Source organism: Limosilactobacillus viscerum, assembly GCF_947387525.1.
Taxonomy (GTDB): Bacteria; Bacillota; Bacilli; order Lactobacillales; family Lactobacillaceae; genus Limosilactobacillus; species Limosilactobacillus viscerum.
In genome coordinates this window covers 1-57,671 of the sequence record NZ_CANDNW010000003.1, presented here as the reverse complement: position 1 = coordinate 57,671, position 57,671 = coordinate 1, and the positions used below count along the sequence as shown (strand labels likewise).

The 57,671-nt window shown below is 43.1% G+C and carries 59 protein-coding genes and 3 pseudogenes (1 of these 62 running past the window's edge); 13 read left to right on the top strand and 49 right to left on the bottom strand.

Going from position 1 to position 57,671, the window contains the following annotated elements; genetic code table 11:
• From QOS07_RS01785 to QOS07_RS01655, 27 genes and pseudogenes are all read right to left on the bottom strand, one after another.
• Positions 1–87, bottom strand: partial view of an L-ribulose-5-phosphate 4-epimerase gene (locus tag QOS07_RS01785; protein ID WP_283587291.1) — the 5' end (the start) only. Its footprint begins 645 nt before the window's first position; the window shows 87 of its 732 coding nt (coding positions 1–87); its start codon is at positions 85–87; the stop codon falls past the left edge of the window.
• A gap of 12 nt (positions 88–99) precedes the next feature.
• A complete protein-coding gene (locus QOS07_RS01780) occupies positions 100–1,704 on the bottom strand; it encodes a xylulokinase (RefSeq protein WP_283587290.1) in 1,605 nt (534 codons plus the stop codon).
• An 80-nt stretch (positions 1,705–1,784) separates the two neighbouring features.
• Positions 1,785–2,396 (bottom strand): annotated as a pseudogene (locus QOS07_RS01775) (transcriptional regulator); the annotation flags it as partial.
• Positions 2,397–2,465: 69 nt separating this feature from the next.
• Positions 2,466–3,305 carry a helix-turn-helix domain-containing protein gene (locus QOS07_RS01770; protein WP_283587289.1) on the bottom strand — a complete coding sequence of 280 codons (840 nt, stop codon included), beginning with the start codon at positions 3,303–3,305 and terminating at the stop codon, positions 2,466–2,468.
• A 228-nt stretch (positions 3,306–3,533) separates the two neighbouring features.
• A complete protein-coding gene (locus QOS07_RS01765) occupies positions 3,534–4,664 on the bottom strand; it encodes a D-alanine--D-alanine ligase family protein (RefSeq protein ID WP_283587288.1) in 1,131 nt (376 codons plus the stop codon).
• Between the two features lie 152 nt (positions 4,665–4,816).
• Positions 4,817–5,116, bottom strand: a complete 300-nt coding sequence (locus QOS07_RS01760; RefSeq protein ID WP_283587287.1) for a glycine cleavage system protein H — start codon at positions 5,114–5,116, stop codon at positions 4,817–4,819.
• 15 nt (positions 5,117–5,131) lie between these two features.
• On the bottom strand, positions 5,132–6,325 hold the full coding sequence (locus QOS07_RS01755) for an FtsW/RodA/SpoVE family cell cycle protein (protein ID WP_283587286.1): 1,194 nt from the start codon (positions 6,323–6,325) through the stop codon (positions 5,132–5,134).
• Between the two features lie 51 nt (positions 6,326–6,376).
• Positions 6,377–6,601 carry a DUF2969 domain-containing protein gene (locus QOS07_RS01750; RefSeq protein WP_283587285.1) on the bottom strand — a complete coding sequence of 75 codons (225 nt, stop codon included), beginning with the start codon at positions 6,599–6,601 and terminating at the stop codon, positions 6,377–6,379.
• A 13-nt stretch (positions 6,602–6,614) separates the two neighbouring features.
• The gene (gene yidD / locus QOS07_RS01745) at positions 6,615–6,854 is read right to left on the bottom strand and encodes a membrane protein insertion efficiency factor YidD (protein ID WP_283587284.1); all 240 of its coding nucleotides are present in this window, start codon (positions 6,852–6,854) and stop codon (positions 6,615–6,617) included.
• A 6-nt stretch (positions 6,855–6,860) separates the two neighbouring features.
• The gene (gene mreB, locus QOS07_RS01740) at positions 6,861–7,856 is read right to left on the bottom strand and encodes a rod shape-determining protein (RefSeq protein WP_283587283.1); all 996 of its coding nucleotides are present in this window, start codon (positions 7,854–7,856) and stop codon (positions 6,861–6,863) included.
• A 101-nt stretch (positions 7,857–7,957) separates the two neighbouring features.
• The gene (gene murA / locus QOS07_RS01735; RefSeq protein WP_283587282.1) at positions 7,958–9,283 is read right to left on the bottom strand and encodes a UDP-N-acetylglucosamine 1-carboxyvinyltransferase; all 1,326 of its coding nucleotides are present in this window, start codon (positions 9,281–9,283) and stop codon (positions 7,958–7,960) included.
• Positions 9,284–9,300: 17 nt separating this feature from the next.
• Complete coding sequence (locus tag QOS07_RS01730; RefSeq protein WP_283587335.1) at positions 9,301–9,525, bottom strand: DUF1146 family protein; 225 nt, start codon at positions 9,523–9,525, stop codon at positions 9,301–9,303.
• Positions 9,526–9,893: 368 nt separating this feature from the next.
• Positions 9,894–10,322 (bottom strand): F0F1 ATP synthase subunit epsilon, encoded by a 429-nt coding sequence (locus QOS07_RS01725; protein ID WP_283587281.1) that lies wholly within the window; start codon positions 10,320–10,322, stop codon positions 9,894–9,896.
• Positions 10,323–10,334: 12 nt separating this feature from the next.
• Positions 10,335–11,762 (bottom strand): F0F1 ATP synthase subunit beta, encoded by a 1,428-nt coding sequence (gene atpD, locus QOS07_RS01720; protein ID WP_283587280.1) that lies wholly within the window; start codon positions 11,760–11,762, stop codon positions 10,335–10,337.
• Positions 11,763–11,785: 23 nt separating this feature from the next.
• Complete coding sequence (locus tag QOS07_RS01715; protein WP_283587279.1) at positions 11,786–12,739, bottom strand: F0F1 ATP synthase subunit gamma; 954 nt, start codon at positions 12,737–12,739, stop codon at positions 11,786–11,788.
• A 37-nt stretch (positions 12,740–12,776) separates the two neighbouring features.
• A complete protein-coding gene (atpA, locus tag QOS07_RS01710) occupies positions 12,777–14,309 on the bottom strand; it encodes a F0F1 ATP synthase subunit alpha (RefSeq protein ID WP_283587278.1) in 1,533 nt (510 codons plus the stop codon).
• A gap of 32 nt (positions 14,310–14,341) precedes the next feature.
• On the bottom strand, positions 14,342–14,884 hold the full coding sequence (gene atpH / locus QOS07_RS01705; protein ID WP_283587277.1) for an ATP synthase F1 subunit delta: 543 nt from the start codon (positions 14,882–14,884) through the stop codon (positions 14,342–14,344).
• Positions 14,874–15,392, bottom strand: coding sequence for a F0F1 ATP synthase subunit B (atpF, locus tag QOS07_RS01700; protein ID WP_283587276.1), 519 nt, complete (start codon positions 15,390–15,392; stop codon positions 14,874–14,876). The genes atpH and atpF overlap by 11 nt, the downstream gene beginning before the upstream one ends.
• Positions 15,393–15,436: 44 nt before the next feature.
• Entirely contained in the window at positions 15,437–15,643 is a 207-nt protein-coding gene (gene atpE, locus QOS07_RS01695) for a F0F1 ATP synthase subunit C (protein WP_283587275.1), read from the bottom strand.
• Between the two features lie 24 nt (positions 15,644–15,667).
• Positions 15,668–16,375 carry a F0F1 ATP synthase subunit A gene (gene atpB / locus QOS07_RS01690; protein ID WP_283587274.1) on the bottom strand — a complete coding sequence of 236 codons (708 nt, stop codon included), beginning with the start codon at positions 16,373–16,375 and terminating at the stop codon, positions 15,668–15,670.
• A 318-nt stretch (positions 16,376–16,693) separates the two neighbouring features.
• Entirely contained in the window at positions 16,694–17,452 is a 759-nt protein-coding gene (locus tag QOS07_RS01685) for a YibE/F family protein (protein ID WP_283587273.1), read from the bottom strand.
• Complete coding sequence (locus tag QOS07_RS01680; protein WP_283587272.1) at positions 17,449–18,561, bottom strand: YibE/F family protein; 1,113 nt, start codon at positions 18,559–18,561, stop codon at positions 17,449–17,451. The genes QOS07_RS01685 and QOS07_RS01680 overlap by 4 nt, the downstream gene beginning before the upstream one ends.
• A gap of 113 nt (positions 18,562–18,674) precedes the next feature.
• Positions 18,675–19,310: a uracil phosphoribosyltransferase gene (gene upp, locus QOS07_RS01675; RefSeq protein ID WP_283587271.1), complete on the bottom strand. Its 636-nt coding sequence runs from the start codon at positions 19,308–19,310 to the stop codon at positions 18,675–18,677.
• A gap of 91 nt (positions 19,311–19,401) precedes the next feature.
• Complete coding sequence (locus QOS07_RS01670) at positions 19,402–20,430, bottom strand: L-threonylcarbamoyladenylate synthase (RefSeq protein ID WP_283587270.1); 1,029 nt, start codon at positions 20,428–20,430, stop codon at positions 19,402–19,404.
• Between the two features lie 5 nt (positions 20,431–20,435).
• Positions 20,436–21,299 (bottom strand): peptide chain release factor N(5)-glutamine methyltransferase, encoded by an 864-nt coding sequence (gene prmC / locus QOS07_RS01665; RefSeq protein WP_283587269.1) that lies wholly within the window; start codon positions 21,297–21,299, stop codon positions 20,436–20,438.
• Positions 21,292–22,380: a peptide chain release factor 1 gene (gene prfA, locus QOS07_RS01660; RefSeq protein WP_283587268.1), complete on the bottom strand. Its 1,089-nt coding sequence runs from the start codon at positions 22,378–22,380 to the stop codon at positions 21,292–21,294. The genes prmC and prfA overlap by 8 nt, the downstream gene beginning before the upstream one ends.
• Positions 22,381–22,382: 2 nt before the next feature.
• Complete coding sequence (locus QOS07_RS01655) at positions 22,383–22,970, bottom strand: thymidine kinase (RefSeq protein ID WP_283587267.1); 588 nt, start codon at positions 22,968–22,970, stop codon at positions 22,383–22,385.
• Between the two features lie 170 nt (positions 22,971–23,140).
• Here QOS07_RS01655 and QOS07_RS01650 point away from each other — a divergent pair, with 170 nt between their 5' ends.
• From QOS07_RS01650 to QOS07_RS01640, 3 genes are all read left to right on the top strand, one after another.
• Positions 23,141–24,478 (top strand): Mur ligase family protein, encoded by a 1,338-nt coding sequence (locus QOS07_RS01650; protein WP_283587266.1) that lies wholly within the window; start codon positions 23,141–23,143, stop codon positions 24,476–24,478.
• A complete protein-coding gene (locus tag QOS07_RS01645) occupies positions 24,478–25,185 on the top strand; it encodes a type 1 glutamine amidotransferase (protein ID WP_283587265.1) in 708 nt (235 codons plus the stop codon). The genes QOS07_RS01650 and QOS07_RS01645 overlap by 1 nt, the downstream gene beginning before the upstream one ends.
• Positions 25,186–25,404: 219 nt before the next feature.
• Entirely contained in the window at positions 25,405–26,175 is a 771-nt protein-coding gene (locus tag QOS07_RS01640; RefSeq protein ID WP_283587264.1) for an SDR family NAD(P)-dependent oxidoreductase, read from the top strand.
• A 92-nt stretch (positions 26,176–26,267) separates the two neighbouring features.
• Here the strand turns inward: QOS07_RS01640 and QOS07_RS01635 are convergent, their stop codons facing one another.
• The 5 genes from QOS07_RS01635 to QOS07_RS01615 all read right to left on the bottom strand — a co-directional run bounded on the left by QOS07_RS01635 (position 26,268) and on the right by QOS07_RS01615 (position 32,008).
• A complete protein-coding gene (locus QOS07_RS01635) occupies positions 26,268–26,726 on the bottom strand; it encodes an arginine repressor (RefSeq protein ID WP_283587263.1) in 459 nt (152 codons plus the stop codon).
• Between the two features lie 161 nt (positions 26,727–26,887).
• The gene (locus QOS07_RS01630; RefSeq protein ID WP_283587334.1) at positions 26,888–27,910 is read right to left on the bottom strand and encodes a serine hydrolase domain-containing protein; all 1,023 of its coding nucleotides are present in this window, start codon (positions 27,908–27,910) and stop codon (positions 26,888–26,890) included.
• A gap of 65 nt (positions 27,911–27,975) precedes the next feature.
• Positions 27,976–29,811, bottom strand: a complete 1,836-nt coding sequence (locus QOS07_RS01625; RefSeq protein WP_283587262.1) for an ABC transporter ATP-binding protein — start codon at positions 29,809–29,811, stop codon at positions 27,976–27,978.
• Positions 29,777–31,537 carry an ABC transporter ATP-binding protein gene (locus tag QOS07_RS01620; protein WP_283587261.1) on the bottom strand — a complete coding sequence of 587 codons (1,761 nt, stop codon included), beginning with the start codon at positions 31,535–31,537 and terminating at the stop codon, positions 29,777–29,779. The genes QOS07_RS01625 and QOS07_RS01620 overlap by 35 nt, the downstream gene beginning before the upstream one ends.
• Before the next feature lie 6 nt (positions 31,538–31,543).
• Positions 31,544–32,008, bottom strand: a complete 465-nt coding sequence (locus QOS07_RS01615) for a MarR family winged helix-turn-helix transcriptional regulator (protein ID WP_283587260.1) — start codon at positions 32,006–32,008, stop codon at positions 31,544–31,546.
• A gap of 227 nt (positions 32,009–32,235) precedes the next feature.
• Between QOS07_RS01615 and QOS07_RS01610 the strand changes: the two genes are divergently transcribed.
• Positions 32,236–32,727 carry a hypothetical protein gene (locus QOS07_RS01610; RefSeq protein ID WP_283587259.1) on the top strand — a complete coding sequence of 164 codons (492 nt, stop codon included), beginning with the start codon at positions 32,236–32,238 and terminating at the stop codon, positions 32,725–32,727.
• Positions 32,728–32,812: 85 nt separating this feature from the next.
• Here QOS07_RS01610 and QOS07_RS01605 read toward each other — a convergent pair whose 3' ends face one another.
• The 3 genes from QOS07_RS01605 to QOS07_RS01595 all read right to left on the bottom strand — a co-directional run bounded on the left by QOS07_RS01605 (position 32,813) and on the right by QOS07_RS01595 (position 36,534).
• Positions 32,813–34,171: an APC family permease gene (locus QOS07_RS01605; protein ID WP_283587333.1), complete on the bottom strand. Its 1,359-nt coding sequence runs from the start codon at positions 34,169–34,171 to the stop codon at positions 32,813–32,815.
• Between the two features lie 181 nt (positions 34,172–34,352).
• On the bottom strand, positions 34,353–35,384 hold the full coding sequence (tdcB, locus tag QOS07_RS01600; RefSeq protein ID WP_283587258.1) for a bifunctional threonine ammonia-lyase/L-serine ammonia-lyase TdcB: 1,032 nt from the start codon (positions 35,382–35,384) through the stop codon (positions 34,353–34,355).
• 46 nt (positions 35,385–35,430) lie between these two features.
• On the bottom strand, positions 35,431–36,534 hold the full coding sequence (locus QOS07_RS01595) for an alanine dehydrogenase (RefSeq protein ID WP_283587332.1): 1,104 nt from the start codon (positions 36,532–36,534) through the stop codon (positions 35,431–35,433).
• 778 nt (positions 36,535–37,312) lie between these two features.
• Between QOS07_RS01595 and QOS07_RS01590 the strand changes: the two genes are divergently transcribed.
• Together QOS07_RS01590 and QOS07_RS01585 are read left to right on the top strand one after the other, a co-directional pair.
• Positions 37,313–37,609 carry a transposase gene (locus QOS07_RS01590; protein ID WP_326521320.1) on the top strand — a complete coding sequence of 99 codons (297 nt, stop codon included), beginning with the start codon at positions 37,313–37,315 and terminating at the stop codon, positions 37,607–37,609.
• Between the two features lie 27 nt (positions 37,610–37,636).
• Entirely contained in the window at positions 37,637–37,804 is a 168-nt protein-coding gene (locus QOS07_RS01585; RefSeq protein WP_283587256.1) for a hypothetical protein, read from the top strand.
• Between the two features lie 769 nt (positions 37,805–38,573).
• On the opposite strand, the gene QOS07_RS01580 is transcribed toward QOS07_RS01585, so the two are convergent.
• Positions 38,574–39,677 carry a site-specific integrase gene (locus tag QOS07_RS01580; protein ID WP_278844234.1) on the bottom strand — a complete coding sequence of 368 codons (1,104 nt, stop codon included), beginning with the start codon at positions 39,675–39,677 and terminating at the stop codon, positions 38,574–38,576.
• A gap of 297 nt (positions 39,678–39,974) precedes the next feature.
• Positions 39,975–40,565, bottom strand: coding sequence for a helix-turn-helix domain-containing protein (locus QOS07_RS01575; protein ID WP_283587255.1), 591 nt, complete (start codon positions 40,563–40,565; stop codon positions 39,975–39,977).
• A gap of 225 nt (positions 40,566–40,790) precedes the next feature.
• Here QOS07_RS01575 and QOS07_RS01570 point away from each other — a divergent pair, with 225 nt between their 5' ends.
• From QOS07_RS01570 to QOS07_RS01545, 6 genes are all read left to right on the top strand, one after another.
• A complete protein-coding gene (locus QOS07_RS01570) occupies positions 40,791–41,078 on the top strand; it encodes a helix-turn-helix domain-containing protein (protein ID WP_283587254.1) in 288 nt (95 codons plus the stop codon).
• The gene (locus QOS07_RS01565) at positions 41,079–41,267 is read left to right on the top strand and encodes a hypothetical protein (RefSeq protein ID WP_283587253.1); all 189 of its coding nucleotides are present in this window, start codon (positions 41,079–41,081) and stop codon (positions 41,265–41,267) included.
• Positions 41,267–42,187 carry a hypothetical protein gene (locus QOS07_RS01560; RefSeq protein ID WP_283587252.1) on the top strand — a complete coding sequence of 307 codons (921 nt, stop codon included), beginning with the start codon at positions 41,267–41,269 and terminating at the stop codon, positions 42,185–42,187. Before QOS07_RS01565 ends, QOS07_RS01560 begins: the two co-directional genes overlap by 1 nt.
• A 346-nt stretch (positions 42,188–42,533) precedes the next feature.
• Entirely contained in the window at positions 42,534–46,022 is a 3,489-nt protein-coding gene (locus tag QOS07_RS01555) for a hypothetical protein (RefSeq protein WP_283587251.1), read from the top strand.
• Positions 46,023–46,075: 53 nt separating this feature from the next.
• Positions 46,076–46,351, top strand: coding sequence for a hypothetical protein (locus QOS07_RS01550; protein ID WP_283587250.1), 276 nt, complete (start codon positions 46,076–46,078; stop codon positions 46,349–46,351).
• A gap of 837 nt (positions 46,352–47,188) precedes the next feature.
• On the top strand, positions 47,189–48,115 hold the full coding sequence (locus tag QOS07_RS01545; RefSeq protein ID WP_283587249.1) for an IS30 family transposase: 927 nt from the start codon (positions 47,189–47,191) through the stop codon (positions 48,113–48,115).
• A 97-nt stretch (positions 48,116–48,212) separates the two neighbouring features.
• Here the strand turns inward: QOS07_RS01545 and wecB are convergent, their stop codons facing one another.
• From wecB to QOS07_RS01515, 6 genes and pseudogenes are all read right to left on the bottom strand, one after another.
• Positions 48,213–49,331, bottom strand: coding sequence for a non-hydrolyzing UDP-N-acetylglucosamine 2-epimerase (gene wecB, locus QOS07_RS01540; RefSeq protein ID WP_283587248.1), 1,119 nt, complete (start codon positions 49,329–49,331; stop codon positions 48,213–48,215).
• 2 nt (positions 49,332–49,333) lie between these two features.
• Positions 49,334–50,470: a glycosyl hydrolase family 8 gene (locus QOS07_RS01535; protein WP_283587247.1), complete on the bottom strand. Its 1,137-nt coding sequence runs from the start codon at positions 50,468–50,470 to the stop codon at positions 49,334–49,336.
• Between the two features lie 15 nt (positions 50,471–50,485).
• Positions 50,486–51,778, bottom strand: coding sequence for a glycosyltransferase family 2 protein (locus tag QOS07_RS01530; protein ID WP_283587331.1), 1,293 nt, complete (start codon positions 51,776–51,778; stop codon positions 50,486–50,488).
• Between the two features lie 17 nt (positions 51,779–51,795).
• Positions 51,796–51,954, bottom strand: a complete 159-nt coding sequence (locus tag QOS07_RS01525) for a hypothetical protein (RefSeq protein ID WP_283587246.1) — start codon at positions 51,952–51,954, stop codon at positions 51,796–51,798.
• The gene (locus QOS07_RS01520) at positions 51,947–52,816 is read right to left on the bottom strand and encodes an MFS transporter (protein ID WP_283587245.1); all 870 of its coding nucleotides are present in this window, start codon (positions 52,814–52,816) and stop codon (positions 51,947–51,949) included. The genes QOS07_RS01525 and QOS07_RS01520 overlap by 8 nt, the downstream gene beginning before the upstream one ends.
• Positions 52,817–52,922: 106 nt before the next feature.
• A pseudogene (locus QOS07_RS01515) lies at positions 52,923–53,099 on the bottom strand (IS30 family transposase); the annotation flags it as partial.
• On the opposite strand from QOS07_RS01515, the gene QOS07_RS01510 reads away from it, so the two are divergent.
• Positions 53,052–53,351 carry a helix-turn-helix domain-containing protein gene (locus QOS07_RS01510; RefSeq protein WP_326521319.1) on the top strand — a complete coding sequence of 100 codons (300 nt, stop codon included), beginning with the start codon at positions 53,052–53,054 and terminating at the stop codon, positions 53,349–53,351. The pseudogene QOS07_RS01515 and the gene QOS07_RS01510 overlap by 48 nt on opposite strands.
• A gap of 45 nt (positions 53,352–53,396) precedes the next feature.
• On the opposite strand, the gene QOS07_RS01505 is transcribed toward QOS07_RS01510, so the two are convergent.
• The 6 genes and pseudogenes from QOS07_RS01505 to QOS07_RS01480 all read right to left on the bottom strand — a co-directional run.
• Positions 53,397–54,665, bottom strand: a complete 1,269-nt coding sequence (locus QOS07_RS01505; protein WP_283587243.1) for a hypothetical protein — start codon at positions 54,663–54,665, stop codon at positions 53,397–53,399.
• The gene (locus QOS07_RS01500) at positions 54,647–55,000 is read right to left on the bottom strand and encodes a hypothetical protein (protein ID WP_283587242.1); all 354 of its coding nucleotides are present in this window, start codon (positions 54,998–55,000) and stop codon (positions 54,647–54,649) included. Before QOS07_RS01500 ends, QOS07_RS01505 begins: the two co-directional genes overlap by 19 nt.
• 103 nt (positions 55,001–55,103) lie before the next feature.
• Positions 55,104–55,751, bottom strand: a complete 648-nt coding sequence (locus tag QOS07_RS01495; RefSeq protein ID WP_326521318.1) for a helix-turn-helix domain-containing protein — start codon at positions 55,749–55,751, stop codon at positions 55,104–55,106.
• 175 nt (positions 55,752–55,926) lie between these two features.
• Positions 55,927–56,457, bottom strand: a complete 531-nt coding sequence (locus tag QOS07_RS01490) for a hypothetical protein (protein ID WP_278844664.1) — start codon at positions 56,455–56,457, stop codon at positions 55,927–55,929.
• Between the two features lie 312 nt (positions 56,458–56,769).
• On the bottom strand, positions 56,770–57,282 hold the full coding sequence (locus QOS07_RS01485; RefSeq protein WP_278844665.1) for a hypothetical protein: 513 nt from the start codon (positions 57,280–57,282) through the stop codon (positions 56,770–56,772).
• Between the two features lie 113 nt (positions 57,283–57,395).
• A pseudogene (locus QOS07_RS01480) lies at positions 57,396–57,671 on the bottom strand (IS30 family transposase); the annotation flags it as partial.

Here is a 57,671-nt window from a genome sequence, read left to right as displayed (position 1 = left end):
AACGTTCCCCCAAGTAAAGGTAACCAAACCTAACTTAGGCAGCTTCATGTTGGCTTCATAAACTTCTTGTTTTAATTCTTCTAGCATTATTGTTCTCCTTTAGTTTAATTTCATGTCCTTACCGGCTTCGATTTCGGCTGGCAAAGCTTCCTTATAGTTATCAATGAACTTTTCGTAGCCCTGAACACTTTCTGGTTCTGGGTAGAGGGTAGCACTTTCGGCACCAACAAAGACTTCATCGTCCAAGTAGTCCGCCAGGTTCTTGCCCTTATTGTCACTGGCATAAAGGGCGAGGACAGCCATCCCCCATGGTCCACCTTCACCGGCGTTGCTCATCAGGGTAATTGGCGTATTCAAAGCGTCAGCAAGGGCCTGTTGTGCAACCACGGGCGTCTTGAAGAGTCCACCTTGGGCAATCAAAACATCAGTCCGGATGTGTTCTTCCCGAAGTAAGATATCCATCCCAATCTTCAGTGGGGCAAAGGCAGAGTAAAGCTGAACCTTGAAGATGTTGGCAAGGGTAAAGTGACTGTCTGGCTTCCGAACCATCATTGGCCGGCCATCCTGAACCTTGGTGATGTTTTCACCAGAAAGGTAGGAGAAGTTGACCAACCCACCAGCATCTTGGTCCCCCGTCAGTGAGGCATCGAATAGCTTCTCGTATAATTCATTTGGTGACAGGTTAACCCCGAGCACCTTTGCAAATTGGTTGAAGACGCTTGCCCAAGCATTGATATCGGATGAGCAGTTATTGGTGTGAACCATCGCAACTGGTGCGCCATCTGGTGTCGTAACCATATCGATGTCACGGTGAACCTTATTTAATTTCTGGTCCAGAACCACCATTGAGAAGGCAGAAGTCCCAGCAGAAATATTACCAGTCCGCTTCCGAACAGCGTTTGTGGCAACCATCCCGGTCCCGGCGTCACCTTCAGAAGGCGCAATCAAGGATCCAGCTTCAAGTTGACCACTTGGGTCCAACAACTTAGCCCCTTCAGCGGTTAACTTACCAGCTGGTTGGCCGGCAAGCAGGACTTCTGGCAGGAGGTCCTTAATGTTCCAGTCAAATTGTGCCACTTCAGGCAGACTAGCAAACTGGCCCAGCATCTTTTCGTCATATGTCTTCGTATTTTCATCGATTGGGAACATCCCGGAGGCATCACCAATTCCAGTATTCTTGTTGCCTGACAGCTTCCAAGTTACATAGCCATCCAGGGTGGTAAAGAAGTCGATGTCCTTTACGTGATCTTCCTTATTAAGGATGGCTTGGTAAAGGTGGGCAATACTCCACCGTTCAGGAATATTAAAATCAAACAACTTCGTCAGCTTATCTGCTGCTTCACCGGTAATGTTGTTCCGCCAAGTCCGGAATGGAACCAGTAAGTTACCGTCCTTATCAAACGGCATGTATCCGTGCATCATCGCACTGATACCGATTGAACCAATCTTGGTCAACTTGAGCCCATATTGTTCATTTACACTAGCAGCTAAGTTAGCATAACTTGTCTGGATCCCTTTCCATACTTTTTCAATTGGGTATGTCCAAATGTTGTCCCGGAGTTCGTTTTCCCAAACGAAGTCACCAGAGGCAACCACTTTGTAGTCATCAGTAACCAGCACGGCCTTGATCCGGGTTGAACCTAATTCAATCCCTAAAGCAGTGTTGGCGCTTTCAATTTTGTCCTTAATAGCACTTTTATCCACAGGAATAGCCTCCCTTAAAAACTTAACTTAACATCCATATTGTAAAATATTTGTCCGTACAAATCAAATAAATTTATTAGTTAACTGTAAAATAACTTCATCTGGATGCTTTCACGGAAGTTGCCAAAGCCCTGGCCATAGATGGTACAGCCGCCCTTATGCGTCGCCGTTTTCTTTACTTCAAAACGGAGAACAAACCGGTCTGGATCATAGGATAAATCATCTAATGATACTGGTGACCATGGCTGGCCATCAAGGTAGGTACCGTGGTCTGTGATCCGAAAGGTCTTTTGCAAGCCATACTGGTTTACATTATTCGGTACCCAGACTGGCGTGTATTTCCCTCGCACGTCGGAAAAGTCACCCGGGCTTGTCCAAAAGCCAAGCTCGGTTCCGTTAACTGACACCGTAATGTCTGATGGCCAGTTATTATTTGAAAATGGAAATTCGCTCCCTAGTTCAGCCACAATATCAATCATCTGAAGGTGCTCATCCTTTTTCAGGTGGTTTGGCAGCTGGTATTCCAGGTAGCCATCATTAAACCAAACCATCCCCGCCTCCATCCGGTGTGGGTCCATGAAGTAGGACGGGTTATCAACCTTCCCAATATAATCAGTCTTACCAGCCATCCCACATGATGGTTTGACCGAAAAATTAGTAAACTGCCCCACCGGCACTTCAGTTTTATATACTATTATTTAAGCATTTAGGAACTAAAAAAGCCAGTGGTGAAAGTTAATCCACCACTGGCAAAGCAAGAATTACAGCCGTTCTAATTCTTGTTCAATACTTTGTTCGTTTAACTTACCGTGACGGGCGATTGAGAGGCTCTTAGCAATCTCCAGGTTTTCCTTAGCCTTTTCCTTATCGCCAAGCTCGATATAGGCCCGGCCAACGTACATGTAGAGCTGGTCAAGGATAAACAGTGAGTCACGTTCACGACACAGTTGAATCCCCCGCTGGGCACTTTCAATTGCCTTTTCCGGTTCACCAAGCCGCCAGTACAATTTAGCAATCTGGCAATTAATTGAAGCCCACTGGTGTAGGCTCCCGATCAGTTTCTTATTATCAATTAGCTTAACCGCCCGGTTAGTAAGCCGGATTGCCCGTTCCTTGTCATCCCGTTTCAGGTAGGCAAGTGCCATCCCCGCTGTCGTCATTGCAAGGTAAATATTGGCACTTGTAGTAGCAAACTGGGTCAGGACCAGCTCAAAGTTAAAGATTGCGTCATCAACCTTATCTTCACTAATCTGAACCATCCCGAGTAAGAAGTAGTAACGTTGCTTATCAAAGTCACTGTTGAGATTCTTAACACTAACCTTTGAGATAAGTTTCCTTGCAGTATCATACTCTTGGTCGGTTAATGCATCAATGATCTTGTTGAAAGTATCATTAATTCCGCTAACCTCAATTTCAACAATCCGGTCAGTCTGAATGTTAAGGCGCTCGCAAATCGCTGTTAAAATATCCATCTTCGGTAAACGATTTTGCTTTTCCATCAAACTAATCGTCGCTTGGGTACAAATTCCTTCAGCCAATGCTGTTTGTGACAAACCCCTCTTGCGGCGAATTTGTTTTAAAACATCTCCACGGAGTTTCATTGGTTATCATCCTCATTTAATAATATCAATTGTTTTTAATATTAGCTTTTCTAATATCACATTATAGCACTTTTTATACTATTTTCACTTAAAAGCTTTTGCAAAAAATCAAACTTCACTTTTCAGATATAAATTAGTTGCTAACAAAAAGCGGAATAGCCGTCAACTGGCTATTCCGCTTAAACTTAATTGACTAATTTACTGGCAGTATAAGAAAGTGACCACAAGTTAATTGTACTTTTTCTGGCCTACCCGTTCTTTACCGAGTTCACGGAAGTCATACTTGATCTGACTATTACGCTTGAACTCTTCCAGGCCAAGTTCAATCAGGCGATCAATCAAATCTGAATAAGAAATTCCTGATACTTCCCACATCTGCGGGTAAAGGCTAATGTTCGTGAAACCAGGTAACGTGTTTGGTTCACTAAGGTATGGAATATTATTTGAGTCAACCAGGAAATCAATCCGTGCCAGGCCCTTCATATCAAGTGCCTTGTATGCCTTTAACGCCATATCAGTGATTTCATCAGTCAGGTACTGTGGCAGCTTAACCGGTAGCTCAAAAACAACCCCACTAGCATCAACAAACTTATTTTCGTAGTCGTAGAACGGGTCATCCTTTGGTACCCGTACCGCACCAAGCTTAGATGCTACCGGGTGTTCATTACCAAGAATTGAAATTTCAACCTCTTGTGGGTGGTCAACCCCCTTTTCTGCCAATACCTTAAAGTCATATTTAAATGCATCCTTTAAGGCAGCGGCATACTCTTCCGCGTTCGTTACCCGGTGAATACCAACAGAAGATCCCTGCTTAGCTGGCTTAATGAAGATTAGGTTACCCAATTCTTCTTCCAACCGTCCCCATGAATATTCAGACTGGTTTTCAGGAGTAATCAAAACGTACGGTGTATTCCGAATACCGGCCTCGTTTAGTACCTTCTTAGTCAGGTCCTTATCAAATGACATGGCACTAGCGGCAATGTTGGAGCCAACATAAGGCTTCTTTAATAGCTTAAAGAGCCCTTGCACGGTACCATCTTCCCCCAGGTTCCCGTGGATTACTGGGTAGAAGAAGTCCACCCCTTCCAGCTCGTTTAATGCCATAATTGGTGCCAACGGACGGTCAAGATCCATGTGTTGGTAAGCATCCTTAACTACTTCATCTTCTGGCTCACCATCAAAGATTCGTTGTGAATAAGCATTATTCAACAAGATCCCGTCCTTGGTGAACATGAACAAGCTGACATCGTACTTGTCCTTATCCATGGCATCGTAGATATTATGTGCTGACCGCTTTGAAACATCATGTTCTGATGAGTTGCCACCAAACAACAGTGCAACACGCAATTTCTTTGTCATTTAAAATACCACCTTATAATAATTTTTTATAATTTCAAACCGTATATCTTGAACCTATAGTATATCATGAAACAATAAACGGACCAAGATTGAATTAAAAAGGAGCGAGAAAAAATACCCGCTCTAAGTTGGGACTTTTCTCGCTCCACTTCCTACTTTAATGCAACAACCCAATTTTTACGTGGGTCATCGCTAGAAAGATCATCAGGCTGGTCACGTAGCTGTTCATTAATTGCAACAATTGTCCCTGCTTGCGGACTCTCAAGGTTGGTAACCATGTTAGCCGCTTCGACCGAAACAAACTTCCCGTTTTGCTCGAGCACCGTTCCTACTGCCGGAAGATCAATAAAATATACGGTGCCAAGTTGCCGGCGACCTTCTTCATTCAAGCCAACCAGCCATGAACCATCAGCTTGCTGGTTAGTCCAAAAATAGTTGCTTTTTGTTGCCATTATTGAATTGCCTCATTACCTGAATTCCTTATTACTGCTAAACATGTACGAATGGTGGTGGTACCGCATCGACATCACCATTCCAATCCCAATTAGGTTCCCAATCAACGAGGAACCACCGGAACTGATAAATGGTAGTGGAATACCGGTTAACGGCAGCAACCCAATATTCATTCCGATGTTTTCAAACACGTGGAACAGAATCATCATGATAACCCCGGTTGAGATATAAGCGTAAAACTCATTCTTGGTATCAAAGGTTACCCGAATCATCAGGTAAATCAGTAGGAGGTAGATTAAAATCAAGAGGACCCCACCGATAAAGCCGAAGTTTTCCCCGATAACAGAGAAAATCATATCAGATTCACGAACCGGAACATAAACCTTTGAGTTATTAAAACCAGTCCCGGTAATCCCACCAGAACCAACAGCCTTAATACTCTGCCATAACTGGTACCCCTGGTTAGTCGTATCCTGTTCAGGATGCAGCCAGGTATCAACCCGGTCAAACTGGTAAGCCTGAAAGCCAATGTGCTCCAGGATGGTCCGACCAATCGTACTAGTAACCATTGCAAGGATCGATCCACCAATAACAGTAACCCCGATTACCGCCGGTGCTAAAATCCGCCAGGTTACCCCAGATACCAATACCATCCCCGCAAAGATTGCACAGAAAACCAGCGCAGTCCCAAAGTCATTTTGAAAGTGCAGGGAGATTAAGATTGGTAACAGCCATAAGAACATTGTCCCAATTAACCGCCAGTCAGACTGAACCGTATGAACCGGGTACCGGTTATTGTGGGTAGTAATTACCCGCCCCATCATTAAGATATACGCCGGCTTCATAATTTCCGACGGCTGGAAGGTAAAGGGACCAATAGCAAACCAACTCTTCGCCCCGGTATTAACATAGTACGATCGACTATAAAATACCAAGATGGCAAACATCAAGAAGATACCAATCCAGTATACGATTGGCGCCAATTTCCATAGTTGTTCCGAGTCAAATTGCATGATAACAACAACCAGGATCGTCCCGATTGCGTACCAGACTAACTGGGTAATTACCGACCGTGCCACACTAACCGGTTGTTGGTCATGAACAGCGGCAACGTAGATCGATGCCAGACCGATTAAAGCCAGCATCAATACACAGAAAATAATTCCCCAGTCAATTCGACTTTCTTCATCATTTTGCGAACGTTGCATTACCTAACTCCTTTATGCCAGATTTTTCTACAAGAAACCTTGTAACCAATCCTACCGCTGGTGGAGGTGGTACTGCTGAAGGACCATTTCCAGCCCTTCTTCTTGCGAACGAACATTGAACTCACTCTGGTCAGCAACCAGCATTGCCTTAAACCGTTCCTTGTCGGCAACCACCTCACCAATCAGGCGTTGACCGATAAAGATTTGTTGAACCGGCTGGTGTTGACGTTCAATGTCCTTAACAGTTACTTCAATTTTCTTATCTTTCTTTGACACTTTTTCACCCTTATTATTTATGCTGACGTTGGAAAGTAAAGTGGTCCGGCACCGGATCATAACCGCCCTTAACCAATGGCTGGCAGCGTAAAATCCGGGCAATTCCAAGAAGAATCCCCTTCATACCAAAGCGCTGCAAAGCCTCAATCATGTACTGCGAACAAGTCGGGTGGTAGCGGCAAACACGGTACGGTCGCCGTGCCGAAATTCCCTGTTGGTACCAACGCACTAAGTTACATAACAAGTGAACCATTAAAAGTTACTTCTTCTTGTCTTCCGTCTTCTGCATCCGTTCCAGCATTTCACCGGCACCCTTGGCAACATTGTCCAATGGGTCTTGTGAAACCATTACCGGAACCTTCAACTTTGAACTAAACAGCTGGTCAATTCCACTTAAGAGCGCGGTCCCACCGGTTAAAATGATTCCCCGGTCAATAATGTCACTCGCCAGCTCAGGTGGAATAGTTTCAAGAACGCTAACAGCTGCAGAGACGATTTGACTTAAGGTATCATGGAGTGCCTCTTCAATTTCGTTTTGGTTAACCGTAATTTGCTTTGGCATTCCGGAAGCGACATCCCGACCACGAACGTCCATTTCCTTTGGTTCATCAACTGGCAAGGCCGTTCCGATTTCCATCTTAACGTTTTCGGCAGTATGGTCACCGATGATCAGACCATGCTTATCCTTAATGTAAGCAGCAATATCATTGTTCATCTTGTCACCGGCCATCCGAATAGACTGACTAGCAACAATATCACCAAGTGACAGGATAGCAATATCACTGGTACCGCCACCCATGTCAATTACCATGCTACCACGTGGCTTAAAGATATCGAGGCCAGCACCGATAGCGGCAACTTTTGGTTCATACTCTAAATAAACCTTGCCACCACCAGACTGTTCAGCGGCCTGGATAATTGCCTTTCGTTCAATTTCAGTGATGTTTGTTGGGGCACAAATCATAATGTTTGGCTTAGACATGAAGCCCTTAACGCTCAACTTACCAATAAAGTATGAGAGCATCTCCTGGGTAACATCAAAGTCAGAAATAACCCCGTTCTTTAATGGGCGGATTGCCCGAATATTACTTGGTGTCCGCCCAACCATCCGGTAAGCTTCTGAGCCGACAGCCAATACTTTATTTGTTTGCGTATCGATTGCCACCACAGATGGTTCATTTAATACGATCCCCTTGCCCTGAACATAAATGAGGACGTTAGCAGTTCCTAAGTCGATTCCGATATCTTTAGCCATTCATCTTATCTCCTTTGTTAGCAATTGCTCAATTTAATTCTGACAATCTGTCAGTCGATTTTAAGATAATATCGTTGGTATTATACCACAGTTTTTTTATTTTACTCCTTTTCCTGACCCTTGTTTTGTCGTGGCTGCTGATCAGGAGTAATTTTAAACTTATCTTCAATATTTAAGCGGTCAATCTTGGCGCCAAGTGCCCGCAGCTTCTGGTAAAAATGATAATATCCACGGTCTAGACATTGCGGATTCCGAATTTGGGTAATACCATCAGCAGCTAAACCAGCAAGGACTAAGCTAGCTCCTGCTCGTAAATCTGAAGCCGTCACTTCTGCACCGCTAAATCGCGTTGGCCCATCAAGGATTGCAACCGAACCTGAAATTTGGAATTTAGCATTCATCCGCCGCAACTCTTCTAGGTGGATAAACCGTTTCTCAAAGACGTGCTCCTCCATCGTACTGGTTCCATTAGCCAATAGTTGAAGTACCGTCATTTGTGGTTGCAGGTCAGTTGGAAAACCAGGGTAAGGCATTGTCTTAACGTTAGCTGGTATTAATACCGAGGTCCCGAGTACCCGGAGACCATCTGCCTGCTTGATAATGGTAACACCCATTTCTTCCAGTTTGGCAATCAATGAAGCATTATGTTCCGGCACGGTTCCCTGAACGATCACGTCCCCGTTAGTAACGGCGGAAGCAAGCATCCAGGTGCCGGCCTCAATCCGGTCCGGAATCACCGTATACTCAGCACCATGCAGGTAATAGACACCCTGAATCCGGATAACCTTGCTACCGGCGCCGTGGACATGAGCTCCCATTTTATTGAGAAGGTTTCCCAGCTCAATTATCTCCGGTTCGCAGGATGCATTTTCAATAGTCGTAATTCCGGCGGCCATTGTTGCGGCCATCATGATATTTTCGGTTGCACCAACGCTTGGAAAATCAAGCGGTATCCGGGTACCAACAAGGTGCTCACAACTTGCCTCAATAAAGCCAGCGTCCTGTTTTATCTCGGCACCAAGTTTTTCTAGGCCGGCAAGGTGGAGGTCAATGGGACGAGCACCGATTGAACAGCCACCAGGCAGGGCAATCCGCACATGACCGGTACGGGCGAGCAATGGCCCCATTACTAGTAGAGAAGCACGCATTTGATTTACATAGTCGTACGGGGCTTCTGATGATAAGGGAAAGCTAGCGTTAAGAACTAGTTGTCGTTGCTTTTCCCCATACGCGGTTTTTAAGTTCAAAAAGCCAAGAAGGCGGTCCATCACCTTTACATCCGTAACTGGTGGGACGTTATTGAGTGTGACGGTCCCCTGGACGGCTAAAATAGCGGCAGCTTGTAGTGGCAAAACCGCATTTTTTGATCCTTCGACGGCGACCTTCCCCCGTAATGGCTGGCCACCTTTGATAATTATTTTTTCCATATTCTCCTCCAGCGGCGCTAACGAACTAAGTAAGTAAGGTTACCGATTGCGGTTAAGATTCCCAAAAAGAAATTGGCACAGAGGTAACCAATTGCAGTTGAAAATAAGACGATTGCCAGTGGCAGCGTCCGTGGTGGCCGCTGGAATAACCGTTCAAAATGAAACCCCTGGATGGCGGTAAAAGCCAACCAAATAAAAATAAACTGCACGATAATGTCTAATAAGGCATGGATACCTGTCATCTGCACTTGATCACCTTCTTCTTATAAACCAATTTGTATCATATCATATGATCACGAACAATAGGCACATTCTGAAAAAGTTTAACTTTATATTAAAAATGGAAGTGCGGAGCGGGATTAAGAGGGGCGTAAGGCTAGCATGGCAAAATGGGTTAGCGCGGCACGCGGTAAGCCATTTTGTTTGCTAGACTATAGCTCCTCCCCGCGCAGCACGTTATTGGAAGTGCGGAGTGGGGGCAAGAGGGGCGTAAGGTTAGCATGTCAAAATGGGTTAGCGCGGTACGCGGTAAGTCATTTTGTTTGCTAACCCATATAAAAAAGGACCACAGCAACAGCTGTAGTCCTTTTTAAGTCAACTAATGACTCACTTATTTTTTGATGTACTTAGAAACGTTCAACCGGTTAATAGCACGCTTGAGGTGGACTTCCGCCCGTGCCAAGTCATCATTATTATGATTCTTCTTAGCATCCTCAATTGCCTTTTCGGAACGTTCCTTCGCATGTTGGGCCCGTTCGACATCAATCCGTTCAGGTAATTCCGCACTGTCAGCTGCAATCAACGCTTCGTGGCCATCAAATTGCATGATACCCCCGTTAACCGCGGCAACTTCATCCTCACCTTCATCGTGCTTGACACGAACAACACTGATCTCAAGAGAAGCAATCAATGGCACGTGGTTAGCCATGATCCCCATTTGTCCACCAGAAGTGTTCATGACGATCATTGTCGCCTCGTCATTATCATAGACGGTGCCATCAGGAGTAATAATGGTGACTTTAAATTTACTATCAGCCATAAATTATCCCTCCTAATCTGCTGCGTTTTCTTGTTCAGATTCAGCCTTCATTTTCTTTGCTTTTTCAACAGCGTCATCGATCGTACCAACCAACCGGAATGCTTCTTCTGGAAGGTCATCGTACTTACCTTCAAGGATACCCTTGAATCCCTTGATCGTGTCCTTCAATGAAACGTACTTACCTGGCGTACCAGTAAATTGTTCGGCAACACTGAAGCTTTGTGACAAGAAGTTTTGGATACGACGTGCACGAGCAACAATCGTCTTTTCTTCGTCAGATAATTCATCCATCCCTAAGATAGAAATGATGTCTTGCAGTTCATGGTACCGTTGAAGAACGTGTTGAACTTGCGTTGCGACTTCGTAGTGTTCCTTACCGACAATTTCTGGAGTAAGGGCAGTAGAAGTAGATTCCAATGGGTCCACGGCTGGGTAAATACCAATCTGGGTCAAACTACGTTCCAGGTTAGTAGTAGCATCCAGGTGGGCGAAGGTTGTAGCTGGGGCAGGGTCGGTGTAGTCATCGGCAGGAACATAAACGGCTTGAATAGACGTAATTGAACCCTTCTTGGTAGAAGTAATCCGTTCCTGTAACTGACCCATTTCAGTAGCCAGCGTTGGCTGGTAACCAACGGCTGAAGGAATCCGCCCTAACAGGGCAGAAACTTCTGAACCGGCCTGGGTAAACCGGAAGATGTTGTCGATAAACAGCAGAACATCTTGGCCCTTAACATCACGGAAGTATTCCGCAATGGTCAAACCAGTCAGGGCAACCCGCATCCGGGCACCAGGTGGTTCGTTCATCTGACCATAAACCATGGCTGTCTTTTCCAAAACCCCAGAGGCCTTCATTTCATAGTACATATCGTTACCTTCACGGGTCCGTTCACCAACACCTGTGAAGACAGAAATACCATTGTGACCTTGAGCAATATTGTGAATCAATTCCTGAATCAAAACGGTCTTACCAACACCGGCACCACCGAACAGACCAATCTTACCACCACGAACATATGGAGCCAGCAGGTCAATAACCTTAATACCAGTTTCCAAAATTTCCGTACTGTTGTTTAATTCGTCGTACTTTGGTGCGTCACGGTGAATTGGCATCCGCTTTGCATCAGGTCCAAATTCCGGTCCGTTGTCAACAGGTTCACCTAAGACGTTAAATACTCGTCCCAGAGTATCGTCACCAACTGGCACACTAATTGATGCACCAGTGTTTTCAACTTCCATTCCACGTTGAAGACCATCAGTACCGTCCATGGCAATCGTCCGAACAACACCGTCACCTAATTCCAAGGCAACTTCAGTTGTTAAGGTCTTGTCATCACTTTCCTTAATCTTCAAAGCATCGTTAATTTCCGGAAGCTTACCGTCTAAGGGGAATTCAACATCGACAACTGGTCCGATAACTTGTACAACTTTACCAGAACTCATGTTGTTTCCTCCTACGTTTGAAATTATTCTTGTGCTGTCATCCCACCGGTAATTTCGGTGATTTCAGTCGTGATGGCAGCCTGCCGTGCACGGTTATATTGCAATTCCAACGTTGAAATAATGTCATCAGCGTTATCAGTTGCAGACCGCATGGCATTAGCACTTGAGGAGTGCTCAGACGTCTTAGCATCAAGAAGCGCTCCATAAAGTAAACTTTCTGCGTATTGGGCTACTAACGCAGAAACAATTGCCGTATCTGACGGTTCGAATTCATACTCCGCTGAAACGTGAGCAGAAGTAACATCACTGTTTTCCAGTGGTGTGTCCTTTTGCTTACTTGGCATATTGCCATCTTCATCGAGTAATGAGTGCTCTGTAATTGGTAATACATCATGGGCAATGACGTGTGAAGAAATTCGGTTGACGTAGTGGCTGTAAACCATGTACATCTCGTCGAATGCTTGGTCATTGTACATTTGAACGGCAGTCCGAACAATCGGTAAGGTTTCACGGAAAGTAGGAACGTCACTAACACCAGAATACTGGTAAATAATGTTCATTCCACGCTTCTGCAAAAACTCTGTCCCGGTCTTACCAACCGTCAGAAAAACGGTGTTATCTTCGTTTAGATTGTGCTCCTTCATCAAGGCCATCGTTTGCTTAAGAATGTTACTGTTGTAACTTCCTACCAAACCACGGTCTGAAGTAATTACAAGCACACCAGTTTTCTTAACTGGACGCTTTTTAAATAGTGCAGCGTACACATCGTCTTGGGAAGCAGCAGATGTTGCACTGTGAGATTTAACCAGATCAGCCAACATTTGCTTAACCTTCTCCGCATAGACTTCGTAGGTTTGAGTATGGTGTTGAATTTGATTCAGTTTAGCAGTAGAAACCATCTGCATGGCAGAAGTAATCTGCCGCGTGCTCTTCGTTGAGTCAATTTTGTGTTTAACTGCAGCAAGTGAAGCTGGCACTAAATCTCACCGTCCTTTCGACTAGTATTATCAAGCATTACTTAGCAGCAGCTTTCTTTTGGTCATCACTTGATTGGAATGACTTAGAAAATTCTGCAACAGCATTCAACAGGGCGTCGCCTTCTGGTAACTTACCTGTCTTTTCAATACTATCGTAAAGGTCTTGGTGATTTGCGTGCATAAATGCAGCTAATTCACTTTCATAACGTTGAACATCGTCCAGCGCAATCTTATCAATGAAGCCCTTTGACAAAGCAAACAGGGTGACAACCTGTTGAGAAACAGTTTGTGGTTCGTGCAAGCCTTGCTTCAAGACTTCCATCGTCCGTTGACCACGGTTCAACCGTGCCTGGGTAGCTTCATCCAAGTCAGAACCGAATTGGGCGAATGATGCCAATTCATTGTAAGAAGCGATATCCAAACGTAAGGTACCAGCAACCTTCTTCATGGCCTTAACCTGGGCGTCACCACCAACCCGGGAAACAGAAGTACCGGCATCAATGGCAGGACGTTGGCCAGAGTAGAATTCATCAGAATCCAGGAAGATCTGACCATCAGTAATTGAAATAACATTGGTTGGAATATATGCAGAAACGTCACCAGCCTGCGTCTGAATGATTGGTAAGGCAGTCATTGAACCACCACCAAGGTCATCAGACAAACGTGCAGCCCGTTCCAGTAACCGTGAGTGGGTGTAGAAGATATCACCAGGGTAAGCTTCACGGCCTGGTGGACGCCGCAAAATCAGTGAAAGTTCACGGTAAGCATCGGCCTGCTTTGAAAGGTCATCATAAACAATCAAAACATCCTTGCCACCAAACATGAACTCTTCACCCATGGCGGCACCAGCATATGGAGCAATGTAAAGCATTGGAGCTGGGTTGGAAGCACTAGCTGAAACAACGATTGTGTAATCCAGGGCACCATAACGACGTAAAGTTTCTACACTTGCCTTAACGGTTGATTCCTTTTGACCGATGGCAACGTAAATACAAATAACGTCTTGGTCCTTTTGGTTAATAATCGTGTCCAGAGCGATAGCGGTCTTACCAGTCTTACGGTCACCAATGATCAATTCACGCTGACCACGACCAATTGGAACTAAGGCATCGATAACCTTAATACCAGTTTGAAGAGGTTCGCTAACACTCTTCCGCTCCATAACACCCGGAGCCTTACGTTCAATTGGACGAGTCTTGGTCGTCTTGATCTCACCAAGGCCATCAAGTGGACGACCTAGTGGGTCAACAACCCGTCCCAGTAATTCATCACCGACGGGTACTTCCATGATTCGACCCGTCCGTTTAACAGTGTCACCTTCACGAATGCCGCTAAAGTCACCCAAAATAACGATACCAACATCGTTACTTTCAAGGTTTTGGGCCATCCCGTAAACACCGTTGCTAAATTCGAGCAACTCACCAGCCATGGCATTTTCCAAGCCATCGGCACGAGCAACACCATCACCAACATAGGTTACCGTACCGGTTTCTTCAACAGAAACTTGGTTTTGGTAGTTGGCAAGTTGTTTCTTGATGAGTGAACTGATTTCCTCAGTTTTAATGCTCATAAAGGTCTCACCTCTTTAACAAAAGATCTATATTATCTAACTAGTAAACGACGAATTTGCTTAATCTTTGAGCTGAGGCTACCATCAAGCGTCTTATGATCAGCATGAACAATAACCCCACCTAAAATTTCAGGATCAACACTTTCATTAAGTACGACTTCGTTAGCACCAAAGCGCTTTGCTAAGTTCGCTGAAAGTTGGTCCCGTTGTTGTTTATCGAGTTGGATCGCTGTAACAACGTCGGCATGCATCCGCTTGTTAACGTGATCATACCGCCGTTCAAACTCATCAATAATTGCGACCATACAATCCATGCGGCCGTAATCAAAAAGCATTTGAATCAAGTTCGTTACATACTGGGAAGCCCCCTGTTGTAAGTCACTGACCAACGCTTTCTTATCATCGAGGGACATCTGCACACCAGCTAAGGCGGCTTCTAATCCTTCGTTGTCCTCAAAGACTTGGCGTAAAGCAATTAATTCTTGATAAGTTTGATCGACTTCGTTGTCTGCATCGACCAATTCAAACAGAGCCCGTGCATAACGACGAGCAATCGTCTTCTTATCAAGACTCATGATCTACCAACCCTTCAATGTAGGAGTCGATCAATTCTTTTTGATCGTCTGCCTTTAATTCTTTTTGGATGAGTTTGGAAGCAATCTCAATAGATAAGTTTGCAACGTCATCCTTAGCACCGTTCAACGCGTCACGACGTGCTTGATCAGCATCTTGTTGTGCTTGTTGCTTAAGTGCTTGAGCATCATTTTGTGCTGCTTCAACAATTTGTGCTCGTTGTGTTTCGGCTGACTTCTTGGCATTGTTAACAATGTCAGCAGCTTCTTGACGTGAATTCTGCAGTTCGGCTTGCCGCTTAGCAGCCATTTTTTCTGCATTTTCACGGGACTTGGCAGCATTGTCGATATCACTGGCAATCTTGTCCGCCCGCTTCTTCATCATGTTAGTAACTGGACTCCAAGCGAAGTGCTTGACCAGCAACATCAGGATAATGAAGGTGACAATGTAGAAAATCAGGTCACCAACGTATAAACTGTTTGATTCAGCTAACACATTGTTCACAAACATCTATTGACACCTCCTTGTCTAAAAAATAACAGTGATTGCAATAATTACTTGTTCATAACAAGGAAGCCGATAACGATGGCGATGATAGGCATGGCTTCAATCAAACCAACACCAATGAACATCGTTGCTTGTAAACGACCTTGTAATTCTGGTTGACGTGCAATACTGTCAACAGTGTGTCCAATTAAGATACCATCACCGATAGCAGCACCCATAGCTGCGATACCTGCAGCAATTGCTCCTAATGCCATTTTAAAATTCCTCCTTAGAGATTATTATTCGGAAACCTTCCGAGAAATATAAACCGTCGTTAATGTTACAAAGACATATGCCTGGATTGAACCGATAAAGATTGAGAATCCTTGCCAACAAAGTTCGAGCAAAAGACTCGGAATGATTGTCAAAATACCATGTGAGAATGCCATATTGGCGATTAAACTCATTAACAGTTCACCGGCAAAAATGTTACCAAAGATACGGAGACCAAGCGTCAAGAAGTTAGCAAAGTCTTCAATGATGTTAATTGGGAGCATCAACGTAAATGGCTTCGTGTAGTTCTTTAAGTAACCACCTAGACCATTGTGTGCAACCCCGGCAAAGTGTGCCAATGCCATTACCATCAGTGAGAATGTTAACGTTACGACTGGGTCTGCCGTTGGACTTCTAAGCACTTCGACTCCATTCCAATGGAATTGGAACAGCAAACCGAATTGGTTAGCGAAGAAGATGAAGACAAAGAGAACAAAGGCAAAGAAACTATAGTGGCCCTGTTCTGATGCCGGCATCTGACTCCGGACAATCCCGTTCGTGAAGTCAATCAACCACTCAAGTACGTTTTGAGCACCTTTTGGCTTCATTTGAATCTTTCGTGACATCCCGTAAAGAGTGAAGAACACGATTGCGTAGATAATCAGTCCAGAAACAATATTCGTTGTATTGAACGTGAGTCCGAAAAGCTTAAAAGTCAAAGCATCACCGCCCATTCATATTCCACCTCTTTCCTTATAACAATAATTTGGCTGTAAATTGGATACGTCGCAAAGAAAACGAATTAGCCCAAGTTACGATAGTTAATATATCATTATTTTCTTTAAATATCAAAAAACATTAAGTAAATAGAACATTTTCTCCATTCTGTTTTTTCCGCCATTATGCGGTTCTGACGCTTTTTTAGCGTTTCCGCAGGTTCGTTTTTTTATTCTGACTAACTGTTCTTTAATTTTTCCTGTTATCGCCATTTAAACCAAAAAAGCATTACATAGTAAGGAAGAACTTCTCTTCCTAGTAGTAATGCTGAATACTTATTCATTAACAATTTTAGACCGCCGCTTGGTCATGATCCATGCGGTAGTTGGTACAGTTAGTAGAACCCCGACAAATGAAATCAGGATTTCGATCATCTCAGCAACAAAAATTTTGTTATTCATAATTGTGCCGATCGAGTAATGGAGCCCCGCAAACCAAATGAAGAGGGCAAGGAAACCACCAAAGAAGCCAAAGAACAAGGTATTGAAAGTGGTACCGATAATCTGTCGCCCAATTGCCAACCCACTGCTCATTAGCTGGGAATTAGGAACCTGCGGGTGGGTTGTTAGAATTTCAGTTAAACCAGCGGAAATTGCCATTGCCGCTTCCGCAATCGCACCAAGTGTACTAAGCGTTGTGACCGTGATTAAGACCTTGAAGTAACTGATCCCAATTAGAATTGACATTCCCTCAAGGTCGTCACTATCTTCAGTCCCAAAGCCCTGCACCATTGCCCAGTGTTCAACAAAGAAGATCAGCGCAATTAGTACCGCCGTGACAATCAACGAGGCATAGAAGGCCGTGACCGTTGTCCGCAAATCATCTTCACCCATGAAGATGGTAATCGCCAAAATTGTGATACCGGTGGTGATGGTGACAAATAGCGGTGGAACGTGAAAGGCAATCAACACAATTGCAAAGTAGAGGAAGCCAAAGTTCAACAGGAGGCTGATAAAGGCACTCCACCCCTGCTTTCCGCCGACTAATACCATCAAGATTAATAACACTAGCCCCAGTGCCGTAATTGTACTCATTTGCTTCGCCTCCCTAATAGCAATGCACCAAACGCACTAACCAGCGGTATTGCTAGGACAATTCCAATTCCACTGACAAGACTTTGAACCGTCCCTAGGCTCATGTTCATTGCAAAAGTATAGCCCCAGGAATTTCCGTTTTTAATGTACAGCAAGCTGCTTGTAAACGTATCAGCCATGAAAATTAAGAATAAAACATTAACTAGCGGCCCCATGATTGATTTACCAACGTTTCTCCCTGACATGAATAATTCCTTCCAGGAAACAAGCGGGTTTAACTGTTTTAATTCAAACAGAGTCGCAATGATATCGCTTGATTCATCCATTACCGCACCGAGCGAACCCAGTAAAGTTTCCGCAATAAATAGTGGACGCGGTACCTGGGTTACATACTGCATTGACTCATAATAGATCCCACGTTCATGCGTTAATGCAAAGACCAAGAGACTAATTCCGAGCGCAACAAAGGTACCAATCACCGTTGCGCCAAAAGTAGCCAGCATTTTCTTTGTTGGGCCAAGGATCAAGAAGAGACTGACCCCCGTAAAAATCACTGCTAGTGTTCCAAAGATCGGCATCACGTGTTCACCATTATTCTTTAGGTCGATCACAATTGCCAATACAAACAGCAAGGCATTCACGATCACACTAAGAAGTGCAAAGGCACCAGCGTTACCCATCATCATTAACAATAGTAAGCAAACTAACCACAGCAGGAAGACAATTACCCCATCACGTTTGTAACCTGCAACATTAGCACTGAGCTTCCCTCGGGACTTCTTTAGCTGGGTTAAGAAGATTTGGTCTCCCCGTTTGTATTTTTGGTCCATCGGTTGTGAGTCACTATAAGTATTGCTTACCGCTAATTCTTCACCACGGTAGCGGGTATTTAATAGTCGGACCGTTAACGTTTGCTGGTGCTCGTGGTCCACGTTTTTAAACTGGTCGGTTGTTTTCTGGACGGAACCCGCCCGTACTTTTTCAACCTGGGCAATCGGTCGTTGGTAAAAGCGCTGGTTGTGACTGACAAACAGCATTGCAAATAACCCGACTACTAGCAATCCCACTAGTAGTACCAGCCGTTTTCGTGACCAATAACGGTTTCGCATCTTGGCATCCCCTTCAAATCAAACTATTTGTCATTGTACGCTTCCGTGAGCACAAAAAAAGCAACCGTTGCAAAGTTTTACCTTTTTGTAACGGTTGCTCTTAATAATTAAACTTACTTGGTACCAAAGAGCCGGTCCCCAGCATCTCCTAATCCAGGAACAATGTAACCATCTTTATTAAGGTGGTCATCTAAGCCGGCAGCATAAATATCAACGTCAGGATACTTTTCACGAACTGCCTTTACCCCTTCTGGTGCTGCAACGAGGCAAGCAAACTTCATGTTCTTTTCTTGGCAACCACGCTTCTTCAAAGCATCAATTGCCATCATTGCTGAACCACCGGTAGCAAGCATTGGGTCAACGATAAATAATTGCCGTTCCGTAATATCATTTGGCAACTTAACAAAGTATTCGTGTGGCTTCAAAGTTTTTTCATCACGGTACATGCCGATAAAACCGATCTTAGCTGCTGGAATCAACTCCGTCATTCCATCAACCATTCCTAAACCGGCACGCAAGATTGGAACAATTGCGACCTTCTTACCAGCAAGTTCCTTCTTGGTGGTCTTCGCAATTGGCGTTTCAATTTCAACATCCTTAAGTGGCATATCCCGTGCCACTTCATAGGCCATCAGGGTTGAGATTTCCTTAACGGTCTCGCGGAAGAACTTTGTACCAACATTCTTGTCCCGAATCATTGTTAACTTGTGTTGGATCAGTGGGTGATCCATAACTTCAAATTTGCCCATGACAAAAACACTCCTTTGAATTTCTCCACTATTTTACCAAAAAAAATGAGAAGTTGTTAGCTTCTCACAGTATTTTTTGAATGTTTGCTCATTATTTTACTTGCTGGGGGTCAAAATGAACACCACCAGCAGATTTGTTCAGCCGGTTCATGTAAGCCCGACCAAGGTCCCGTGCCGAAAATGCCTCGGTAACAATTGCTTTAACGTTATGTTCATCATCAAATTCACGCAAGCCATCGAAGAGCCGGGCACTGGCATCCTTAACACCTTCGCCAAGCGAGAATTGAACGGCATTCATTGGCAGCGATAATTCTTTTAGGATCTTCCCCTCTGCCATAAAGCCAACATCGAACGGTTGCTGGCCAACCCATTTGGCAACTTTTTTCCAGTCAGTGCCCTCATCAACAATATATACTTGTGCACTCGGTGCATAGTGCTTGTATTTCATCCCCGGTGCCTTTGGAATTTCATTTTTGCCTACCTTGTGATGGTTAAGGTCAATTGAACCAATGACACTTTCAATGTCCGCCTTTGTGACCGCACCAGGACGCAAGATTACTGGTGTATCAGTTGACATGTCAAGGACGGTCGATTCAACCCCTACCCGTGTTGGTCCATTATCCAGGATTCCCGTAATCTTACCATTTAAATCGTGGTAAACGTGCTGGGCAGTCGTTGGGCTCGGCTTACCGGAAGTATTGGCAGACGGGCCAACAATTGGAACACCGGCCTTACCGATTAAGTCCAGCGTTGGCTGACAATCAGGGAAACGGAAGGCAACCGTTGATAGGCCACCCGTAACCGTCTTTGATAAAGCACCCTTCTTAATCTTCAGGATGATGGTCAAGGAACCCGGCCAGAACTTTTCCATCAGCTTACGGGCATTGGCAGGAATTTCCGCCGCGTATTTTTCAACCATTGCAACCGAATTGACGTGAACGATCAACGGGTTGTCGCTAGGTCGGCCCTTGGCTAAATAAACATTCTTTACTGACTGTTCGTTCGTTGCATCGGCCCCCAATCCATAGACAGTTTCTGTCGGAAAAGCAACCAGTTCCCCGCGTTGGATTGCTGCCGCCGCTTCATCAATTTGATTTAATTGATATATTTTCGTGTTCATTTTTGCTAATTTCCTCCTGTGCCAGAAAAATTCCATGCGTGTACCATCCTCATTTTACCAGCCACATCATGGCGAACTGCCATTTTGGCCTGTTGATCACACTGCTTTAACAGTGCTTGAATACTCTCTTCCTGGTCATAACCAGTTTCACCAAAGACTTGCCCTCCAGCTGTCAGGTGGTCACCAACCGTCGCAAAGAGTCGGTGGTAGAAGCCGAGCCCGTGTTCATCAGCGAACAACGCAATTGCAGGCTCGTTGTCTAAAACAGACCGGTCCATCACCGCCGTATCATCACGATCGATATATGGTGGATTAGTAACGATTAGGTCAAACCGCTTTTGAAGCCGATCAAAGAGGTCACTCTCAACCAACGGGAGGTCAAGGCGATACCGCTCCATATTCTCCCGTGCGACATTCAGGGCCGCACGAGAAATGTCACTCAGCGTGATTGACCATTGTGGCCGCTCCAACGCAAGCGTAATTCCAATTACACCGCTGCCAGTTCCCAGGTCCAGTACCCGGATATTTCGGTCGGCAGGAATTGTTGCGAGCACCCACTCAACTAGTTCGGCCGTTTCGGGTTCAGGGATCAAGACATCCCTTGTAACCGTGAATTGCCGACCATAAAAGTTGGTCGTACCAACAATATATTGCGCCGGCACATCATCCAGAAGCTGAGCAACCGCATTCTTAAACCACTTCTCCTCTTCAAAAGGCATCTGGTCACGGTTATGGAGTAAAAGGTGCGTATCATCCCAACCCATCCGTTGCTGGAGTAAAAACTGGGGAGCATTAGGATCAACTTCACTACCATTCAGCTGTGCCTTTGCCCACCGCTGGGCAGCAAAATAGGTCCACCCGTTACTCATTGCGTAGTTGCTCCAGCTTCTTCGTCTGGTCAGCCACAATCAATGCTTCAATAATTTCATCGAGGTCCCCAGCCATAATCTTATCGAGCTTATTCAACGTTAACCCAATCCGGTGGTCAGTAACCCGGTTTTGGGGGAAGTTGTAGGTCCGGATCCGTTCTGACCGGTCACCAGTACCGATTGCGTTCTTCCGCTTTTCGTCATAAGCACTCTGCTCTTTTTGTTGGTAGTAGTCATAAACCCGTGACTTCAGAATCCGCATCGCTTTGGCACGGTTTTGCTGCTGTGACCGTTCATCCTGCATGGCAACGACAATCCCGGTTGGCAAGTGGGTCATCCGGACAGCTGATGATGTCTTGTTAACGTGCTGACCACCAGCACCGCTAGAACGATATACATCAACCCGAATATCTTTTGGATCAAGGTCAACATCAACGTCCTCGGCTTCTGGCATTACACCAACCGTTGCCGTTGACGTGTGAACCCGCCCGGCCGATTCAGTAACCGGTACCCGCTGAACCCGGTGGGCACCATTTTCAAACTTTAACTTTGAATAAACCTTATCACCGGTAATCATTAAGGCAATTTCCTTAAAGCCACCAACTTCGGTTTCGTTCTTATCAACCACTTCAACCTTCCAGCCCTGTCTTTCAGCATAGTGAAGGTACATGTTGTATAAGTCGGCCGCAAAAAGGCTCGCTTCATCCCCACCAGCGGCACCACGGATTTCCATGATAATGTTCTTATCATCATTTGGATCCTTTGGAATAAGCAAAACTTCCAGTTCCTTTTCTAACTGTGCTTGTTTTTCTTTCGAATCAGCAAGTTCTTCCTTGGTCATCGCGGTCAAATCTGGATCGTCAGTTTCCCGGAGCATTTCTTCGTCATCCTTAATGGTCTGGGTAACTTGCTTGTATTCATTATATTTTTCAACCGTTTCCCGGAGGCTACCTTCCTCCTTGGAAAGCTTCATGAACCGTTGTGAATCGGCAATAACTTCCGGGTCGCTGATTAACTCGTTTAATTCATCATAACGGTCGGCAACTGCTTGAAGCTTGTCAAAGATCTCTGCAATTTCCATTATTAATTCTCCTCTTTCTTTCCTAGTAGTGGGTGGAAGTAATGTTTACGGCAAACTGGATAGTAGGATTCATTGCCACCAATTTGGACCTGCTCACCCTCGTAAACTGGTTTGCCGTCGTGAATCCGTAAGTTCATGGTTGCCTTATGTGGGCAGAACCAACAGATTGTCTTCATTTCCTCAATCTTATCAGCATAAATTAACAGGTACTTAGACCCCTCGAACAATTCATTCTTGAAGTCATTTTTGAGGCCAAAGGTCATTACCGGGATATTTAACTCATCGACGATTTTGATCAACTGTAAAATGTGCCTCTTTTTTAAGAACTGGGCCTCATCAATCAGCACACAGTACACCTGATGGTCAACATTCTTAACATAATCGTAAATATTGGTATCGTCCATTACCGGTTGAACCTTCCGTTTGAGGCCAATCCGACTAGCGATAATCCCTTGTCCAGAGCGGTTATCAACGCCACTTGTCATTAAGACAACCGGCTTCCCCTGTTCCTCATAGTTATGAGCAACCTTGAGGATATCAATTGACTTGCCAGAATTCATTGCACCATATTTAAAAAACAGCTGTGCCACGTGTGATTTCCCCTTTTATGCATAGTACTTTTATTATATCTAAAAGCTGCAGGCTTTTAAATACTTCGCTACGCCCCAACCTATTCTACCGAAATCATTTTGATTTTTCGAATAATAAGGGTAAAATTAGTTTAAATTATTTACCTAGGGACCTGAAAGGAGTCAGTCAAATGTCAATTCGCAGTACATTTGCCGAATCAATCGGCCGGTCTAGTTACTGGTTCCTCCACCGCTTCCGCAATGGTGGGAGCTCATTGCCAGGAAAATTAACCCTCACAATTGATCCCCACATTCTACATTCATTTAGCAAAAAATACGACCTCGTAATCGTTACTGGGACAAATGGGAAGACCCTAACGACTGCGTTAAGTGTCCGGGTACTTCGCAGTAAGTATGAGCAAGTGCTTACCAATCCCACCGGTTCAAATATGGAACAGGGGATCGTAACTACCTTCATTACCGCTCCCCGGCCACATAAAAAGGGGCTGGCGGTACTAGAAGTCGATGAAGCAAACGTAATTAAGGTGACCCAGTTTATTAAACCGGTAGCCTTTGTCTTTACTAATATTTTCCGTGACCAAATGGACCGTTACGGTGAAATCTATACTACCTACCGTAAAATTCTGGCGGGGGTACGGCGAGCACCCAAGGCCACCATTATTGCCAATGGTGATGAGCAGCTCTTTAACACCGACAGCTTACCCAACCCGGTAATCTACTATGGCTTTAATCACCAGCACCGGCCGGCATTCGACGCCCCGGCTAATACTGATGGCTTACTCTGCCCAAAATGTCAGCACATTTTACATTACCACTTACGGACTTACGCCGGCCTTGGTGCCTACTTCTGTCCGCACTGTGGTTTCCACCGGCCACCGTTAACATACGCAGTGACCAGCCTAAACAAACTTACACCTACCAGTTCAACTTTTGCGATTGATGGTCAGGAATATACAATCGGGGTTGGCGGTCTTTACAACATCTACAATGCCCTGGCGGCTTATTCACTTGGGCGTTACTTTAACGTTAGTCCCGCACAGATTAAACAAGCCTTTGAAAGCGATGAACGAGTCTTTGGTCGGCAGGAAGTGATCAACATTGGTGACAAAAAGGTGACCATGGTCCTCGTCAAGAATCCGGTTGGTCTTAACCAAGTGCTCGACATGATTGCAACTGATCTGCGCCCGTTCAGTCTTGGCTTCCTCCTCAATGCAAATTATGCTGATGGAATCGACACTAGCTGGATCTGGGACGGCAACTTTGAGCAGTTCACCCACAATGACGTTCGGCAGTATTTTACTGGTGGTGAACGCTACAAGGATATTTCCACCAGGTTAACGATGGCGGGAGTTAGTGATCTTTGGGAAGAGCCGGACCTTACCAAGGTGGTTGACCGGATTAAACAATTGCCAACCGACCAGGTATACCTGCTTGCCACCTACACCGCGGTCCTCCAGCTTCGAAAGATTTTAGCAGAACAAGGCTATATCAAGGGAGGGATGGACTAATGGCAAAATATCAGCTTAACCTTGCCCACTTGTACGGCAACCTTCTTAACACCTATAGTGACGTTGGCAACATCATTGCGCTCCGTTATTATGCCATCCGGATGGACACAGCGATTAACACAACGGTAATCAGCATTGGTGATCAATTTAACCCCGATGAGTTCGACCTCGCCCTTTTCGGCGGCGGCCAAGACTATGAACAATACGTGGTTTCAAAAGACTTGCCAAATAAAAAGGCGGCGCTTAGCAAGTTTATCAATGATGGAAAGCCCTTGTTAGCAATTTGCGGTGGTTACCAGCTACTCGGTCATTTTTATATTGGTGCCGATGGGAAAAAGATTCCTGGTCTGGGGTTACTCGACCACTATACACTCAGCCAGGATAATCATCGTTTTATCGGTAATATCACCATTAAGGATGAAAAGACTGGCAACGAATACCATGGCTTTGAAAACCACAATGGCCGAACCTTTCTTGGTAAGGGTGAACGGCCGCTGGGTAAAGTTATCACCGGAAACGGTAATAATGGTGAAGATGGTACAGAAGGAGCTATTTATAAGGAAGTTTACTGTTCCTACTTCCACGGTCCGATCCTGACACGAAACGGGGAAATCGCCAAGCATCTTCTTCTTACCGCGCTTCATAATAAGTATCCTGCTGCTGACTTGAGCACACAACGATCCTTATTAATTAAGCCAACATTCTAATATTCTTTGAAGGGGGCATGACAGAACCGAGTTTTGTCACGCCCCTCTTGTTGAATACAGCGCTATCCCCCCTGCTCACATTTTAAAATTTCATAAAAAAGCAATGATAAATTTGTCATATTCAAAATATTAATACTTGCCGGATACTTACCACTGAGCATACAATTAGTTTGTAACTATCTAATTAACGTATTAACAACTCAGGGGGAGTAATTTAGCATGTCTGGACGACTACAAGACAAAGTCGCAATTATTACCGGGGCCGCCAGTGGCCAAGGTGCAATGGAAACAAAGATTTTCCTACAAGAGGGTGCCAAGGTCATTGCTACTGATATCCAAAATGACCTTTTAACCAAAAAGGATGCCGAACTTAGAAAGGAGTTTGGTGACAACCTGCTTTCAATTACTAGTGATGTCACCAGTGAAGATGCTTGGGTTAACATTGTTAAGCAGGCAGTCGACAAGTTTGGCAAAATCGATATTTTGGTCAACAATGCCGGAATTGGAACCACTGATAAAACTAGTGGCTTAACGGACTCAACGGTTGAAGATTGGTACCGCTACATGAATACCAACGCGATGGCGCACTTCTTAGGGATGAAACACGTGGTCCCATATATGAAGAAGAATGGGCAGGGTGCCATCATTGATATTTCATCCTTAGCAAGTGTCCAGGGGATTGCAGGAGCATCCCCTTACACTGCTTCAAAGGGTGCTTCACGGGCCTTTACTAAGGGTGCCGCTCGTGACCTTGGGAAATACCATATTCGGGTTAATTCAGTCCTACCTGGCTGGATTGTTACCCCAATGATGCAACAATTTACCCTAAACAAGGAAAAACTAGATGCGTTAATTAAGGGAATCCCGCTCGGCTACTTAGGTAATCCTGAAGATGTTGCCTACGCGGTTGTCTTCCTTGCATCCGACGAAGCTCGTTTCATCAATGGTGCAGAGTTAGTCGTTGATGGTGGACAATCCGTTCGGGGATAAGTGGTAAAATCGAATTTTCTTAATACAAATCCAAAAAGGATGAGCCTGCGAAGAAACTGAAATTTCTCCCGGGCTCATCCTTTTTATATTAGTCAATTCATGTGGTCAGTGATTAAATCATAAACCTTTTTGGCGTCTTCTGCCGTCTTGCTAATCAAAATTAGGGTATCGTTACCAGCCAACGTACCAATTACCCCTGGGACATCAAGCTCATCAAACATCCCTGCCAAAATCGTCGCATAGCTAGAGTTAGGCTCGGTCTTAACCACGTTTAAGAACTGGACCGTCTCAATTGACTGAACATTATTGCGGATACCAAGATAAAGACGGTCATAGTTATGTGCTGGATCTTTTTGCAGCTGAACATAGTAGGTATGACCTGTCCCATCACTAGCCTTAACGATATTTAACGTATGAATATCACGTGAGATTGTTGCCTGTGTAGTCTCGATTCCGGCATCCGTTAATAATTGCAGTAGTTCTTCTTGGGTCTCAATTTTTCTTTCATTTACTAACTGCGCAATAAATTTACGGCGTTCTTTACGGTCCATTATCTTGTTGTCCCCCTTCACAGCAAAATTTAATTTTTATTCATTTTTTGGATTAATTATAAATTATAATAATCATTTTAGCAAAAGATGTCAACGGTAGTAATGGTCAATGCGGCGGTTTTATCCCTTTCCGGTTTCCTCACTAATTAATTGTATAAAAATTAGGGACGTTGCATTTCATGCAAGTAGGTGGCGAATATTTTATCACGCCGGTCAAGGTAGGCTTGGTTCTTAGCAGTGGGGTGAACCCGGTTTGTTAGTACAATTATCCCCCGATCACTCTGTCGGTCAAGGATCAGCCAGGTACCCGTATAGCCAGTATGACTAATTAACAAGTGGTGGTCGGCTTCCCGTGAATGTAACAGTTTCCACCCTAATGACCGGCTATGTTCACCAGCCATTGGTGTTTGATCCATAAAAAATGCATCAACCATTGCAGGCTTCAAGAGGCCGGCCAGGTTTTCTTCAATCAGCGCCCTGCTAAAGGTCGTCAGGTCGTCAAGGGTGGCAAATAATCCTGCACAACCGCAGTGTTCACCAAGGATATAGCCTTTCGGGTCGTGCACGGTCCCCCGAATTAGCCCACGCTTTGGCTGAATTTCCGTTGGCACACACTTACTAGCTACGGGGTTAAAGGTAGCGCCGCGCATCCCTAGTGGTTTTAACACCCGCTCAGCTATTACCTTCTGGACCGGGGCCTGACAAATTTGTTCAACAATCCACCCCAGGTACAGGAAGTTCACGTCAGCATACCTGATTTGCCGATTCAGCGAGGAATTAACGTGCATTTGGGTTAAGAAAACATGCTTTAGCTCAACTGGTCCCAGTTCATCACGGTGCGGAATATAACCTGCAATACCAGAAGTATGCGTGATCAAATTACGAATCGTTGGTCGGGGATCCGTAAATTCCGGTAGATATTTTTGAACCGGGTCCTCCAGCGTTAATTTTCCTTCCTGGAGTAACATTGCAACCACTGGTACCGTCCCCACTACCTTCGTCAGTGAGGCCAAGTCATAATCCATCCCCTCTTCCAACGCTTCGGGAAACGGTCGCGTTTGTGCAAGTCCCCGTACCTGCCGAAGTTGTTCCTGTCCTTCAAAAATGAGGTAACTGATTCCGGGAACCACTCCATCATGGACTAGTGTGTTCAACTGCTTAACTGTTTGCGAATATGGCTTCATCATTTTACCTTCTTTAAACTAAAAAACTGCTGTAGTAGGTACTTATTCTACCACAGCAGTTTTTATTAAATATTGTTACCGAGGAATTGACTATTGTACAGGTCGGCATAGAAACCGTTTTTAGCCATTAGCTGGTCATGGTTCCCCGTTTCAATAATGTGTCCGTGGTTAACCACGATGATTTGTTCAGCATTACGAATAGTCGATAGTCGGTGAGCGACCACGAAACTAGTCCGGTTCTTCTGCAAATCATTCATCGCCGTCTGAATCAAGGCCTCCGTCCGTGTATCAACAGAACTGGTGGCCTCATCCAGAATTAAAATATCAGGGTTAGCCAGGAAGGCCCGGGCAATTGTCAGCAGTTGCCGTTGCCCCTGCGAGATATTTGAAGCTGACTCGTTCAGCACGGTTTGGTAGCCATTTGGCAGCTCACGAATAAAGCTATCAGCATAGGCCATTTTCGCTGCTTGGTAAACTTCTTCTTCCGTGGCATCTTCACGGCCATACTTGATGTTGTCATAGATTGTCCCAGTAAAGAGCCAGGTATCCTGAAGAACCATCCCGATGTGCTTCCGCAGTTCTTCACGTGTCATTGACCGGGTATCATGCCCGTCAAGGTAGATATGGCCACCCTGAATCTCATAGAACCGTTCCAGAAGGTTAATAATGGTCGTCTTACCAGCACCAGTTGGTCCGACAATGGCAACCATGTGATTGCGTGGTGCCTTTAAATTAAAGTCTTCAATCAGCGGCTCCTCACCATAACTGAATTGCACATCCTTAAATTCAACCTTTGGTACTGGTTGCTCTGTGGTTGGTTGGTCCTTGATGACTGTTTCATCCATTTCATCAGCATCAAGTACTTCAAAAATCCGTTCAGCAGAAGCAATTGTTTGCTGGATCGTACTACTCAGGTTGGCAATCTGGGTAATTGGCTGGGAGAACTGGTTGGTGTATTGCAGGAAGGCCTGGACGTTACCAAGGGTGATCCGGCCGTTAATGACCGCAAAGGCACCAACAACCGCCACCATTAAGTAACCTAAATTCTTAATAAAGTTCATCAGTGGGAAAATCAAAATAGAGAAGAACTGCGCCTTCCAGGCTGCTTGGTAGTACTCATGGTTCTTACCCGCAAACTGTTTTTCCTCATCTTGTTCCTTATTAAAGGTCCGGACAATGGTGTGGCCAGCATAAGTTTCTTCAACCTGCCCGTTGATTTTACCCAGTGCCGCTTGTTGCCGACTAAAGAGCCGTTGAGCAGTTGGGGCAACAAAGGCTACCACGAGTAAACTTAGTGGAATCATAATGAATGCCACGAGGGTTAGCTTCCAACTAATTGAGATCATTAAGGCAAGGACACCAAAGAAGGTAATCAGACTGGTAATAATCTGGATCAGACTTTGCTGGAGAGTTCCAGCAATGTTATCCATATCGTTAACCATACGGCTCATGATGTCCCCGTTACTGTGGGTATCATAAAACTTAACCGGTACACGGCCCATCTTCTCCTTCAGGTCCTGGCGGAGGTTGTAAACCACCTTTTGGGAAATCCGGGTCATAATAATCTGTTGCGCAAAACTAAACAGGCCGGAGAAAACATAGAGAAGAATAACAATTATCCCAATCTGAATAATCCGGTGAAAGTCGATTGGAAAGCTGGTCAGATGCTGACCGGCCTTTATCTCCCGGTACCCCTTCATCACACCATTATAAATAACCGTCGTTGCTTCACCAAGGATCTTTGGAGCAACGATGGAGAGGATGACGGAAGCAATGGCCAGGATGATTGAAAAGGTTACCCCAAATTTCCAGGGACTGAGATAAGCAAAGAGCCGCTTCGTCGTTGGCCAGAATTGTTTTGGCTTGTTAATCTTTCTTGGTCCGCGATGCACGCTCCTCATCTCCCTTCTGAATTTGTGAATCAACAATTTGTTGGTAAGTCTTATTCTCGGCCTTCAATTCATCGTGGGTCCCTTGTCCGACTACCTCACCTTCGTCAATTACGAGGATTTGGTCGGCATCCGCAACCGTTGATACCCGCTGAGCAACAATAACGGTAACCGCCTGTTGGATTTGTGGATCCTTACGGAGGGCTAGCCGTAGCTCTGCATCGGTCTTAAAGTCTAATGCGGAGAAGGAATCATCAAAAATATAAATTGAAGCCGGCTTAATAATCGTCCGGGCAATGGCCAACCGTTGCCGTTGACCACCGGAGAAGTTACTACCATCTTGTTCAACCGGCGCATCAAGTCCACCTGCTTCTTTGACAAAGTCAGCCGCCTGGGCGATTTCTAGTACATGCCACATTTCGTCATCTGTTGCTGCTTCGTTACCAAACTGCAGGTTTGAACGGATGGTACCTGAGAACAATACCGCCTTTTGCTGGGTGATCGAAATTACCTCATGAAGGTCGTGCTGGCTCAATTTCTCGATTGGTTGACCGTCGACCTCAATTCGACCAATTTCAATGTCAAACAAACGGGGGATCAGGTTCACCAGGGTTGACTTACCAGAACCGGTTCCACCAATAATTGCCAGTGTTTGCCCGGCATGCACATCAAAGTTAAGATCATGAAGTGCCAATTTTTCAGCACCCTGGTAGCGAAAGTCAACATGGTCAAATTTTAAACTGGCAGGTTGGCCAGCGGCAATTTTTACCTGTTGGTCCGCTGGGGCATCGTCAACGGAGATCGGTTGCTCCAGTACCGCATTAACCCGCGCCGCAGAAGCCGAAGCCCGTGGTACAAAGACAAAAATCATTGAGAGCATCATAAAGCTAATCATGATCTGCGTGGCGTAAGTCAAAAAGGCAATCAGGTTCCCAACCTGCATCGTCATTCCGGCAATTAACCGACTACCTAACAGGATGATCCCGACGTTGGTTAAACTGAGGATTAGGGTCATTACCGGAAAGAGAAACGAAACCAGCGTAAAGGCCTTGATCCCGGTCTGGGTGTAATCGTGGTTGGCAACCTTAAAGCGGCCCTGCTCACGCTGTTCTTCACGGAAGGCCCGGATTACCCGCACCCCCGTTAATCCTTCCCGGAAAATCAGGTTGATCCGGTCAGTTTTCTTTTGAATACTCTTGAATAGTGGGACCGCGAAGTACATTACCGCAACCACTACAATTGCCAGAATTGGCAAACTAATTAAGAATACCCTGGTTAATCGTGGTTCACGGACATATGCCAGGACAATCGCCGCCACTAACATAATTGGTGACTGAAGCATCATCCGTAACACCTGTACCATCACGTTCTGAATTTGAACGATGTCGTTGGTTGACCGGGTAATTAAGGATGAGTCACCAAACTCATTGATTTCCTTGCTAGAAAAGCGGAGAACCCGGTGAAAGATTTGCTGACGGAGCTTTTCCCCAACTTTCATCGCTTGCGTTGAGGCAAAATAAACATTGCCGGCCGCGGCAACAAGCCCAATTGCGGCAACAATTAACATATAAATCCCATCGCGCCAAACATATGGCATATTCTTCTGCATGATTCCTTTATCAACTAGCTCCGAAGTAATTGTTGGTAGGTAAAGGTCACAAGCAACTTGGACGATCAAGAACAAGACGGCCAAGGTCGTTGCCCAGCCCGTTAAGTTTTTCCGTGCTATTTTTATCAAATTTGCTTACACTCCTCTCCATTCTTGCGGCAACAGGTCGCCATAATTGGCTTTTAACTGTTTTTGCATTTTCTGAACAACATTTAAAAATGACTTCCGCTCCTCAGCGGTAACCTTTTGTAATAATTCCCTTTCAAATTGCTGCCGTGTTGCCAGGTTTTCCTGGTAAAGTTCTTTTCCCTTCGCCGTAAGCTTAACGCGGACAATTCGACGGTCCGTTTCATCACGCCATCGTTCAACAATTTTATTTTTTTCCAACCGCTCAAGTACTTCGCTGATTGATCCGGGTTTAACCTGTGCTAAGGTAGCTAGTTCACGCTGTGAAACTCCCGTATTGTGAGCAAGCAAGTGAATCAACCGCCCCTGGCCACGAAAGCTAGCCTTATTGGCTGGCCTTTTAAGCGCTACATGGTGGATCTCAGCAATTAGACAGAAAAGCTGCTGAAACAACCGGTCATCTGCCGTTACCATCGCATTTTCCTCCTTTAATTTTCGTTCGGTACATAATGATTAGGTACATAACGATTTTACATCTTACTCCTTACGATAAAAATTGCAAGAATTTTAATTTAAAGTATCGAAACTATTACATAAATGTTTCAAAAGTATTACAATATACTTGTAAAGAAATTATTAATTGAATTTAATTTATAAAATTAAAAAGCATAAGAGCGTTTGAGAGAACGGGGGTTGTAATTATGTTTACGATGAAGAAGAAAATTATCAGTGGTTCATTGGTTGCCCTAATGGCACTTGGCTTGGCTGGCTGTGCAAGCAATAATGCGGCACCAGCAAGCAAAGTCAGCAGTCATCCGCAAACAACTAAGGTCTCACAGACTTCAAATAAGAAAGCTTCTAGTTCAAGTATTCAAACTGCTACAGAAAGCTCAAGCAGCAGCAACCAAGCTAGTGCAAAGACGCAAGCAAGTTACGCTGCCCAATCAAACAGTACTAGCAACCAAGACGAACAAGTTGTTAACCAATTTGTAAAGGCTAGTGGTGTTAAGGAGAGCAAGGATGCTCAATACATTGTTAGTCAAACAAACAATAAGGACAACTACCAAGTTGAAGTTCGTGACAGCCAGGGTGATCCAAACATCTCTCACCTTGATGGTTTGTACCACTTCAATCCAGTAACTAACAAAGTTCAACAAATGAACCCCGTAACTGGTCAATTCGAAAATAAGTAATTTAAAAGACTAAGGGCCGTGGCAAAGCAGATTTGTCACGGCCCTTTTGTGTTAGCTCCAAATATTACTGAGATACCGTTAATTGTTATAAGTCATAATCATCGCTGGTAAAGCTATCACCATGCTTGCGGCCATAGAGGAAGTAGACTACTCCCCCTACCAGTAACCATACAAGATAGGTAAGCCATGCATTGAGTGAAATATTTACCAGGAGAACCAAGCAAACGATCATCGATAAAATTGGAATAATTGTTCCACCTGGTACCATAAATGGTCGTTCAAGCATTGGATAACGCTTACGCATAATAATTACAATTGCTGAAATTAAGAAGAACACCACCAACGAACCGACATTGGAAATTAATGCTAGGTAGTGAAGGTCAAATTCACCAGCCAGTACCGCAGCAAGGATTCCCACTAACCAAATTGCACGGTTAGGACTATGCGTCTTGCTATTTAACGTTGCTAATGTTTCTGGTAAAAACTTGCTCCGGCTCATCGACTTAATGATGTTAGAGCCAGCATAGATGAACGCAAAAACGACCGCCATAATTCCGAGGATTGCCCCGAAAGAAACAATTTGTGCTACTAGCACGTGCCCTTTGTCTAGCAATACGTAGGACATGGCTTCAGAAACATTTAAGCGCTTATACTTCAAAACTCCGGTCATTACAAAGCCAACCAAGATATAAAGTAAGGTTGACACCGTCAGTGAAATTACAATCGCTAATGGCAACGTCCGGTTAACATCCTTGGCATCTTCCGCCGACGTTGCTAAGGCATCAAAGCCGAGGAACGAAAAGAAGACTGCTGATGCACCAGTGAACACACCAGAAACACCATATGGGTAGAAGGGATGAAGATTTGCCACATTGATATCCCGAAAGCTAACCACCAGGAACAAAAGGATAATTAATAGCTTAACCCCGACCAAGATATTATTGACCACCTTACTTTCACTTGTTCCTCGCGTGAGGATAAAGGCGATCAATAAAACCATGATAAAAGCAGGAAGATTAATTATCCCACCCTTGTCAGGAGCAGCCAATAGACTATTTGGAAGGTGGACATTTAACTCACTAAGAAAGGAGCTAAAGTAACCGGTCCACCCGTTAGCAACTGTTGCGGTAGTTGTTACATACACCCCAATCAATGTCCAACCAGCCAAAAAGGCCGCGACATTGCCAATTGATACCCAGGCATAAAAGAAGGCACTTCCTGAATTAGGCAGGCTGGTGGTTAATTCAGCATAGCACAGGCCAATCAAGCCACTCGCAACCGCTGCAATTAAGAACGAAAGGATCACCGCTGGACCAGCATCCTGCGCTGCGACAATTCCTGTTAGAACTAGAATTCCAGTACCGATAATTGCACCGATACCAAGAACTACCAAGTCAAGTAACCCTAACGTCTTTTGGTTTTCTTGAGTACCATTATCTTTCATCAAATTAATTCAAAATCCTTTCTATTTTTCGCCTTAAACGAAAATAAATTTACAATACGATTGTTATTTTACCGTAAATTCCCCATAAAACAAAAATTTCCCTTATAAGCGTATAAAAAATAGGATTAAATGAACAAATCATTCAATCCTATCTATTAGAGATTCAATTATGAATTACTAATTAGCCAACACTTTTACCCATTGGCTTTAAGAAGTGGTCAATAATGTTAGATACCCGGTCAAGATCAACATTACCACCAGATACTAATGCAACGACATTCTTACCCTTAATGTATTGATCATCAATCTTGTGTGCTTCCAAAGCAGCAGTTGGCAAAGCACCCGCACCTTCAGTAACAATCTTAGTCCGTTGCAGTAAGTCCTTCATTGCCTGTGCGATTTCTTCCTCATTGACCAGCACAATTTCATCAACTAACTTGTCAACGATTGGGAAAGTCAATGAACCTGGCATAGCAACATCAGTACCATCAGCTAACGTGAAGTCATCGTGGTGGTAGGTTAACTTACCCTTGTTAACTGATTCAGCCATCCCGTGAACGTTTTCGGATTGGACACCAACCACATGAATACCAGGGTTGAATGACTTAAGAGCGGTAACAACACCGGACATTAAGCCACCACCACCAATTGGAACAATCACGGTGTCGACATTCCAAATGTCATCAAGGATTTCCAGACCGATTGTCCCTTGACCAGCCATGACATACTTATCATTGAATGGGTCAACGATGGTCTTACCTTCCTTTTCTGCCCGTTCAAACATCCATTTGTGAGCGTCATCAAAGGTGGCACCATGAATATCAACTTCGGCACCGTAACCAGCAGTGGCATCCCGCTTTAATTGTGGTGCTTCATCTGGCATCACAACAGTGGTATCAATTCCAAGCAACTTACCACTTAAGGCAACCCCCTGGGCGTGGTTACCGGCAGAAGCAGTAATAACCCCACGTTCTGCTTCTTCCTTTGTCAGGTGTTGCATCCGATTATTAGCGCCCCGGAATTTAAATGAGCCAGTCAGTTGCATATTTTCGAGCTTAAGGTAGACATTGGCATCGCAAACTTGACGGCTCAAAAACATTGACTGAATAAGAGGTGTTTTCCGAGCATATTTACTAATTGTTGCCTTAGCGTCTTCAATATCTTTAATGTTCAAAATGTCTTCTGTTTGTGCAACAACACTATTTGTAGCCATAATACGAGACCTCCAAAAGTTAGATTAAGCTTTGTCTAAACCCCAATTAAAGATTTAATTCAGTGTAAGGGAGGTCTAGTGAATCAGCTAATCCCTTGTTAGTAACCTTGCCTTCGTATACACAAACCCCACTCTTCAAGGCTTCATCAGACTTAATGGCTTCGTCGATGCCCTTGTCAGCAATTTCAAGAAGGTAGTCAAGGTTACCAGCAGCAAGTGCCATTGTAGCAGTACGTGGAACAGCACCAGGTTGGTTAGGAACAGCATAGTGAATTACGCCGAACTTGGTGAATACCGGATCATCAATGGTTGTTGGGTGGTCAATTGTTTCAACAGTCCCACCTTGGTCAATGGCAACGTCAGCAATAACACTGCCCTTCTTCATTGACTTAACCATGTATTCCTTAACCAGCTTTGGTGGACGAGCACCTGGAATCAAAATGGTTGAAATGAAGAGGTCTGCATCCTTGATTTCCTTTGCAAGATTGTCTTCAGTTGATTCAACAACCCGTAAGTTCTTACCAGCGTATTGCTTCTTTAATTCTTCGATCCGCTCTGGCTTCTTTTCAATAATTACAACTGAGCAATTCATACCAAGAGCTAAGTCAGCGGCAGCAACGGCGGCGTTACCACCACCAAAGATGACAACGTTACCGGCAGGAACTTCTGGAGTCCCCGGTAAGAGGATCCCTTCACCACCCTGTTGTGCTTCAAGGTAGTAAGCACCCATGATGACAGAACGACGACCAGCAATGTGGCTCATTGCAGACAGCAATTCTGCCTTGCCATTCTTAACAATGGTTTCAGCACCGATTGCAGTCGTACCAGCCTTCATCATTGCATCAACAGTTGGCTTGGAAGAAGCAAGGTGTTGGAAGCCCCAAACAATTTGGCCCTTCCGGAAGTACTTGTATTCTTCTGGATCTGGTTCCTTAACCTTAATTACCAGGTCAGCCTTCCAGCCATCTTCGTGTGAAACAATCTTTGCCCCAGCCTTTTCGTATTGGGCGTCGTCAAAGCCTGAACCAGCACCGGCATCCTTTTCAACGAGTACAATGTTACCGGCTTTTACCATTTCTTCAACGTTGTGAGGAGTGGCAGCAACCCGGCCTTCACCTTCCTTTTGTTCTTTAATAACAGCAATTGTCATACTCATACTCGAAAACCTCCCTTTTCTTTTGAGTACGCTTACATTATACAACAATATCTAAAAAGTAAAAGATTTTACTCACATTCTGGTGTTTTGTTTGATTTTTATCATTTTTTAATTCCCATTGTATCAGTAGTTGTAAGCGCTTTATTGGCTTTGTGAGACTTTTACTTATTTTTCGATGATACCGTTTTAACTACTTTTTAATTTTAAGGTGGAAACGGTTGCGATCATTAATTTTAGCTTTGACTGCTTTTAAAAAGTCGGCTATTTCGCTTGCTTTGATTAATTATATTAAACACGGTAAAAGGCACTAGTAAAATTTTCTGCTTTACTAAACGATATTCTAATAATGGACGGTGATTAATTAACATTTAGCTCATTTTTAATCGAAATATCGCCCGATTGAAAATACTTAGCCAATTAGAAAACTGTCAATGATTTATACAATAAAAAGGGTAAAGTATTTAGCAGACAACCGCCAAGCCCGAAAGCCAGACGGTTGTCCAAGTCGCTAAACCATACTATGATATAGCGTAAGAGGAAGTTATATTATATGCTGAAAACCGGTAACGCTCTTGTGCTGGTGTACTGCAATACACCACCAGCCAAGCGCAACAAGGACCATCGCCAAAATTAATCAGCTTCTTTCGTTGGACTTGTGCATTGGTGGTTGCCAGTGCACTTTTTTAGTATGAAGAACATTTAAAACAAAAAAGCCGCTAATTGACGGCACTTTTTATATGAGACTAAATATAATTCAAAACTAAAGACACAAATAGTTCATGAATATCTTCCTACTTCCCAGAGTACTTATGATCTTGGTGAAAGATATGATATTAGACCAAGGCTCATTGCTAGATGGGTTCAAAGATATCGAATGGCAGGGCTCAATTCGCTGAAACCACGTCGTCATAAGCGGACGTTTACCGCTGACTTCAAGCTAAATGTGGTAGACTACTACCAAACTCATGATGAGTCTATGGCTGAAGTGGCGGCTCGGTTTGATGTGCTAGCGTATCAGGTTTCAATTTGGCGTTCACAATTCGAGCGAGGCGGTATTAAAGCCTTATAACCTCACCCGAAAGGTAGGAAATCAAAAGTGAAACACACTAAGAAACAGCTTCGTCACCTCGCTAATAAGACTGAAGTAGAACACTTAAAGGAAGAACTTGCTAAGAAAAATCAAGAGCTCCATGACACAAAATTGGAGCGTGATATCTTAAAAAAATCGCTGACCCTGTTCGGGCCCTCAAAGCAAAAGCGTTAGTCCCGATCAAGCGATGATCGAATATACTAATGCAACTAATGAGCGCAAACAACGTATAAACTTACTCAAATTAATGGAAGAATCTGGGAGAAAAGGCCCTCTTTATGCTGAAATAATTGAAAAAAGGGATTTAAGAAATTGGTTGCTTGCCAAAACAAACTTATATCTAAACGAAAAGTGCCACTTATTTATTTCTCTTAGAAATTTAGAAAGATATGAACATAATGGACTATTATTGGCCCTTGATTTAGTAAATAAGCCTATACAGAAAAACCGCCCAGTAAAAGCCGGACGGTCGATTGAAACGCTAATTCATGCTATAATATGGCTGTGCTAGAGAATATTACTTCAATAGTTGGGCTGATAAATTAGCTTTAAGCGCTCTTATTCTGGTGTACTGCAATACACCACCAGCCAAGCGCAAACAGAGTACACCTTCAAGGGTATCAGCTCCTATAACTACACTCGTGCATTGGTGGCTGCCAGTGCATTTTTTTATTATATCATGATATTTTTGTGCAAAATAAAAACTGCCACCCGCAAGTGACAGTCGCGCCCGACAACTAAATTGAATTTAGACGGTTCAAAATCGGTTCAAAATTTTATATAAACAACTTTAACAGCCTTTGAACCGGTTAAAGAATACCGCCATATCAACTGATTGATGGCTTATGAAATTAAATGAAAGTATAAAAAATCACCCGCACGGGGATATAAAAAGCCTTTCTAATAAGGTTTATACCCCCTTTTGACTCAAGTTTGACTCAGATTAAATATTTCCTAATTTTTCAACAATTGCATTATCATTTTTAGTTTTGAATTCATCAACAAGATACGCATAAACTTTTAAAGTAATATTAACGTTAGCATGTCCCAAACGTTTACTAATGGCATATATATCAATACCTTGACCAATTAAATAAGCAACATGTACATGACGTAAGGAATGAAAATGAAATTCTTGTTTAGGAATCCCTGCTTCCTTCATAACCTCATGCAGGCATTTATTCAATGCATTGGACGTAGGGATAGTACCAAACATATTTCTAAACACCATCGTTGAACCATTAGCTCTTAAATCTCCAAGATATTCTAATAATTCACGATTAACCTTAATAACACGATTACTTGAACTTGTTTTGGTAGGTTTGAATGCTTTCCCCTTTTCATCCCACGACTTGCTTATTGAAATCGTAGAATGTAAGAAATCAATATCATTCCAAGTTAATGCCTGTATTTCTCCTTTTCTCATTCCCGTATAAATCGCTGTAAGTATCATATATCGACTAGTGTAATGTTGATCTAACTTATCCACAGTGAACTTCTTTAACTTTTGTAATTCACTGTTGTTAAGATACTCGACCTTACGTGTCCGGCTAGCATCATATGATATCTCAACATTATTAGTAAAATTCTTATTAATAATGCCATCATCCACAGCATAATCTATACAAGTATGACAAGCCCCCTTTAGCTTTCTAACACTTTCATAAGAATGATTTTTACCATACCAATTTATGAAGCCTTGATAATCGCTCCGGCGTATATCTTTAAGTTTCTTTTGCTTAAAGTATTTTTCCACATAATTACCAACAAGCTCGTACTGATACTTACCACTATGACTTTTGACCTTATTTGCTTTATACAACTCAAACCATTTACGATAATAGTTAGTGAATGAAATATCAATAAAATCAATATTAGATTCCTCTAGTTCAAGTTTAAGCTTCGTTGCTGCTTCTTTAGCATCACGCTTTAATTTAAAGCGCCCCTTAGCCTTCCGTTGCTTACGGTTACCATTACCATCGCGATAATTAACATAGCCATAATATCCATTATTAGTCTTCTTTACAGTAGTTCCAATGTATCCCATATTCTCAGAGTCCTTTGATCATTAAGTCAGCACAGATAATAAGAAACTTTATCGTTACATAATGATTTAAGGATCACGTTACTGTCATTCTATGAATATATTAACTTTAACTACTTGTTTCCATTTTAGAAAAATAATACCAATTTTCGTTACTAAATTCCTTGCTAACACTATGTATAGCAATACATATTTCTTATTATTCCATGCTTATAATATGAGATCCCTTCCTTCATAGTTTAATCGTGAATGAAAATATGCTTCAAAGCTACACTGTTTATATTACTTTGATTAAATGCACTATAAATTACTTAATAAATCATCAATCTTTTCATGTGATTCATCTTTTTTATAATTAACCATTCCATCACCAATTCCATTAGAATAAAAAAACAAGTCCCTTAATTTTTCCATGGCTTTATCATTATTTGCTAGTTTTATATAATTAAATAATTTGTAAAAAAGTGTAATAGTTGATAAATCCAAATTATTTAGTTCGCTCTCTTTAAAGATATTCATTTCATCTTTAAAAGAATTCAATAACTTATTTCGTCTAATTTCTTCTTCAGCATGATGATCGTTTCCTTTTATCTTTATATACCGACCTTCTTTATTGGTGTACCCCTCAACCTTTCCCTGAAGACCTATTTCCTTCAATGCTTTAACAAATCTTTCCGCAGAAGTTCCGTAAATAAGGTAATCAACAGAAACATTCCCACGTTTGGCAATTGCTTTCAATCGTTCGTCTTCAGGTTTTGCAGTACCTTTTTCCCAGCGAGAAACGGCAGCTTTACTAACAGGCGGATTAAAGCGCTTACCAAATTCTTCCTGGCTTTCTCCTAATTTTTGCCGAATCTTCTTTATCCTTTCACCAACTAGTTTCTTATCCATTTATTTCACCCCATAAGTCAACCATAATGATTAACTATATTTTAATAGATTTATCTTTTATAGTCAACATATCGCTATTATTTGCATTGCCTTTATAGACAACATGAAACTTTATCCTCCAAAATAAGTTAACCAATCTTGTTGACAAGTAAACATGAAGTGTTCTATCATTACTATGAAAATTGTTTTGCCACATTTGGTTTATTAAGAAAGGGGCAACCACATATGGATTTTACTTCTAAGGCATCCATCCCGGATGATTTTGCTACTGCTATCAAGGAAGAAATCCTGAGTACTATTATTCAGACCCGGGAATCATCACTCAATAGTCAATTTCCGCCTTATCTTTCAAAAGCGCAGGCTGCTAAGTATTTGGGCATCTCTACTCAAACTCTAACCGAATGGATGTTAAATTCCAATCTTCATTTACCTTACAAGAAGATCGGCAAGACTTACCGTTTTAGTCGACTTGAGCTTGATCATTTCATGACTAGTACTGGAGGTGATCATTAAATGTCTACTAAATATCATGTTGAATTGGATGACTGTCAAGAGCGCTCGATTCAGCAGATGATTAATGACAATCACTTTTGGCCAGCAAATTGCCCACCAAGCAGTGTTGGACAGCTCATTAAATGGGCTATTACTGATTACATCGATTTCTATAAATCTTATCGTAATAATAAGGAAGGAGAACAATAATGATTCCTGATCTAAGTATTATTAAACATAAGGTTGCACTTGTTTGGGCAGCATTGCTTTACCCAAATTACGGGATCCTACTGACACTGGTTGACACTGAAGACCATCCTTTCGGTCTTAACGATAAAACAGTTACCATTAAACTATTTATCAATTCCAAGCATCATGATCAACGAGTTGCAGCTAATAAAGCTCTAACATCATTAATGGATGCACTTAATATTAAGGTACCCGACCTAAGCAAACAACCGCCACAAGTAGTAGCTGCTACTTATGCTCGGTTGTTGCAGCAGCGTAGTTGGTATGGATGGTTGTTCAGTACGCCACCAGCAAAGTTAACTTTATTGAAGGTTAATGCTACTCAGGGAATTTCCCAACACCACCAGAAGCACTACGTTAATTACACCTTCAATTCCGCAAATGAAGAAATTAATCGTAAAGATACTTTAATCCACGACTTTGTTCCATTAAATGTTTGGTGGTATCAGGAATTCCTACGGCCAAAACCAATCTTAAACTTCCCGACAGATGGTCTTCTATGGAAGGACAAAAACGGGAACGACCGCGGTGACATTGCAGATGCTAATATGATCGCACGTTCATTGGGTATTAGTAACAAGAAATTGTTACAAGCGCTGTTTTACGAAATTAAATTTGAGATGGCTGATGTTCTAACTTTTGATCGATTTCACCGAAAGATAACCACAAACCTACCGGGAAACATTTTCAGCCGTCAGCCTGCTTTGAATGCATCTTTAACTGGTGAAATGGTAGCTTACTTTCGTATCCACGATGAACGACCATCAGTCGACAAGATTTATCAGGCTGGGGTTGCTGGCGAGCTTCCTAATCAAGCCTGGAACGGCAAATGGATGAATTCACCAAGGCACCCTAATTTTAAGGAGGTGGTAAACATGTAATACATCATTTGACCGTCACAACCTAGTCATATATGGGGGGGCTTCCCATATATGAGACTTCTTGTGTCATCCCAAGGAGGGGCGCGGTTGACTGATTTTCACCTTGCCATTGGGTGAACACCTGGTCAAAAATTGTTCCCCCAAAAATGGGAAATATTTAATATTCAAGTGCTTAAAAAAGAGCTAACGGAACCGCCATTCCACTAGCTCTCAAGATTCGAACCAATCAAATGGACTAATAATGTAACACATGCCTAATGATTAATTCGAGCACAATTATAACATACTGGATTATATCCAGTTAATATATACATCCTCCATTTGATTGGTTGAACGGAGGAATAATATGGCATTCAACAAATTATTTAGGCCTCATTGGTATTATCTATATCCAAGTGCCGATGCCGACCCATATACGAATATTGACCAAAGTGTATATTACACTAATGAACCACTCTTTCTTGGTGGAGACGACAGTGAATGGGACTCATCAAACCATACTCATTCTAACAATTCCCAGGATACCGATATCCGTACTCAAGACGATATTATTAGTCATCAGTATGTTTTTAAGCTCGCTGGTCATCCAGCCATGAAATTGGTCTTGTATCGTAATCCTGGGGATAAACCTTTCTCCCTTTGGGACTTCCTGGAATCAGCACGGTTTTACCTGAGTAAAATTGGATATCGTGAAAGTTATGCCGACAGTGATTTCACAAGGCTGTCTAAGCAACTCGAACTAAAGAAGGATAAGATTAAGGGGTATTTAAACGGGAGCTATCGGATACCGCCTATCACTTGGGTTGGATACTTTGGCGGTGTCGATATTACAGCATATTACGATTGGCATAAGTATATCGATAAGCAAAGTAAAAAGACCGACCCCCACTTTATTTCATTAAATAAGCAGGAGTTCTTTAGCCAACCTTATAGTATTAACATTGTCAATCCAACTTCCAGGCGCAAGAAGTACCCCATAACTATTTCATTTGTTGATACCATGGCACTTGGCCCGCAAGGCGGGTTAGCAGCGCTAGGTGACATTGTTGGGGAGCCCAAGTTAAATACTAAGAAGTGGGATCTGGAAGACGATTTAATCACTTATCATGACTACGTAAATTGTAATAACCCGGGGTACTATAAACGTCATATGCGTGATTTACTAAATAATCGTCCTGACGATTACCGAAAATATGCATTAACTGATACTGTAGTTACGTTGGAATACCTTGATTTTGTTCTTGGAAATGTCATTGAGGTCTACAATGAAGGTTTAATTAAAAGAGTTCATATTCCAGTGACAATCACTAGTCTTGCTGACGAGATTGCCAGTCATTATAGTCATCAACCGTTTGATGAGAAAACTATCACTGATATCTATAACAGTATCTTCGAGGGTGTTGATGTTAATCAATACCTTCGCCCTACTGCATATAATCAAGTTCCACCAAAAGATCAGGATATTTGGCGCCAAATATTAACTAATGTCGTGAGTGGCGATGGTTGCGGTGAAGATCCGCGAGAATTCGGTGCTCAACGTTACTTCATCAAACAACTTGGTTCTTATTTAGCTAAAGGTAGCGTTGCTTACTGCATTAGCAATAACGGAAATATTTATCAAAAAATCGTCGGTTCAGCTTCTACTCTTGGTTCATCCGATTATTCTATTGATAAGTTATCTAATATGATTGATTATAAACGATTATATGAGGATAATCCTAGATTTGATATAGCAGAATTTGACCAACATAAAGTCAAAACTCCTAAGCGCAAGTTTAAGTTTACAACTGCTTTATTAAATCATTATGCCGATCATGCTCACCAGTTTAATAAGACACGACAAAATGTACCACCGACAATTAACGACGTGCTTAACCGGATCTACGATGATTCAATCTATAGTTTAATTCCTTGGTTTAACCGAGCTGGCACCATTAAATGGTCTCCGATTAAGACCTTAGGGACGATGCTAGACTTTGATTTCATGCGTAAAGGCTATGGGTTCACAGAACCTAAATTTAACGATAGAAAACACCAACGTGGTGCTCATGATCGTTTTAGCGTTCGCCCTGACCCTGTGTATAATGATGGCTATCAAATTGCGCAACGAGCTTATGTTGGTGGAATGAATCTTTCTTTCTGCTCTGGAGTTTTTCAATCAAAATACAAATACAAGTTTGATGTCGACGAAAAAAGTTCATATCCATTTGCCGGGCTTATGATTCCAGACATCCGACTTGATCGGAAACCAATATTAGATATCCGTGATCTCGATACTAGTGACTTCATTAAATATATTAATGAGCATCAAAATAAGTTCCCTAATGGTCCATTTACAGTCGGTGTGTGCTGTCTATCATACCATTTTCCAGACAATGTCAAGCGTGTTCCTGTAGGTTATAAACCACCAATTAAGGGTCAAGGTCCCGTGTACGTTCGTCAAGCTAACCGTGTTAACATGACGTTAACCGATACCTTTAACATTGTTAAACATGGTGGGAATGTTCGGATTCATCGTTTAATCGTACCTGTTCAGAAAACGCTTAACGGTAGCATTTCACAACTAGCACCTGGCGGTAAAATGCAAGCTTGGGCTTTAAAGCGTCGTAATAATGCTAAGAAACAGCGCTCCAAATTTCAGGTAGGAAGTGATGAATACCGTAAATATGACTCATTACAGCTATTTTATAAGCTACTTGACAATTCGATGTATGGTAAAACTGCCGAGGGGTTAGGAAGTGGGAGTACACGTGACTTTCTGAGTGGCTATACAATGTATATGCCATTTAGCCGCAACACTAATCCCTACATTGCTGCTCAATATACTAGTGTAGCGCGCTACCAAGTTAACGGTATTATGGACTTGATGGAAAAAACATATCCTAACTCAATCATACCTTCAATCACGACAGATGGTTTTATCTTCTGCACTAATGATGAGGTAAATGTTGAGAAATTTCGTCAAACTTGTGAAAATACTTTTGACAAGCGTTGGGTGCAAGTTAGCAAGAATTACTTTAATGGACAATTCTTTGAATTAAAGAGTCACAATACTGGTCAAACAATGACAACTACCAACCTATATAATATTAGAACACGCTTTAATTTGACTGAGGATGGCCATATTAAAGCACTAGTTGGATTACAATCTGGTGACTGGCCAATTCAACGGGTTCTTAATATGATAAATAACGATGTTGTTACGTTTAAAGTTGATGATATGCGGATTCAGTCGTTAATTGATTTGAAACACAAAGTAGATCAAAAACATTACATCAGCATGTCAACTTGGGATCAGCCAAAGTATCTTAACCTTAGTCCTGACGATACTTATCAGCCAATCGGATTTGTTCCAGAAGGTAGTTTTGGTTTTTACTTGACTAAGCCTTTCATGAGCATTGATGAACTAATGACATATCGTTCTGAATTAAAGCCATATCGATCACTATTTCCGGCTTTTCGGCAAGAATATGCCAAAGCGTTTATGTCACTTGATCAATCGGTTCGAACCTATCGTCGTGGTTCTAAGCATGAGAAACATGTTAGCTGGGTACATGACGACGTTCCCTTAAAGGGTAAAGACTACCACGAGTTAGCAAAATACTACCATAAGAAATATGTACCGCAAGTTTTGTTGCGTTACATTGCTCATCGTCGAAATGAGTATAATCTTCAAGAAATTTATAACGCTTTATTCGCTGGACATTACAGTCGCTTTAGCGGCTTCAAACAGGCGTTAAGAAGGAATAAGGATTCTTTTGTTAACCCAATGTGCGTTATCAAAGAAGATTTTCATACTAAACTTGATAAGTTTAAGTTAAAAGACAATGACTAAGCCCGTTAACACGGGCGGAAACCTCTTGAATTTAATTTCAGGAGGTTTTTATTATGTCAGAATTAGATCAAACTATTAATGAGCGTGTGGCCGAAGTTGCAGAGGATCTTGAACTTCAAGCCGACCTTAAGTTATCAGATAAACAACTTGATGAATTACGAATAACTGGCCGTGTCACCATTGACTTAGTTACGATTGCCCCTTATTTACCAAAAATTATCAAATACTTACACCAATCAGATGATGAAGATGTCGTTTGGTTATTACTCATCAATACCATTAGTGGCGATGCCGAGATCACCCTTAAAGGCTGTCAACTTATGCTTTAAAACAGAAATACCCCAGAGCCTCATCGCTCCGGGGTATTTTTCAAGCATCTATTATTATCCTAACTAAAACGATATAATTAATGTCAGATCTAATAGTTAAGCCTTGCTAACTCAACTAGCGGATCGAGTGAATACAATCGGATGATACGTCACCCCTCAACAAATCCAAATTTACGGAGGTGAGCAATCATGCCGAAAGCTAGGAATGATTGGAGGAATAAGCACGGTCCAGTTGGCTGTGGCTATTTGGATTTTAGCTCGCGCAAGTTTACTTTTTGCAAAAGCTTACCAAATAGTAAAAGAGACTAACCGCAAAGGCTAATCTCTTTTCAAAAACCAAAAATCGTCCAAATTCACGATTGAGGGTAGTGAGCTGGTACCTCACTGCTCTCTTTTCGTTTATTATGATACTAAATTAATACCATCAATTCAAGCATAAGGTAATCCGCTATCAGATTCAGGTTATCCCAAGCATTAAGTAAACGGATGAATGACCCCTATTATTTTACTTCATAAGTAACCTTGATGATATTGAAACTACTCTTACTAAAGGAATAATTGTATGGCTTCTCCTTTAGTTTTTTGATTCTATTTTATAATTGTTCTGGATATTCATTTCTCGGGAAAATATGGGAATCATGCTTTGCCCACTTTTTAAAGCGAAAATCTCTATCTTTATTCTATAATCCACCTATTATATTCGATATTCTCAAAAAATAAAATTATTTTTTGATTTGGCAGATTGTAAAATTTAAGTTGAACATTTAAGTGGACAGAAAAACCCATAAAGGTCTTTAATGGTGTTGCTAAACTAAATCCATTGAAAGAAGGACCTTTATGGGCACCACTATCTTATCATTTTCAGACCGCGTTGTCATTGAAACACTTCACAACGAAAAACGTTCCTTACAGTATATCGCCGACTACTTGGGCTTCAGTAAGACCACTATTTTTAATGAGCTTCATCGACTGGACGTTGTTGCTTATCAGGCACCATTAGCACAAGCCGGCTTTGAAAGGAAAATTGCGCAACGAGGGCGTAAATCTTCTTTAACCACTAATCTTAAACGGTTGATTGAAGAGAAAATCAAAGTTCAAAAATGGTCAGCTGAACAGGTCGCGCATGTGGTTGGAATTGCCTATAAGTCAATCTACAATTGGATTGACCAAGGATTACTTGACCTCCAGCTCAAGGACTTACCAGATCATGGTATCCGTAGACATCGAGCCAAAGAAAAGCGCGGTACCTTTAGCCACGGGCGCTCCATAGAAGAACGGCCCGCTAGTGTTGATACCCGCCAGGAGTTTGGTCATTTTGAGGCTGATACGGCTCTCTCTGGCAAGCGCAAAGGCCAAGCAGTCGCCACCTTCGTAGAACGAAAGAGTCGTCTGACCATCGTTAAACGCCTTAATGGTCGTGATAGTCAATCAATGAAGCAGGCAATTGTCGAGCTAGCTCATCAACTTAATGGCAAGCTCAAAACGCTGACCGTTGATCATGGAAAAGAATTTGCGGACTTTCACATAATCGAGAAATTAACCGGTACACCGGTATATTTTGCCCACGCCTACTCACCACATGAACGTGGTAGTAACGAAAACTGTAATCGGGTCCTACGACGCTTTATACCCAAGGGAAAGCCAATTGAAGAGTTGAGTAACAGCGAACTAACACAAATTAACTGGTATTTAAATTCTCGGCCACTTAAGTGTCTCAACTGGCATTCACCTATTGAGATCTTTTTACTTAATCTACGTCAATAAATCGTTCAATTTATTTCTTGCAGTCTGCCATTTCAAAAAGTAGTGAATGATAAAAGTGGCAGCCGATTACGGTTGCTGCTTTTTCATCGCGTCTAGTTTATATAATATCTTGAGTGAGAAACTGCTTATATTGATCAACAATCCGCTCGGCTGCGTGTCCATCCCCATATGGATTCTTAGCCTTCGCCATTTGCTGGTATTGTTGATCATCGTTCAGCAAGGTAAGCATTGCCGTTTTGACATCAGCTGACTTGGTACCGACCAACTTCAGTGTTCCGGCTTTGACTCCTTCCGGGCGCTCCGTTGTATCGCGAAGGACGAGCACCGGTTTGTTCAAAGATGGTGCCTCTTCCTGGACACCGCCGGAATCAGTCATGATGAAGTAACTATGGGCTGCTAGATTGTGAAAATCAACTACATCCAGGGGAGCAATCAGGTGCACGTTTTTAATCCCGTCAAAGGCCTGATGAGCCAGCTCTTGAACCTTGGGACTTAAGTGCACCGGATAGATAACGTCTAGCTTAGGGTCCGCTTGAGCAACTTCCCGGACAGCACGGAAGACATTGACCATTGGGACACCCTGGTTTTCACGCCGATGCATTGTCAGCAGGATGATACGATGATCATCAGGAATCTGGTCGAGGACCTGGTGGTGGTACTCACGGTTGACCGTGTACTTTAGGGCGTCAATTGCCGTGTTTCCCGTCACAAAGATTCGGTCGGCCGGGTGATGCTCCTGCAATAGGTTCTGCCGACTAAGGTCAGTAGGGGCAAAGTAAAGACTGGTCAGATCATCAGTTATCTGCCGATTGGCTTCTTCAGGAAACGGCGAGGCCAGGTTCCAGGTTCGCAGACCGGCCTCAACATGGCCAATCGGAATATGGTGATAAAAAGCACTGAGGCTGGCGGCCATCGTGGTAGTCGTATCACCGTGAACAAGGACAAGGTCAGGTTGTTCCTGTTGCAGGATTGGCGCTAGGCCTAGAAGAACCTTACTGGTAATCTGTTCCAGACTTTGACTTTTCTCCATGATGGCCAGGTCATAATCCGGTTTAATCTGGAAGAAGTCTAAAACCTGCTTGAGCATTTCCCGGTGTTGGCCAGTTACGACGGTGACTGGCGTCGTCTGCTCATCGGCAATTAATTGATTGACGACCGGAGCCATTTTGATCGCCTCTGGCCGGGTACCGAAGACCGTCATTATTTTCTTTTTCATTATTAATTCATCCCTTCCATTGCAGCAATCGTTGTCAGCGTAGCGTCATAGTAGTTATCCTTTGGCAATGGCTTGCTAAAGATAAATTTCTGACTGGCAAACAAGTTGTCATACCCGTGGTTACGGTTGCGGCTCACCGCTAAAAAGATCGGGGCACTAAAGCTGGCTGATTGGTAATGATTCAGCTTCTTCCCGGCTAGGGTATAGCCTGCCGTTACGTACGACCGCTGACTGAAGAACTTCATCATGCGGGTCAATGTCTTCTGCGCCCGGGGATCTTTGCTGTTTACAAGCATCATGGGAACCCGGCAGGCGTTGGCGGAATAGTTGCCATCGTTCTTGCTGGCAACCGTCCACGGCTTGACGGGCTTAGCACTGTCCGCAGTTACCCAAGCAAAGTCGGGAACCAGCCCGGTGCGGTGCTGAGCACTGAGGTCCGCAAGGTGGTCGAGCATCCCATTCTTCACAATCCGCCACCGCTGGTCATGACTGGACTGATAGAAAGTGTCAAAGAAGGTCGGAGCCACGTCTGATGTCCGCATCAAGCGGTAGTACTTTGACTTGCTCGTCGCCCAGTCGCCTACTGTCAGGGACCTAGTATGCGGGTTGTACTCATAAGCAAGAATATCGCTAGTCAAGTGCCGTTCCAAATTCCGGTAATAGCCAGCCCGCTTTGGCCAAACCCGTGCTGCCTGGTGGAGCGCCATAGCGATGAAGAGGTCCCCATCGGTCGCGCTGTTGATATCACTAGCCCAGTGACCATTTTTTTGGTACTGGCGCCATTGCATCAGATAGGTTGGAGTCTGGTGGTGATTGCCGACATAGTCACGATGAGCAAGGTAGTAATTCAGCAGCTGGTCAAAATCACGCGACTTTGCCCAACCATGCTGACCGGCCGCGGCAGTAACGTAGAGCCCATACCCCTGACCCTCGGAAAGGGCAACGGGCTTGGCGCGATTATTGCTGGTATTGACAAAGGCCCGGTTAGCGGATTGTTTGATAATGTATGTTTCTCGCCAACGCTGGTAACTCTCAGCCTGAATATGGTGAGGATTCTCGATTCGAATAACAATGAGGGTGGCGGTATAGATAATTGCTATCAGCGCCGTCAGAAACCATGTAAATTTAGATAATCGCATAACTTTTCCTTTCCACTAGTCATTGAAGCGCTTGGTCTTAACCCAAACGTTACCATTGCGTCCCAGCAAGGCATCCAGGCAGACTGAAGTTACGGCATGAATGGAAACCACAATAAAGAGCTGGGAATAGGTAAAGTAGGAGGCCAGTGCCAGCCAAATCTGTCTAGTCGTTGCCTGACCAAACTGGGTGGCCATTGCGATTGATATCTGAAGGGTATACAGAATAATCATTAAAAGCCAGTTCAGCAATAGTACCTGCATAATCAGAATGTTACTCTCGCCAAAGGTAAACGGGATTACCAGTGAAGGGTTGAAGAACCGCGCGATAATAAAGCCGACGTTAGCGAGAAAGATGATATCAGATAGGACAATGGCAGCGTTGAACCAGAAGAAGGTACAGGAGTAGTAGAAGGTTTCGAGCTTAACCCGCCAGTTGCTGTGATCGAACAGGTGGCGGAAATTGTGAATAACCACTTGGTAGTTTCCCTTCGCCCAGCGCAGTCGCTGGAAGTAATAGTCGTGCAGTCGTTCTGGCTCCTGCTGAAATGCCTCAGAATTATAGGCGAGGGCAATCAGCTTTCCACTCTGCATGATCTTAAACGAAATATCAGTATCCTCGGTCAGGGCTCCATTGCGCCAGCCGCCAATCTCCTGGACGAATTGACGCTGAATGATGAAGTTGGTGCCGGGGATGCGGCCAATCCTGAACAGGTGCCAGATAGCGCAATGCTGGATCCGCTGGGTAACGACGATCTCCTGGTTAATGCACTTAGTCAGAAAATTCTGCTGTGCATTCCGGGTCTTGTTCCGCCCAAAGACGGCAACGTAGCGTTCTGGATTTTCCAGTGCCTTCCGAACCAGGAAATAGAGGGCATTGATTTCCGGCATTGCATCAGCATCGTAGACCCCGATGTAATCGCCATGAGCTATTTTAAGGGCATCGTTCAGGACACCAGCCTTGCCACCGGATCCGGTCCGTTCAATGATTTTCACATTGCGGCTGCGGTAGCGCGGATCAGCAAGTGCCCGCCGCATTTCATCGGCCGTCTTATCCGCACAGTTGTCCGCATAGAGGAGCAGTTCCACCCGGTCTGCCGGATAGTTCATATCAAGAATTGCCCGAGTGGTTTGGGCGATCACGACTTCCTCGTTATGGGCGGGGACGACGATCGTGATCATCGGGTAGCGCGGCAGGGGAGTGATCTTAATCACTTTAAAACTATGCTTGAGCCAGAAATCGGTAGCCCCGCCCAGGGTAAAAATCGACATGAAGAGGGAAATCCAGATGGATACCAATGTGATAATCATCAGTACTTCTTGTACCACTAGTCATCATCTCCCTTTGAATAGATCTGCTTGTCGTAGTGGAGCATTGTTTTCTCAACCCGCGAGTAAATTACCCACTGGAGAACGAAGAGAATCATGACGAGGATGAAGAAAATAAGGGTGATCGCCATTGCCAACCAGAAAAACCAATTAACCATTTGCATTGTCTCCCTTCATGTATTCCACTATTAGGTCAGTTTCCATATCGCGGTCGATATGGCGTATGATCTCCTTAAGCTCCGGAAACCTGGCAGCGTTGTCTTTATTAATGTACTTGGTACCCCACTTAAACTGTGGTGTTGCCTGACCGATCTTTAGCTGTTGCAAGTCTTGACGCGTCAGAGCATTCCGGTGATCATAGGTCTGCTTAGTCAAGTTGAACGAGATGATCAGGAATGTTCCGCAGCCAATGTAGTAGAGTGACTCGGAGGGAAGCCGGTCAGTCTTCAGGACCTTAGCAAATTCTCGCAGCATCTCGTTATATGCACGCTTATGAAACTGCCGGATCTGCCGATTATGTGACCAATGAATTGCAGTGGTGTTAAGCCACCGGCTATCATCCTGATCCTCCATGACAAACCGCTGAGCCTTTTTATAAATCTTCTGTGCGTTGTACTTTGTCTGCAATTTAGTGATTTGATCGTAGTGTTCAGCATAACTATTGACCTCAGCGCGGTTACGATCAATCCATCTCCAACCAGAGAGGATCGACCGGCTGAGCGTACTCAGGCTAGCGCAAACTGGGAAGGCCAACAGCAGGCCGATCTTGATTGGAATCGTCATCACAACGTAACCCATCATCAGGATTGCAATCCCGATGGTCGACAGGACGATAATCAGCCAAGTTAATAAGATGTTTGGAATCAGCGTTCCGGCTGCGGTTCCTAGAAGAACCAGGATCAGCATGGCTGTTGCCACGGTAGTTGAGTAATTTCCTGCCCACCACATTAAAACTGCAATTAAGGCCCCCATCAGAAAGAGGATGGTCAGGCCAAATCCAACTATATGTCGCCGTATCAATTTAGAAATCTCCTTTATCATATTTCGATTAACAGTTTAAGCTTTTGAAAAGCAAGCGTAACAAATAAAATTATATACCTTATCAGTCCCGAAATATCAATTTAAGTTAGAAAAAAAGTAGTTGCTCATCAGTGACATACTTCATGAATACCTCGTAAGGTGTTTGATAGCCCAATGACTTGCGAGGAATGTTGTTCCGGTAACTCATTATTTGAGCAACCTCTCCATCAGCTAGGTGGCGGAGATCGCGGCCTTTGTGGAGCCCATCGCGCCGCAGAAGGCCGACATCTCAATTAACTTCCTAAGTAAATTAGAACGTAATAAATCAACCAGGGTAAGTAGCGACACCCTATACCTGATTGCTCAAGCGTTAAATACCAACATGGAATCATTGGTTAATAATATGCCAGCTCCTGAGAAACAACCGACTGGTCCTAAGCAATCAGAATTAAATGAACTATTAAATACTTACCCATTAAATGAACGAGAAATGCTAAGTAGCCATATCATTGCAATATTAGAGAAGCGCCATTAATGACATAAATAAAGGATCCTGACTAACAGGATCCTTTTTCTTTTACTAACTTTCCGGTGCTGATTCCTTTTCCAACTCACGTTCCTTTTTCTTTCGACGCCAAACCTCTTTCTGGGTTTCACCAACAAAGAATGCTGACTCCAGCTCACTAACCGCTTGTACCACGCCGGGCTTAATCTTTTCAAGGTACTCACGCTTTGATTTTGGTAGTTTGGGATCAGACAATTGCTCATTAATCTTAATCAGTTCACGATACTTTTCATTTAAAAGTTCTTGTAAGTTAAGATGCGGCTTTGGTAGTACCGTCTTAGTAACTGTCTTTTCAGCTACCTTAGCTTTTGGCTTAACAAGTTTAAGACTATGGAACTTAACCTTTGACCGCTTATGTTGATGAGCATGTTGAATTGGTACTGATAACTGTTTCTGGTTTTGATTTTGCTTTAGCTTAGCATTCCATTTAAGCTGCTGGTCAATCTGCTCCAGATTTAATCCGAGTAAAGTTGTCGTCCGTCCTGGCGTACCACGGTACTCAAATGATAACGACTTGCGGAAGCCACCATCATGCCGTAGCCATAAGTCATCACTGGACTTATTGGCATCACGATTGAGATAAATATTTTGCTGTAGGATTAGCTGAAGGAATTCCTGCCGAGAAGTAGCTTGTTTTAAGGCTGACAGCATGATCTTCTTCATATATTCTTTATTGTCTCCCGCCTTAGCATTCGCTTTGGCCTTACCATAATGGCGATTGCCAACAGACGCCCCCATCGAATTATGATCATGTTGCTTCTTATTTGCCATTAATCGATCTTGTACAGCGGTACTACGGTCATGTTTCAACATAAATTCTCGCGTTACCTTGTCGTTTAAATCCTGCATTTTTAACGCTGATACGCCCTTGGGAATGCCTTTCCCATCAGATCCAGGGTTACAAACATAGATATGTGAATGAAGTAACCCAGACTTTCCATCTGCTTGTAATGCGATCACATACGGACGGTTAATCTTCTTTTCTTTTAACCATGTTTCTGTAAATTCCTTACTAAGTTCAAATGCCAAATCCTGATCAGTTGCTTGTGTTGGATCAAATTCATCCTTGCTGAAACTTAAACGAACTGAGTACAGGTGATTACGTAAACGATTAGCCTTGGCAATACGGCGCTCGGTTTCAGCAAAGAATTCTGATACATCTGAGTAGTTTGAATCCACCATTAAATTTCGATCTGGACATTGGTCTGGATTATGGCTTTGCTCCGCAAGGTATCCCAATGCTTGAATCAATGAGGTAGATGGTTCTACAAAGAGTGTCGACATAGCTGCTCAATCCCTTCTTTAACTTGCTTCATTTCATGCTGAACATCCAGTAAGATTGATCGATCTTCATCAGTAAATTGACCAGTTGCTTGGACATTTTTCAGCAAGGCAAAAATACCTTGTTCAATCCGGCTTAAAGTCAAAATATCTACACGCTTGGTAAATTCCTGAAGAATTTGCTTAGCTTGTTCATCGGACATTTTTACTTTTGGTTCAAACAGTTTGTCTTTTAAATATGTAGAAACACTCTGATTATTTGTCCTAGCCATTGCTGAAACAAATAAATAATCCTGATTGGACAATCGGGTTGATACCCGTCTCTTTTCATCTTTCATTGGTCATGTCTCCTTAATTCTTGTCTGATACTTACTAGCAAGCAGGGCTAACTTGGAGCCACCTTTCAGTGGACATCCGAGTTAGCCATCATAGACAAAGGGCTTACGCCCCTTGACCCTTGTCCCAATCACTTTCTTTTTCCTTCTCCTTAACTTGCTTGCTAGCTTGTCCATTACCTTTGTCTTGTTGCTTACTGACCACTTTCAGAAACTCTTGGGTATTAATTTGAGCCATCTTCCGATAATTGAAATGACGCATATTATGAAGAAGTCGATCATAAAGTCCATCTACTTTATCGTCCAACCGGCGAATCTCAGCTACCAATTCATCATGTTGTTGATCAATAATCCGTCCACGATTAACTGCTACCGTGAGTAAACTGATTGCCTTATTGACACTAGTGTCTGACTTCAACATCTCAGTAACTTGATTAGCAATTGCCTTGGCGTACTCATCACCAGCCAAAGTATGAGTAGACTTGTCAAGTTGCTCTAATCTTTCTTGAACTTGGACTGATTCTGCTGGAGTGTTGGTAGACTTATTGATATTAGCTACCCCAGCATTTACAACTGCTTCATGCTTGCTACGCTTAGTCTGAATGGCATCTTGTAAGACTGCCAATGCATGATCATCGTAAAGAGACGTTTTGCCATCCTTATCGACTGGCTGGATACCGTTATTCTTTAGATGGCGGCGAACCGTCTTGACTGAGACCTTTAACTTCTTGGATAAATCTGTAACTGTGTACATAAAATTGCCTCTTTCATTTTGGATTATCTCTAGTTTAGTTGGATTGGAATCTTAAATGAGAAGCTAGCTATTTGGTACCATTTTTGTGCAGTACAGGTTGGCACACTTTTTTGAATTTAAAATAAAAATAGCAGCTACCTAAATTAGATAACTACTTTATTACTGGTTATAAGTATTAATGATACCGTGCTAAATATGAAAGTGGATAAATATTGTCATGCTTACAAATACGATAAGCCTTTATTAACTTATATTCGGCACTATCAGGATCACCATGCTTCAAATATGAATCAACAATCTGGTTGGATAAATACCTACTATCTTTAAAAGAATCAAGATCATCGCAATATTGATTAAACAACTCATACCATACGTAAGATAAAGAACGTAGCTCATTAGCTTCTTGTTCTAATTCCGGGGTGAGAAACACGAAAAAGGGTAAGTGCTTATTGTAGTCGACATTGTTATCAATCAAACGCAATAAATACTCAAATTGATCCATTGCGGGTGTGGCTAATTCAAAGATCTTATTGGATAAATAGCTAACTTCATCCACATTAGCTTCAATATGTTCATTCTCATCAGCATCAGTTTCTACATTGTTGTCAGCAATTAAAGGCATTAAACGTCCACCAAGATGGATAATCTTTTCAGCGTTCTCTAGTTCAAATCGATCATTACTTGACAACTGATTTTTATCAATCATTGGTTAAATCCTTCTTTCAAAGCTTGTTGAATTAACCATAACAAAAATGACCCTGCCAAGTGTAAAGTAAAATATGTCAGCTAAAAATCGATACATTAAGTGAGTGTTATATGTAAAAGGCACTAATCCGTGTTATAACTATGTATAGAAAAAACAGGCCCGCTAAAAAGACGGTGGCTCTGTTACATTAGATCAATAAAAGATCGTCCGTAAACTCGCCAAAGTTATATGAGGACGGTCTTTTTGTTATAATCATGAGTAAAATGATATTTCTGATAAATAACACCCAAGTTAATCCTGGGTGTTATTTTTTTACCGCCATACGCAATTCGGTGATGAACCAATGGTGAAATTACGCCAATCCCAGACAGCCTTAGCAATAAGATAGTCAGTTGAATTGGTACCCTTGTGTTTCTCTAGGTATTTAAGAAAATAATTAAAGGGTACAACAGTCTTACCTTTACCGGCAACAATGAAATAATAATACTCTTCAAACACGTCACTCCAGACTGGAAAATGCAACATTAAATGGCGACGAGCTTGTCCATATTTATGATTGAAGTTAATAACATTCTGGAACATTTCCTGGTCAGTTGGATCATAACGATAGACTTCCTTGTAGATACCCACCACAAGAGCATAGAAGTACTTCACCGCCTTAGTAGTATCCTTCTTTGTTTGGTTTGCTACCGCTAGAGCTTCTTTATCATAATCTACGGCCCTTTGTTTAACTTGATTATACTTGGCTGCATAGTCACTAACCCTTTTGGCAGCTTGACGGGAAACAGCAATCGGATCAATATTCTTCTTTTCAACATTAGTCATAAATATGACCTCCTTGAAATATTTAACTTTATACTAACAAAAGTAACCACCAGGAATGTTAAGTAAAAAATATTTCAAAAACCTAAATTTCAAGAATAAGTTAGCCACTGGACTCAAATAAATAATACTGACCAATTGATTATTGGTTGATGGAGCTGTGATATCTCTTGGTAGAAGGCCTTACGATAGATATCCATTGACGAATGTCCATTAAACATAGCTCGTGGATAGTGATTCATCCAATCATTAGTCGCTATGATCTGAGCACTACTATAGTTATTTATAGCTTCACCTTTGGTAATCTCCTTGCGGAGAAACCGGTTATTGATCTCATTGGATCCACGTTCCCAAGGGGAATACGGATCAGCATAGAAAACATGATCGTGAAC

Coding starts and splice junctions, on each gene's coding strand:
- QOS07_RS01770 (WP_283587289.1), bottom strand. CDS start 3,305: ATGAAACTCCGTGGAGATGTTTTAAAACAAATTCGCCGCAAGAGGGGT.
- QOS07_RS01765 (WP_283587288.1), bottom strand. CDS start 4,664: ATGACAAAGAAATTGCGTGTTGCACTGTTGTTTGGTGGCAACTCATCA.
- QOS07_RS01760 (WP_283587287.1), bottom strand. CDS start 5,116: ATGGCAACAAAAAGCAACTATTTTTGGACTAACCAGCAAGCTGATGGT.
- QOS07_RS01755 (WP_283587286.1), bottom strand. CDS start 6,325: ATGCAACGTTCGCAAAATGATGAAGAAAGTCGAATTGACTGGGGAATT.
- yidD (WP_283587284.1), bottom strand. CDS start 6,854: ATGGTTCACTTGTTATGTAACTTAGTGCGTTGGTACCAACAGGGAATT.
- mreB (WP_283587283.1), bottom strand. CDS start 7,856: ATGGCTAAAGATATCGGAATCGACTTAGGAACTGCTAACGTCCTCATT.
- murA (WP_283587282.1), bottom strand. CDS start 9,283: ATGGAAAAAATAATTATCAAAGGTGGCCAGCCATTACGGGGGAAGGTC.
- QOS07_RS01730 (WP_283587335.1), bottom strand. CDS start 9,525: ATGACAGGTATCCATGCCTTATTAGACATTATCGTGCAGTTTATTTTT.
- QOS07_RS01725 (WP_283587281.1), bottom strand. CDS start 10,322: ATGGCTGATAGTAAATTTAAAGTCACCATTATTACTCCTGATGGCACC.
- atpD (WP_283587280.1), bottom strand. CDS start 11,762: ATGAGTTCTGGTAAAGTTGTACAAGTTATCGGACCAGTTGTCGATGTT.
- atpA (WP_283587278.1), bottom strand. CDS start 14,309: ATGAGCATTAAAACTGAGGAAATCAGTTCACTCATCAAGAAACAACTT.
- atpH (WP_283587277.1), bottom strand. CDS start 14,884: ATGAGTCTTGATAAGAAGACGATTGCTCGTCGTTATGCACGGGCTCTG.
- atpF (WP_283587276.1), bottom strand. CDS start 15,392: ATGTTTGTGAACAATGTGTTAGCTGAATCAAACAGTTTATACGTTGGT.
- atpE (WP_283587275.1), bottom strand. CDS start 15,643: ATGGCATTAGGAGCAATTGCTGCAGGTATCGCAGCTATGGGTGCTGCT.
- atpB (WP_283587274.1), bottom strand. CDS start 16,375: ATGGGCGGTGATGCTTTGACTTTTAAGCTTTTCGGACTCACGTTCAAT.
- QOS07_RS01685 (WP_283587273.1), bottom strand. CDS start 17,452: ATGAGTACAATTACGGCACTGGGGCTAGTGTTATTAATCTTGATGGTA.
- QOS07_RS01680 (WP_283587272.1), bottom strand. CDS start 18,561: ATGCGAAACCGTTATTGGTCACGAAAACGGCTGGTACTACTAGTGGGA.
- upp (WP_283587271.1), bottom strand. CDS start 19,310: ATGGGCAAATTTGAAGTTATGGATCACCCACTGATCCAACACAAGTTA.
- QOS07_RS01670 (WP_283587270.1), bottom strand. CDS start 20,430: ATGAACACGAAAATATATCAATTAAATCAAATTGATGAAGCGGCGGCA.
- prmC (WP_283587269.1), bottom strand. CDS start 21,299: ATGAGTAACGGGTGGACCTATTTTGCTGCCCAGCGGTGGGCAAAGGCA.
- prfA (WP_283587268.1), bottom strand. CDS start 22,380: ATGGAAATTGCAGAGATCTTTGACAAGCTTCAAGCAGTTGCCGACCGT.
- QOS07_RS01650 (WP_283587266.1), top strand. CDS start 23,141: ATGTCAATTCGCAGTACATTTGCCGAATCAATCGGCCGGTCTAGTTAC.
- QOS07_RS01645 (WP_283587265.1), top strand. CDS start 24,478: ATGGCAAAATATCAGCTTAACCTTGCCCACTTGTACGGCAACCTTCTT.
- QOS07_RS01640 (WP_283587264.1), top strand. CDS start 25,405: ATGTCTGGACGACTACAAGACAAAGTCGCAATTATTACCGGGGCCGCC.
- QOS07_RS01635 (WP_283587263.1), bottom strand. CDS start 26,726: ATGGACCGTAAAGAACGCCGTAAATTTATTGCGCAGTTAGTAAATGAA.
- QOS07_RS01630 (WP_283587334.1), bottom strand. CDS start 27,910: ATGAAGCCATATTCGCAAACAGTTAAGCAGTTGAACACACTAGTCCAT.
- QOS07_RS01625 (WP_283587262.1), bottom strand. CDS start 29,811: ATGAGGAGCGTGCATCGCGGACCAAGAAAGATTAACAAGCCAAAACAA.
- QOS07_RS01615 (WP_283587260.1), bottom strand. CDS start 32,008: ATGGTAACGGCAGATGACCGGTTGTTTCAGCAGCTTTTCTGTCTAATT.
- QOS07_RS01610 (WP_283587259.1), top strand. CDS start 32,236: ATGTTTACGATGAAGAAGAAAATTATCAGTGGTTCATTGGTTGCCCTA.
- QOS07_RS01605 (WP_283587333.1), bottom strand. CDS start 34,171: ATGAAAGATAATGGTACTCAAGAAAACCAAAAGACGTTAGGGTTACTT.
- tdcB (WP_283587258.1), bottom strand. CDS start 35,384: ATGGCTACAAATAGTGTTGTTGCACAAACAGAAGACATTTTGAACATT.
- QOS07_RS01595 (WP_283587332.1), bottom strand. CDS start 36,534: ATGACAATTGCTGTTATTAAAGAACAAAAGGAAGGTGAAGGCCGGGTT.
- QOS07_RS01580 (WP_278844234.1), bottom strand. CDS start 39,677: ATGGGATACATTGGAACTACTGTAAAGAAGACTAATAATGGATATTAT.
- QOS07_RS01575 (WP_283587255.1), bottom strand. CDS start 40,565: ATGGATAAGAAACTAGTTGGTGAAAGGATAAAGAAGATTCGGCAAAAA.
- QOS07_RS01570 (WP_283587254.1), top strand. CDS start 40,791: ATGGATTTTACTTCTAAGGCATCCATCCCGGATGATTTTGCTACTGCT.
- QOS07_RS01565 (WP_283587253.1), top strand. CDS start 41,079: ATGTCTACTAAATATCATGTTGAATTGGATGACTGTCAAGAGCGCTCG.
- QOS07_RS01560 (WP_283587252.1), top strand. CDS start 41,267: ATGATTCCTGATCTAAGTATTATTAAACATAAGGTTGCACTTGTTTGG.
- QOS07_RS01555 (WP_283587251.1), top strand. CDS start 42,534: ATGGCATTCAACAAATTATTTAGGCCTCATTGGTATTATCTATATCCA.
- QOS07_RS01550 (WP_283587250.1), top strand. CDS start 46,076: ATGTCAGAATTAGATCAAACTATTAATGAGCGTGTGGCCGAAGTTGCA.
- QOS07_RS01545 (WP_283587249.1), top strand. CDS start 47,189: ATGGGCACCACTATCTTATCATTTTCAGACCGCGTTGTCATTGAAACA.
- wecB (WP_283587248.1), bottom strand. CDS start 49,331: ATGAAAAAGAAAATAATGACGGTCTTCGGTACCCGGCCAGAGGCGATC.
- QOS07_RS01535 (WP_283587247.1), bottom strand. CDS start 50,470: ATGCGATTATCTAAATTTACATGGTTTCTGACGGCGCTGATAGCAATT.
- QOS07_RS01530 (WP_283587331.1), bottom strand. CDS start 51,778: ATGATTATCACATTGGTATCCATCTGGATTTCCCTCTTCATGTCGATT.
- QOS07_RS01525 (WP_283587246.1), bottom strand. CDS start 51,954: ATGGTTAATTGGTTTTTCTGGTTGGCAATGGCGATCACCCTTATTTTC.
- QOS07_RS01505 (WP_283587243.1), bottom strand. CDS start 54,665: ATGTCGACACTCTTTGTAGAACCATCTACCTCATTGATTCAAGCATTG.
- QOS07_RS01500 (WP_283587242.1), bottom strand. CDS start 55,000: ATGAAAGATGAAAAGAGACGGGTATCAACCCGATTGTCCAATCAGGAT.
- QOS07_RS01495 (WP_326521318.1), bottom strand. CDS start 55,751: ATGTACACAGTTACAGATTTATCCAAGAAGTTAAAGGTCTCAGTCAAG.
- QOS07_RS01490 (WP_278844664.1), bottom strand. CDS start 56,457: ATGATTGATAAAAATCAGTTGTCAAGTAATGATCGATTTGAACTAGAG.
- QOS07_RS01485 (WP_278844665.1), bottom strand. CDS start 57,282: ATGACTAATGTTGAAAAGAAGAATATTGATCCGATTGCTGTTTCCCGT.